Genomic DNA, 51865 nt, shown 5'->3' on the forward strand with positions numbered 1-51865 from the left:
TGCTTTTGCCGTTACGCACCACCCCGTCAGTAGCTGAACAGGAGGGACAGCTGATAGAAACAGAAGCCACTGGAGCACCTCAAAAACACCATCATACACTAAATCAGTAAGTTGGCAGCATCACCGCAAACGCAATCCCGCCGAGGATGCCCTGAACAACCGCCACCGCCGCCGTACCTTTTACCGTGGCCCGCGACACGCCGACGAATTTGGCGAACAGGTGCTGCTTGGCGAAATCAGACAGCGGCAGAGAGTCGAGGATCTGGCGCACCAGATACGGGCCGTCTTTCAGCAGGAAGAACAGCAGATAAAGCATAATGCCGAAGCTAATCGCAAAGCCAAACGTGCCTTTGCCGATCAGGAACGCGCTGCCGGCGAGATATTGCCCGCCCTGTAGGGCAACATCGGAGAGTTTTTTCTGGATCTGCGCCGCGTTGGTCAGGTTGTGATCCGCCAGGAAGCCGCTGGCCCAGTCAGGCAGGTGGTTAAAGATGCTCGCCACCACTTCCGGGAACTGGGTGTTGTTCTCCTGGAGCTTCGTGTAAACCACGTTCAGCTCAATGGCGAGCGAAGAGAGGATCACCATCAGCGGAATAAAGACGATCAGGCAGATAATGCCAATGGTCAACAGCGAGGCCAGCCCGTTGCGATCCCCAAGCGCGGCGCGCAGCCTGTTTTTTACCGGGTTAAAAATAACGGTCAGAATGGCGGCCCACAGAATGGCGGAGAAGTAGGGCGACAGCACGTCGAAGAAGGCCCAGGTGACGAGGGCGAGAATGAAAATAAAGAAACCTTTAGTCAGTCCATTAAAGCGCATAGTGATTCCTGGTAACGAATAAGCAGTGTCGACTATAGAACTGATTGTGAGAATTACCAACCCTTGCGCCGGGCAGTGTTGCGGTATGACTCCGCTCTTCACGGATACCACTTTCGACTGACCGAAGTTCGCCTTTTCCCGCACCATGCTGTAAGTATCTGCTTGCGGAGGTGCTTATGGCCTGGCGTCCGATTCTCTATGTGATCCTCACAACCCACCCCAGACTCAGCGCGCGGCGCGCCCGTTTGCGTCTGGTCATCTAGCTTTTTATTAACAATCGCGGTATAACACACCTTCTTTGGATGTTTAGATGTCCATACGTATAGAAGGTAATATGCAAACACAACAAGAAAATGGGCAGCTTAAGCGCACCATGAAAACACGCCACCTGATTATGCTCTCGCTGGGTGGCGTGATTGGGACAGGGTTATTCTTTAATACCGGCTACATCATTTCCACGACCGGGGCAGCGGGCACGCTGCTGGCGTACCTGATAGGCGCGCTGGTGGTCTGGCTGGTGATGCAGTGTCTGGGCGAACTTTCCGTGGCGATGCCGGAAACCGGCGCGTTCCACGTCTATGCCGCTCGCTATCTTGGCCCGGCGACGGGCTACACCGTGGCATGGCTCTACTGGCTCACCTGGACGGTAGCGCTCGGCTCGAGCTTCACCGCCGCGGGTTTCTGTATGCAGTACTGGTTCCCGCATGTGCCCGTCTGGGCGTGGTGCGTGGTCTTCTGCGTGGTGATTTTTGGCCTGAACGTCATCTCGACGCGCTTCTTTGCTGAAGGCGAATTCTGGTTCTCGCTGGTGAAAGTCATCACCATCATCGCCTTTATTATTCTGGGTGGCGCGGCGGTCTTTGGCTTTATCCCGATGCAGGATGGTTCACCCGCGCCGGGCTTAAGCAACATTACCGCCGAAGGCTGGTTCCCGCACGGCGGCCTGCCGATCCTGATGACCATGGTGGCGGTGAACTTTGCCTTCTCCGGGACCGAGCTCATCGGGATTGCGGCAGGGGAAACTGAAAATCCGCACAAGGTGATTCCGGTCGCGATCCGCACTACCATTGCGCGCCTCATTATCTTCTTTATCGGTACCGTGTTTGTGCTGGCGGCGCTGATCCCGATGCAGCAGGCGGGTGTGGAAAAGAGCCCGTTCGTGCTGGTGTTTGAAAAGGTCGGTATTCCTTACGCGGCGGATATTTTTAACTTCGTGATCCTTACGGCGATCCTTTCGGCGGCGAACTCCGGGCTGTATGCCTCCGGGCGCATGCTATGGTCGCTCTCTAATGAGAAAACGCTGCCGCGCTGCTTTGCCCGGGTGAACAAAAACGGCGTGCCGCTGACGGCGCTCTCGGTTTCTATGCTCGGCGGTGTGCTGGCGCTGTTCTCAAGCGTGGTGGCGCCGGACACGGTGTTCGTGGCGCTCTCGGCAATTTCGGGCTTTGCGGTGGTGGCGGTGTGGATCAGCATCTGCGCGTCGCACTTCGTTTTCCGTCGTCGCCATCTGCAGTCCGGGCAGCCGCTCTCTGCGCTGCAGTACCGCGCGCCGTGGTATCCGCTTGTGCCGGTGCTCGGGTTTATCCTCTGCGTGGTGGCCTGTGTCGGCCTGTGGTTTGACCCAAGCCAGCGCATTGCCCTTTATTGCGGGATCCCGTTTGTCGCCCTGTGTTATGGTGCCTACTACCTGACCCGAAATATGACATCGCAGGAGCCTGAACATGTCGCAGAATAATCCGCTTACCGCCATCCTTGAAAAACAGCCGTTTGTGGTGCTGGATGGCGCGATGGCGACGGAGCTGGAAGCGCGCGGCTGTAACCTGGCAGACAGCCTCTGGTCTGCCAAAGTGCTGATGGAAAACCCGGAGCTTATCCGCGAAGTGCATCTGGATTACTACCGCGCGGGCGCGCAGGTGGCGATCACCGCCAGCTATCAGGCCACGCCTGCGGGCTTTGCGGCACGCGGCCTCGACGAGGCGCAGTCCCGGGCGCTTATTGGCAGAAGCGTGGAGCTGGCACGTAAGGCGCGTGAAGCGTATCTGGCTGAAAATCCGCATGCGGGCACGCTGCTGGTGGCGGGATCCGTTGGGCCGTATGGCGCGTATCTGGCGGATGGCTCAGAGTATCGCGGCGACTACGTGCGCAGTGCGGAAGCATTTACCGACTTCCACCGGCCGCGCGTGGAAGCGCTGCTGGACGCGGGCGCTGACCTGCTGGCCTGCGAAACGCTGCCCTCGTTTGCCGAGACTAAGGCGCTGGCGGCGCTTCTGGCCGAGTATCCCCGCGCCCGGGCGTGGTTCTCCTTTACCCTGCGGGACAGCGAGCACCTGAGCGACGGCACGCCGCTGCGTGACGTGGTCAGCGTGCTGGCAAACTCGCCGCACATTGTCGCACTGGGCATTAACTGTATCGCCCTGGAAAACACCACGGCCGCGCTGAAGCATCTGCAAAGCCTGACGCCGCTGCCGCTGGTGGTCTACCCGAACTCGGGCGAGCATTATGACGCAGTGACCAAAACCTGGCACCACCACGGTGAAGCGTGCGAGACGCTGGCGGGGTATCTGCCGCAGTGGCTGGAAGCCGGCGCGAAGCTGATTGGCGGATGCTGTCGCACCACGCCGAAGGATATTGCTGAGCTGAACGCGCAGCGCTGATGCTCTCACCCTGACCCTCTCCCACGGGGAGAGGGGAAAAAACGAACCGCACAAAACCAACTATCCTTTCCCGCTTTTTATCTAAAAACGAATCGTTATGAGCGATTCATTTTTATTCCTTTATCAAAATTCCCGCGTTGGAAATACTGCCCTCATAACAACAAGGGGAGCAGGCACTATGGCAATTTCATCGCGAATCACACTACTCGGCGCACTGGCGCTGTGGGCATTTCAGGCGCAGGCGGTGGACGTCACCGTCGCGTATCAAACTTCTGCGGAACCGGCGAAAGTCGCGCAGGCGGACAACACCTTTGCCAAAGAGAGCGGCGCGAAAGTCGACTGGCGCAAGTTTGACAGCGGCGCGTCCGTGGTGCGTGCGCTAGCCTCCGGCGACGTGCAGATCGGCAATATCGGTTCCAGCCCGCTGGCGGTTGCGGCCAGCCAGCAGGTGCCGATTGAGGTGTTCCTGCTCGCCTCGCAGCTCGGTAACTCTGAAGCGCTGGTGGTGAAGAAAAACATCACCAAACCGGAAGACCTGATCGGCAAACGCATCGCCGTGCCGTTTATCTCCACCACCCACTACAGCCTGCTGGCGGCGCTAAAACACTGGGGCATCAAACCGGGGCAGGTACAAATTATCAACCTGCAGCCACCGGCGATTATCGCGGCCTGGCAGCGTGGCGACATTGACGGGGCCTATGTGTGGGCACCAGCAGTGAACGAGCTGGAAAAAGACGGCACCGTGCTGACCGACTCCGAAAAAGTGGGCCAGTGGGGGGCGCCAACGCTCGACGTGTGGGTCGTACGTAAAGACTTCGCCGAGAAACATCCTGAGGTGGTGAAAGCCTTCGCGAAAAGCGCGATTGACGCCCAGCAGCCGTATATCAGTAACCCGGATGAATGGCTGAAGCAGCCCGCAAACCTGGAAAAACTCTCCCGCCTGAGCGGTGTGCCGGAAGCGGACGTGCCGGGGCTGGTGAAGGGCAATACCTATCTGACCCCCGCGCAGCAGGTGCAGCAGCTGACCGGGCCGGTAAACAAAGCGATTGTTGATACCGCCACCTTCCTGAAAGAGCAGGGCAAAGTGCCCGCGGTGGCGACGGATTACAGCCAGTACGTAACCGATCGCTTTGTGAAATAAGGAGTCCGCCATGCTGAATATTACAAATCTGTCTGCTGATTACGGTGGTAAACCCGCGCTGGAGGATATCAACCTGACGCTGGACAGCGGTGAACTGCTGGTGGTGCTGGGTCCGTCCGGGTGCGGAAAAACCACGCTGCTCAATCTGATCGCCGGGTTTGTCCCTTATCAGCATGGCACCATTCAGCTGGAAGGCAAAAAGGTGGAAGGCCCCGGCGCCGAGCGCGGCGTGGTCTTCCAGAATGAAGGTCTGCTCCCGTGGCGCAACGTGCAGGAAAACGTGGCGTTTGGGCTACAGCTTGCGGGCATCAATCGTGAACAGCGGCTGGAAACGGCGCGGGCGATGCTGAAAAAAGTGGGGCTGGAAGGGGCGGAAAAACGCTTGATCTGGCAGCTTTCCGGCGGCCAGCGGCAGCGCGTAGGTATTGCCCGCGCGCTGGCGGCGAATCCGCAGCTGTTGCTGCTGGACGAGCCGTTCGGGGCGCTCGACGCCTTCACCCGCGAGCAGATGCAAACCCTGCTGCTGCGCCTGTGGCATGAGACGGGCAAGCAGGTGCTGTTGATTACCCACGATATCGAAGAGGCGGTGTTTATGGCGACGGAGCTGGTGCTGCTCTCGCCGGGGCCGGGCCGCGTGCTGGAGCGTTTGCCGCTGGATTTCGCCCGCCGCTACGTCGCCGGGGAACCCGTGCGCAGCATCAAATCCGATCCGCTGTTTATCGAACAGCGTGAGTACGTTTTAAGCCGCGTGTTTGAACAGCGGGAGGCCTTCTCATGAGCATCGTCTTCAGTGAAAAAACGCGCCGCACGCGTCTGGCGCTGCGCTGGCCTTTCTCACGTCAAATCACGTTGAGCGTCGGTACGCTGCTGGTGCTGCTGGCGGTGTGGTGGGCAGTTGCTGCCCTGCAGTGGGTCAGCCCGCTGTTTCTGCCGCCGCCGGGACAGGTGCTGGCCAAACTCATTACCATCGCCGGGCCGCAGGGCTTTATGGATGCCACGCTCTGGCAGCACTTAGGTGCCAGCCTGGCGCGCATTCTGGTGGCGCTGCTGGCGGCGGTGATTATCGGCATTCCCGTGGGGATTGCGATGGGGCTGAGCCCGACGGTGCGAGGCATCCTCGACCCGCTGATTGAGCTTTACCGCCCGGTCCCGCCGCTTGCCTATCTGCCGCTGATGGTGATCTGGTTCGGCATCGGTGAAACGTCAAAAATCCTGCTGATTTATCTGGCGATTTTCGCCCCGGTTGCCATGTCGGCGCTGGCGGGCGTGAAGAGCGCCCAGCAGGTGCGGATCCGCGCGGCGCAGTCGCTGGGAGCCAGCCGCACGCAGGTGCTGCTGTTCGTGATTTTACCGGGCGCACTGCCGGAGATTTTAACCGGGCTGCGCATCGGCCTTGGCGTGGGCTGGTCTACGCTGGTAGCCGCAGAGCTTATTGCGGCCACGCGCGGCCTTGGCTTTATGGTGCAGTCGGCGGGGGAGTTCCTGGCGACTGACGTGGTGCTGGCTGGGATCGCGGTGATCGCCGCGATCGCCTTCGGATTAGAACTGGGGCTGCGCGCGTTACAGCGTCGCCTGACGCCCTGGCATGGAGAAATACAATGAGTGAACGTCTGACCATTACCCCGCTGGGGCCGTACATTGGCGCACAGGTATCAGGCCTGGATGTGACCCGTCCGCTGAGCGATAACCAGTTCGAGCAGCTATACCACGCGGTGCTGCGTCATCAGGTAGTATTCCTGCGCGAGCAGGCGATCACTCCGCAGCAGCAGCGCGCGCTGGCCCTGCGCTTTGGCGATCTGCATATTCACCCCGTCTATCCGCATGCGGAAGGGGTGGAGGAGATTATCGTCCTCGACACCCACAACGATAATCCGCCGGACAACGACAACTGGCATACCGACGTAACCTTTATCGAGACGCCGCCTGCGGGGGCGATACTGGCGGCGAAGCTGCTGCCGGATACGGGGGGCGATACGCTGTGGGCCAGCGGGATTGCGGCGTATGAGGCGCTGTCAGTGCCGTTCCGGACGCTGCTGAGCGGGCTGCGGGCGGAGCATGACTTCAAGAAATCGTTCCAGGAGTACAAGTACCGCAAGAGTGAAGAGGAACATCAGCGCTGGCAGGAGGCGGTTGCGAAACATCCTCCGCTGCTGCACCCGGTGGTGCGGACCCATCCGGTCACGGGCAAGCAGGCGCTGTTTGTGAACGAAGGATTCACGACGCGCATTGTGGATGTGTCCGAGAAAGAGAGCGAGGCGCTGTTAGGTTTTCTGTTCGCGCATATCACCAAACCGGAGTTCCAGGTACGCTGGCGTTGGCAGGAGAATGACCTGGCGATCTGGGATAACCGCGTGACGCAGCACTACGCCAATGCGGACTATCTTCCGCAACGCCGGATTATGCAGCGGGCGACGATTTTGGGGGATAAGCCGTTTTACCGTGCGCCTTGATCCCCTTACCCTAACCCTCTCCCTTTTAGGGAGAGGGCTGTAAATGCGCCTCAATATACCGCTGATAGCGGTTCGCCTTCAGATAACACAAATCCACCAGCACCAGCCCGTCAACACAGTTGCTGAACGCCGGGTCGCTGCCAAAATCAATAAACTGCACGCCGCCGGGCTCGCACAGCTCGGAATATTGCTTGTATAACGGCGGAATACCGCACCCAAGATTACCGAGCAGGGATTTCAGCTTTGTTAGATCGTCCACGTAATCCACGCCGCCAAACTGCGCGAGCACGTCCGGCAGCGATGCGGGATACGGCTGGCGCGAGGCGGCGAGCGGATGCGTCGCCGGGAACCACAGGCGATAAAATGCCACCAGCAGATCCCGCGCGGCAGGCGGTAAGCCGCCGGAAATGGAGACCGGGCCAAACAGGTAGCGGTAGTGCGGATAACGCGCCAGATAGGCCCCAATGCCGGACCATAAATAGTCCAGGCCGCGGCGTCCCCAGTAGCGCGGCTGGATAAAGCTGCGCCCCAGCTCAATACCGTGTTCCAGTACGTCCTGCATTTTGTCGTCGTAGTGAAACAGGCTATAGCTGTACAACCCCTCAACGCCGCGCTTTTCGATCTGCATGGCCGTCGGCATAAAGCGATACGCCCCGACGATCTCCAGATCCTCCTCATCCCACAGGATTAGGTGCAGATAATCATCGTCGTAGCTGTCGGTGTCCCGGCGTTTGCCGCTCCCTTCCTCCACCGCGCGAAAGGCAATCTCGCGCAGGCGGCCCAGCTCGCGCAGCAGCGGGGCGTCTTCCTGGCCGTTTCGCTGCCAAAGATAGATGGTTTTACCGTCGCTGGTTTTTCCCAGGCTCTCGGCCTTCGCCAGCGCGCGTTTCAGTGTGGCCCGGTCTTCCGGACGGGCAATCGCGCACTGGGTTTTAAAGACCCCGGGCAATCCCTTGCCAAGACGCATCACGTGCTGACGGCACTGCTCGGCCATCTCACGCGACGAAAGGTTAGCGCTGTGCCAGTGATGCCACGTAATCTGCTGGCCGATTTTGATCGGCAGCTGGCTGTGGCGGCGGCGGAACATCTGCTGCATCAGCAACAGCATTGACAGCGTCGGGGAGACCAGCGTGCTGGCATAAAAGAGCAGGCTGTTATGCGCCTGAATATGTACCGGCAGCAGCGGGGCGCGCAGCTTGCCGGCGAGTTTGATAAAGCCGGAGTGCCATTTTTTATCGCGAATGCCCTTGCGCGTAGGGCGGGAAACTTCTCCGGCCGGGAAGAAGATCAGCACGCCCGCGTTTTGCAGATGCTGTTCCATCTGCACCAGAGACGTTTTCGCCGTCCTGCCGCCCATATTATCCACCGGAATAAACAGCGAGCTGAGGGGCTCAAGGTGGGTCAGCATCCGGTTGGTCACGACTTTAACATCGCGCCGCACGCGGGAGACGGCGTACATCAGCGCCAGGCCGTCCAGCGTACCCGTCGGGTGGTTGGCAATAATGACCAGCGGGCCATGTTCGGGGATTTGTTCGAGATCGCGGGCGGAAACGGTGCAGAGAATATCCAGGTGTTCCAGAACCTGCTCCACCATATCCAGGCCTTTCAGGTGGCGGTGGGCTGCGGCAAATTGCTGAAATTCGTCTTCGTAAAACAGTCTTTTTAACAGACTTTTTTGCCAGGGTGCAGGCCTCGCCTGAGGCCAAAGATCGTCGAGAACGCTATCGAGGCTAAACATGGTTACTCCTCCTGCCGTCTTGCGAAGACAGTAGAAGGCGCAGATGTCGGTTGTATTGCAGTTGGGTGAAGATTTGAGCAGAGAACAGGCCGGGCTAGGCGAAGCCGCCACCCGGCGCTAAAAAGGATTAACGCAGAATTTTTTTCTCGGCCAGATCCAGCGCGAAGTAGCTGAAGATCAGATCCGCGCCCGCGCGTTTGATCGCGCCGAGGCTTTCCAGGATCACTTTTTCTTCATCAATGGCACCCGCCAGGGCGGCGAATTTGATCATCGCGTACTCGCCGCTCACCTGATAAGCGCCCAGCGGCAGCTCGGTGCGCTCGCGGATGTCGCGCAGGATATCGAGATACGCGCCAGCCGGTTTCACCATCAGGCAGTCTGCGCCCTGGGCTTCATCGAGCAGGGATTCACGAATCGCTTCCCGACGGTTCAGCGGGTTCATCTGATAGGTTTTACGATCGCCTTTCAGCGCCGTTCCCGCCGCTTCGCGGAACGGGCCGTAGAAGGAGGAGGCGAATTTGGTGGAGTAAGACATGATGGCGGTGTCGGTGAAACCGGCCGCGTCCAGCGCCTGACGAATCGCCTGAACCTGTCCGTCCATTGCGGCAGATGGCGCGATGAAATCCGCACCTGCTGCGGCAGCGACCACAGCCTGTTTGCCAAGGTTCAGCAGGGTGGCATCGTTATCCACGCCGTGATCGCACAGCACACCGCAATGGCCGTGAGAGGTATATTCGCAGAAGCAGGTGTCGGACATCACCACCATTTCCGGCACGGTCTCTTTGCAGATGCGGGACATGCGGGCGACGAGACCATCTTCTTTCCACGCGTCGCTGCCGGTGGCGTCGGTATGGTGGGAGATGCCGAAGGTCATCACCGAGCGGATACCCGCGTTGGCGATGCGTTCAATCTCACGCGCCAGATACTTCTCCGGAATGCGCATTACGCCCGGCATGGCTTCGATGGCTTTGTAGTCATCGATCTCTTCTTCAACAAAAATCGGCAACACCAGATCGTTTAAGGTCAGGGTTGTCTCTTCAAACATAGCGCGCAGTGCAGGTGACTTGCGCAGGCGGCGGGGACGTGCAATTAAATCGGTCATGGTATGCCTGATGTTTGTGGAACAAAGAAGGCTAGTGTACCCGAAAGCGTTGTTAGGTGTTTATTAAAGTGGGCGGTTTACCGATAGATCATGCAAGACTGCAGGAACGGTGTCGTTCGGAGCAAACGGTTTAACATCAACCGCTTGCCCACGGAATATTAATATCAGTTGGACGCGGTAAGCACCTGGGCTTTATTGGCGCTCAGCTCAGCCACCAGGTTATTAATCCCGTCACTCATATTGACGAAACGCGTATGCGGAGAGCGGGTGACCACCACAAATGCGCCCACGTTTGACTGCGGGATCATGGCCATATAGGTGATGAATCCACCGCCGCCGCCGGTTTTCTGAATAATACCCGGACGGCCATTTTTCGGTGCCATATAGACCCAGCCCATGCCGAGCGCATCGGCCTTACCCGGCACGTCCATCCCGATGACGCGGTGCAGCTGGGTACGCTGATAAATCAGGGTTTGCATACGATCGGCCTGGCTGCTGCGAGCGTAGAAATCCGAGGAAAGGAACTGCTGCATCCAGCGCATCATGTCGCCAGGCGTGGAATAGACCCCGCCGCTGCCCACGGCCGCGAGCGTGTTATTACAGGGGCTTGCGCCTTTCTCCGCCACCATCAGGCGACGGCACTGGTCCGGGGACGGGGTAAAGGTGGTGTCTTTCATGCCCAGCGGACGGGTTATCTGCTCTTCAAACAGCTGCGTATAAGGTTTGCCAGCCGCCGTTGAAAGAGCGTCCGCCAGCAGGTCAAAGGCCAGGTTTGAATAAGAGGCCTGCGAACCCGGAGCCGCCTTCAGCGTGGCGGTACTCAGATAGCTCCAGCGCTGGTCGCGCGTTGGCCAGACAAATACGTCACGATGCGCCGCCCCGCCCGGCTGCTCACGCGGCAGGGCGCTGGTGTGGGTGGCAAGGTTCACAAGCCGAATCGGCGTACCCTGATAGGTTGGAACCCGGGCGCCTGGAGGCGCATATTTGCTGAGCGGGTCGTCGAGTTTCACCACGCCCTGGTCGAGCAGTTTCACCAGCATTTCGCTGGTCATCAGCTTGGTTAAGGACGCGATGCGGATAACGGAATCCAGCTGCGGGTGAACATTATTTCCCGGGCGCGTTTCACCAAAGCTGCGGAACACGCGCTGGTTGCCGTCAATGACGACCATCGCCATCCCGGTTGCGCCGCTGCCGTAATAGATAAGGTTCGCGTAGCGATCGGCAATATCAGAAGCTAAAACGGGTGCCGTCAGCGGTTGGGCTGCCTGGGCGGTAGAAAAGCTCACCGCACACAGCGCGGCAAAAGAGAGCAGACAACGTTTCAACGAAAAGCATCCATGAAGTGAAATAGGAAAGTAATGGGTATTTATACTACTAAACGGTACCGCGCAATGCCCCGAATTGCATAACGATAGCGAGAAAAACGTAACCATGGGTAAATATGAACAATTTACTTACGAGCCATCTCCCATTTTGTGACATCGGGCTTATGATAAGCACCAGTGTCACTCAATCTTACGGAGAACGGTATGTCTGAGAAGCGTGTGGTTATGGTTGTCGATATGCAGAACGGGGTATTTGAAACCCCTCGTCATCAGCGCGAAAAGTGTGTGTCTCTGATCAACCAGCTTACGCAGGCTGCCGACAAGGTGATTTTTATTCAGCACACCGAAGCCGGAGGGCTGGAAGAGGGAAGTGAAGGGTTTGCGCTACTGCCTGAACTCCATCAGCCCGCTGACGCGCTTTACGTGACCAAAACGGCCTGTGATGCCTTTTACAACACGGCGCTTGAGACGCTGCTGCGTGACCAGGGCATTCGCGAGTTTGTCATCTGCGGCTGCGCCACCGATTACTGCGTCGATGCGACGATCAAGAACGGCGTTAGCCGGGGTTATCACATCACAGTTGCGGAAGATGCCCATACCACATCCAACCGCCCGGCTGCTGAAGCACAGATCCTGATTAAACATCACAACGACGTCTGGCGTAACTTCATCGCACCGGCGAACCCTCTCGCAGTGAAACGCACCGAAACAATTCTCAAAAACTGGAAAGCGAACTAATAATCAACCCTCGGGTCTGACCTTTTTGCCTGAGCCGGGAGGCTGGCTTGGGCAGGTATTTCGTTTGGTAACGTGTTGTGCACAGCAACAGCCATAACAACAAGAAGGAAGCATTATGTTTAAGTCTTTTTTCCCAAAGCCGGGGCCTTTTTTCCTGTCGGCATTTATTTGGGCACTCATCGCTGTCATTTTCTGGCAGGCGGGCGGCGGCGCATGGCTGACGCGCATCACGGGAGCGACAGGCGAGGTACCGATTAGCGCGGCGCGCTTCTGGTCACTCAGCTACCTGCTGTTTTATGCCTACTACACGGTGTGCGTAGGGCTGTTTGCCCTTTTTTGGTTTGTCTATTCTCCGCACCGCTGGCAGTACTGGTCGATCCTCGGCACATCGCTGATTATCTTCGTCACCTGGTTCCTGGTGGAAGTGGGCGTGGCGGTTAACGCCTGGTATGCGCCGTTCTACGATCTGATCCAGACCGCGCTGAGCTCGCCGCACAAGGTGACCATCAATCAGTTCTACCATGAAGTTGGCGTCTTCCTCGGCATCGCCCTGATTGCGGTTATCATCGGCGTGATGAACAACTTCTTCGTCAGCCACTACGTTTTCCGCTGGCGTACCGCGATGAACGAACATTATATGGCGCACTGGCAGCACCTGCGCCATATCGAAGGTGCCGCACAGCGTGTGCAGGAAGACACCATGCGTTTTGCCTCCACGCTTGAAGACATGGGCGTCAGCTTTATCAACGCCATTATGACGCTGATTGCCTTCCTGCCGGTGCTGGTAACGCTCTCGGCGCATGTACCGGATTTGCCGATTGTCGGCCATATTCCGTATGGTCTGGTGATTGCCGCGATCGTCTGGTCGCTGATGGGGACGGGCCTGCTGGCGGTGGTGGGGATCAAACTGCCGGGTCTGGAGTTTAAGAATCAACGCGTCGAAGCCGCATACCGTAAAGAGCTGGTTTATGGCGAAGACGATGCCAACCGCGCCTCGCCGCCGACCGTCCGCGAGCTGTTTGGCGCCGTGCGTCGTAACTATTTCCGTCTCTACTTCCACTATATGTATTTCAACATCGCGCGTATTTTGTATCTGCAGGTGGATAACGTTTTCGGTTTGTTCCTGCTGTTTCCGTCCATTGTTGCGGGTACGATTACGCTCGGTCTGATGACGCAGATCACCAACGTTTTCGGTCAGGTTCGCGGGTCGTTCCAGTACCTGATCAGCTCCTGGACCACGCTGGTAGAACTGATGTCCATCTACAAACGTCTGCGCAGCTTTGAACGCGAGCTGGACGATCGTGACCTGCAGGAAGTCACCAACACATTTAGCTAATACAGGAAGTTGCTATGTCTTTTGCTGTACCGCGCGCGTTACCGTTGACTATTCTGGCCGCTTTTGTACTGGCAGGCTGTGCCGAAAAGGGGGCCGCTCCGCTCAAAAAGGGCGAGAAGCCCGTTGATGTGGCGAGCGTTGTGCGGCAGAAAATGCCCGCCAGCGTGAAGGATCGCAATGCGTGGGCAGACGCGTTGGCAAAAACCTTTGAAAGCCAAAAGATCGCGCCGACCGAGGAGAACATCTGTTCGGTGCTGGCGGTGGCGCAGCAGGAGTCAATGTACCAGTCAGATCCGGCTGTGCCGGGTCTGAACAAAATCGCCTGGAAAGAGATCGACCGCCGCGCGGAGTCCATGCATATCCCGGTGTTCCTCGTGCATACAGCGCTTAAAATCACCTCGCCGAACGGTAAAAGCTACAGCGAACGGCTGGATACGGTGAAAACCGAAAAACAGCTTAGCGCCATCTTTGATGATTTCATCAGCATGGTCCCAATGGGGCAGAAGCTGTTTGGCTCACTGAACCCGGTCCACACCGGCGGTCCGATGCAGGTAAGCATCGCGTTCGCGGAGAAACACACCGACGGCTATCCGTGGAAAATCGACGGTACGGTGCGTCAGGAGGTCTTCTCCCTGCGCGGAGGACTGTGGTTCGGCACGTATCACCTGTTGAACTATCCGGCGAACTACGATGAGCCGCTGTACCGCTTTGCCGACTTTAACGCCGGCTGGTATGCCAGCCGTAATGCGGCATTCCAGAGTGCGGTCAGCCGCGCAAGCGGCGTCAAGCTCGCGCTGGACGGCGATCTCATCGCTTATGGCAGCAGCGAAGCAGGGGGCACCGAGCTGGCCGTACGGAAACTTTCGACAACGCTGGGTCTGAGCAACAGCGACATTCGCCGTCAGCTTGAGAAAGGCGATAGTCTGGCCTTTGAGAAAACGGATCTGTACAAGAAGGTGTTTGCGCTCGCAGAGCAGAAAAGCGGGAAAACGTTACCGAGGGCTATCCTGCCGGGCATTCAGCTGGAAAGCCCGAAGATCACGCGTAACCTGACCACCGCGTGGTTCGCAAAACGCGTGGACGATCGCCGGGCTCGCTGTATGGGGCTTTAACGGCGGCGGCGAAAGCGCAGCACTAATGCCACAACGCCCAGAATCATACATCCCGCGAGGAAGGGGATCAGGCCGAACAGGGTGCTGACGCCAAAGCCAATCTCAACTCGCGGGCGTCCGTTATCCTGCACCTGCATCAGATGTTCATAAACGCCTGGCGCATGCACCAGCATATTTAGCAGCTGAGAGCCGGCCCAGAAGCAAAACAGGACAAACAGGGCATACGCGATATTACCCGCCGTAGAGGTTTTTGGTTTTCCGCCAAAAATCGGTTTCGACAATGTAAAGTCAGCCATGATGACCTCCGGATAAATCGCTCTGTTAATACGCTTCGTACAGGGTGAGTTTGACAGGTCATCGCATTTGTCAATATCAGAATCGTGGTAATTTACGCGCCGGAATCCTCCTGGATTGTTGATTTCTGCAGCACGTCACAATTTATTAACTTAAGTGAAATTGCGTCGCGTTTCAGAATTTCCGTATCTGCCACAGACCTGGCCGTAAAACTGTGAGAGGATGTCTTTTTTTCCTGCCGGAGTTGTTATGAAGCTCACGTCCAAACTACGCCGTGACTGGCACTACTACGCCTTCGCTATCGGGCTGATCTTTATTCTTAACGGTATTGTGGGCCTGTTGGGGTTTGAAGCAAAAGGCTGGCAAACGTATGCCGTAGGGCTGGTGACCTGGGTCATTAGTTTCTGGCTGGCGGGGTTGATTATCCGCCGTCGCCCTGAAGAGACGACAGCGGATGAGGCAGAGTCGGCGAAGCGCGCCGATTAACCGTTTACGGAACTTTTAAGCGCGCTGTCGGCGGCGTGACGCTCCAGCGCCAGCTCGATCAGGCGGGTGATCAATTCCGGGTAGCTCAGGCCGCTCGCCTGCCACAGCTTCGGATACATGCTGATGTTAGTGAACCCCGGCAGCGTGTTAATTTCATTGATCACCACCTCGTTTTCCGCCGTCAGGAACACATCCACGCGCGCCATGCCGCAGCAGCCGAGCGTCTGATAAGCGCGAATGGCGATCGCCCGGATCTTATCGTTAACCGCCGGATCGAGAGCCGCAGGCACGACAACCTGCGCGCCTTTATCATCAATGTATTTGGTGTCGTACGAGTAGAAGTCGCTGTTTAAGATCACTTCACCGCAGGTGCTCGCCTGGGGAAAATCGTTGCCCAGCACGGCGCACTCAATTTCACGACCTTTGATGCCCTGCTCAACCACCACTTTATGGTCGAACTCAAAAGCCAGGCGGACGGCTTGCGTGAACTCAGCTTCGCTGGTCACTTTGCTGACGCCCACGGAGGAGCCCTGGTTTGCAGGCTTCACAAACAACGGCAGACCCAGCTCTGCACTGATTTGCGTAAAGCTGTGTTTGTCGCGGTTGGCGCGGGTGAGCGTCACGAACGGCGCAATATTCAGCCCGGCATCGCGCAGCAGGCGTTTGGTGACGTCTTTGTCCATGCACGCGGCAGAGCCGAGGACGTCCGATCCGACGAACGGCAGGTTGGCCATGCGCAGCATTCCCTGCAGGGAACCATCTTCGCCCAGGGTGCCGTGAACAATCGGGAAGACGACGTCGATCTGGGCGAGAGCCTGCGCATTGCCGGCGTCGATGAGCTGCCCTTTTACGACGCCGGGTACGGTGGCGACGCTAATTTCTGAAGGATTCAGGGCGATATGTGCCGGATCGTGGGCATTCAGCAGATACTGGCTGGCATCGTTAACGTGCCACTGGCCCTGTTTATCAATGCCCAGCAGCACCACGTCGAAACGGCTTTTATCGATCGCATCAACGATATTTTTGGCCGATTGCAATGACACTTCGTGTTCCGCTGATTTTCCCCCAAAGACAATACCTACGCGCTGCTTAGCCATCTCACTCTCTTCCAGTATGACGAAAAGCCAATAACATACCACGATGCCCGGCGGGTTTCGCGGCCTTCTGCCATAATGTTTTGGGGAATGTTGAGGGGGGAGAGTGAAAGGAAAAACGCTGCTGACCGTATTTATCATTTTGGCCATCGCAACGGTGGGTTACCGCTGGTTGCCGCCTTACTACAACCCTTTCATGCCGCTGACGCTTGACGACCCGCCGGGTCGAATCACCCAGTATAAGCTTCGGCGTTTAACCCACGAGGCGTGCGCGAGCCTGCTCGCACAGGCTAATCAACGCGATCTCATCCGCACCCAGCCGGTGGCTGATAGCGGCGGCGCGTGTCCGCTTAATAACGTCGTGCGCGTGAGTGACTTCGGCCCGGTCGGCCTGAACAGCAGTTTTCTTGCCAGCTGCCCGCTGGCGCTCAGCTCAGCCCTCTTTATCAGCCAGCAGGCCCGGCCGCTGACAAAACGTTATACGGGCAGTGACCTGGCGCGTATCGACCACCTCGGCAGCTTTGCCTGCCGCAATATTTATCATCGCCCTGACGCGCGCCGCAGTGAACATGCCACGGCGGAGGCGCTGGATATTGCCGCTTTTCGTCTGGCGAACGGTGAACGCGTCACGGTGCTGAACGGCTGGAAGGCGGCCACCACGCAGCCCTGGCTGAAGGCCATGCTGGCGGCGAGCTGTGGGTACTACGGAAACGGACTGGGGCCGGAGTATAACGCGGCGCATGCCAACCATTTTCATCTGGGAATGCGCGGTTTTGGCCTCTGCCGTTGAAGCATAATATTCCGCCAGAAAATGGATGAATTGTGACTTATTTCACAAATATGATGACTGGGGAGATAAAACACCAAAGTCAGTCGGGCCGCATCTCTGGTGCGACGTTAATACGCGTAACTTGCTAATCTGTCGGCGAATTCGCCTAAAAATGAAGACTATTTCTTTATGGAATCCTGGAAAGTTAATCTCATCTCGGTTTGGTTCGGCTGCTTCTTTACCGGACTGGCCATCAGCCAGATTTTGCCGTTCCTGCCTCTGTACGTGTCGCAGCTGGGGGTGACCTCGCATGAAGCCCTTTCCATGTGGTCCGGTCTGACGTTCAGCGTCACGTTTCTGGTTTCCGCCATTGTGTCACCGATGTGGGGCAGCCTGGCGGATCGGAAAGGCCGTAAACTGATGCTGCTACGCGCCTCGCTCGGGATGGCGATTGCCATTCTGCTGCAGGCCTTCGCCACCAACGTCTGGCAGCTGTTCTTCCTGCGGGCGGTGATGGGGTTGACGTCCGGGTATATTCCAAACGCCATGGCGCTGGTCGCCTCTCAGGTGCCGCGCGAGCGTAGCGGCTGGGCGCTGAGTACACTCTCCACGGCACAGATCAGCGGCGTCATCGGCGGGCCGCTGCTGGGGGGCTTTCTGGCGGACCACGTCGGGCTGCGTGCGGTATTTATCATCACTGCGGTTCTGCTGGTGGTCAGTTTTCTGGTCACGCTCTTTCTGATTAAAGAAGGGGGCCGCCCGGTTATCAGTAAGTCTGAACGCCTCAGCGGCAAGGCCGTTTTCGCCTCGCTGCCTTATCCGGGCCTGATGATCAGCCTGTTTGTGACCACTATGGTGATCCAGCTCTGTAATGGTTCGGTGGGGCCGATTCTGGCGCTGTTTATCAAGTCGATGGAGCCGGAGAGCACGAATATCGCTTTTCTTAGCGGCATGATTGCCGCCGTGCCGGGCGTATCAGCCCTGATTTCCGCGCCGCGTCTGGGAAAACTGGGTGACAGGATCGGCACGGCGCGCATCCTGATGGCGACGCTGATCTTTGCGGTGGTGCTCTTCTTCGCGATGTCGTTTGTCACCTCTCCGCTTCAGCTTGGCATATTGCGATTTCTGCTCGGCTTTGCTGATGGCGCCATGTTGCCTGCGGTACAGACCCTGTTGGTCAAATATTCCAGCGACCAGGTGACGGGGCGTATTTTTGGATATAACCAGTCGTTTATGTATCTGGGGAATGTTGCCGGCCCGCTTATTGGCGCCTCCGTTTCTGCGATGGCCGGTTTTCGTTGGGTATTTGCGGCGACAGCTATTGTCGTTTTAATCAATATTATCCAGCTGGCTATTGCGCTGCGACGCCGCAGACAAATGGCGGAGGCCAAATCGGCAAGGTAACGATTTCATAGATGTATTATATATTCTTATGGTAGCCGCATTTTTATATAACAAAATGCGGCTGCTTTTTATAGAAAAACGTTTCGCTCACGGCGCTGCCTCTTTATTTCCGTTCCTGTATCACTTTTGCATACCATAATTAATTTCTTCTCTTTGCAATAGGGATTCAGAGTGATAACTTCAGACAAAACTGAAAAGGAACTGGCACGATGAAAAACCTCATTGCTGAATTGCTGGTCAAGCTGGCACAAAAGGAAGAAGAGTCAAAAGAGCTGGTGGCTCAGGTCGAAGCGCTTGAAATTGTGGTCACCGCGCTGCTGCGACAAATGGCGAAAACCGATCAGCAGGCGTTGATTGAGAGCGTGGAAGGCGCGCTGGATAGCGTCAGGCCTGAATCGCAGGTACCGGTTGAGGATGCTGAGATGCTCCACCAGTACGTAAAGAAGCTGTTAAGGCATCCGCGCAGCTAAACCGTCACAGGACGTAACGACGTGTCATAGAATTGTCATGCAGGATGCCTATAGTCGCTCTGTTTTTATTTTTATGTATTTGTACATGGAGAAAATAAATTGAAACAGAGCGCACTTTTCATCGCATTACTTCCCCTGTTAATTACCCCTGCCATTTATGCTGATACGACGCAAACCAGCGTGCTGGATAATCGTGCGGCAAAAGGGGATATCACCCAGCCTGGCGGCGCGCGTCGTTTATCTGAAGATCAAACTGCTGCTATTCGCGCTTCGCTGAATGATAAGCCAGCGAAAAATATTATTCTGCTGATTGGCGATGGAATGGGGGATTCCGAAATCACGGCGGCGCGAAATTATGCCGAGGGTGCGGGCGGCTTTTTTAAAGGTATCGACGCATTACCGTTGACCGGACAATATACCCACTACGCGCTGGATAAAAAAACCGGTAAACCGGATTACGTAACGGACTCCGCGGCCTCTGCCACTGCGTGGTCCACCGGCGTGAAAACCTATAATGGTGCGCTGGGCGTGGATATTCACGAAAAAGATCATCAAACCCTTCTGGAGATGGCAAAAGCGGCGGGCCTGGCGACCGGCAACGTCTCCACCGCTGAACTTCAGGATGCGACGCCTGCGGCGCTGGTGGCACACGTGACCTCGCGTAAATGCTACGGCCCGTCAGCGACCAGCGAAAAATGCCCAACGAATGCGCTGGAAAAAGGCGGCAAAGGCTCGATTACGGAACAGTTGCTGAACGCGCGTCCTGACGTGACGCTGGGCGGCGGCGCGAAAACATTCGCGGAAACCGCAACGGCGGGCGAATGGCAGGGCAAAACGCTGCGCGAGCAGGCGCAGGCTCGCGGCTATCAGCTGGTGAGTGACGCAAATGCTCTGGCGGCGATAACCGAGGCGAACCAGGATAAACCGCTGCTGGGGCTGTTCTCTGACGGCAACATGCCCGTGCGCTGGGAAGGTCCAAAAGCCTCGTATCACGGCAATATCGATCAGCCTGCGGTGACCTGTGCGCCAAACCCGAAACGCACGGACAGCGTACCGACGCTGGCGGCGATGACCGATAAAGCGATTTCTCTGCTGAGCAAGAGCGAAAAAGGGTTCTTCCTGCAGGTAGAAGGCGCGTCGATCGATAAGCAGGATCATGCGGCAAATCCGTGCGGTCAGATTGGCGAAACCGTCGATCTGGACGAAGCGGTGCAGAAAGCGCTCGCGTTCGCGAAAAAAGACGGTAACACCCTGGTGATCGTCACCGCGGACCACGCGCACGCCAGCCAAATCATTCCGCCAGATACCAAAGCCCCTGGCCTGACGCAGGCGCTAAACACCAAAGATGGTGCCGTCATGGTGATGAGCTACGGCAACTCTGAAGAAGAGTCCATGGAGCACACGGGCACCCAGCTGCGTATTGCCGCCTACGGCCCGCACGCGGCCAACGTGGTAGGCCTGACCGATCAAACGGATCTGTTCTACACCATGAAGGCGGCGCTGGGCCTTAAATAATAAAATCCCGGCGGAAATCACATCTGCCGGGTGGTTTTTTTCCTGTCACGAACCAGACTTACAGGGAATGTTCACAAAAGGATGGTGCAATGAAAACAACATTACTGGTTACTCTGCTCTCCGGCCTGTTCCTGGTCGCATCGGCGAACGCGGAAGAGAAAACGTTAACGCCGCAGCAGCAGCGTATGACTACCTGTAATCAACAGGCGACGTCTCAGAGTCTTAAGGGCGATGCTCGTAAGACCTACATGAGCGACTGCCTCAAAAACGGCGCCTCGAAGCCGGCTGAAAAAAGCCTGACGCCTCAGCAGCAAAAGATGCGCGAGTGTAATGCCAAGGCAACCGAGCAGTCCCTTAAAGGGGATGACCGCAGCAAGTTCATGAGTGCCTGCCTGAAGAAAAAAGTGTAGTTCGAACGGGTGAGCGGCATCGGCGGCTCACCCGAAATTTCATACTTTCCCCGCAGACCCCCTCTCTATAATTTGGGAAAATGTTTCAGAATATTCCCAAAAATGATGAATGATGAAACGTATTACAACAAAAAGCGCATTCGGGAAGAGTGGAATTTAACCCTTTCTCAGGATGACCCTCACCGTGCCGGCATTCAGTTTGCCCGGCGGGTTCGGCTGGCGCGCGCCGTGGGGCTGGCAGCGATGTTTTTCCCGGTTGCGGGAATGCTGGTCACCCATTTTTTACCCGGAGGCTGGTGGCTTTTACTGGTCGGTTGGGCGTTCGTCTGGCCCCATTTCGCCTGGCAGTTATCCTGCCGGGCCGCGTCACCTCAACAGCAGGAAGTGTTCAATCTTAAGATCGATGCCATCATTGCCGGGCTCTGGATCGGCGTGATGGGGATGAGCGCGTTACCCTCGGCAGCGCTGGTGATGATGGTAGGTATGAATATGATGGGCTCCGGGGGCTGTCGCCTGTTTATCCCGGGGATCCTGTTGACTCTGCTCTCCGCGCTGGTGACGCTGCCGCTTGTCGGGAGCGTGGCTGTTTTCAGGCCCGACCCGGTAGAGTGGGGCCTAACGCTGCCCGTACTGGTGCTTTATCCCATGCTTTTTGCCTGGCTCAGCCACCGCACCGCCGTCAGGCTTGCAGAGCACAAGCAGCGGCTGGAAATGATGAGCACCCGTGACGGCATGACCGGGGTCTTTAATCGCCGCCACTGGGAAATGCTGCTGCGAAATGAATTTGAGCATTGCCGCCGCGACCACTGCACCGCCACGATTTTGCTGATTGATATCGACCACTTTAAAAACATCAACGACACCTGGGGGCACGCTGTCGGCGACGAGGCGATCATCGCCATTACGCGTCAGCTCCAGCGGTCAGTACGGTCTGGCGATGCTATAGGCCGGTTTGGTGGGGATGAGTTTGCGGTGATTATGTCGCAGACCGCGGCGGAAAGCGCCATCGCGGTGATGTCGCGGTTGCATGAGCGGCTGGAAAAACTGACGTTACCGTGCGCACCAAAAGAAGCGCTGCGCATCAGCGTAGGCGTTGCCCCCTGGGGGCCGCAGTTTGGACATTATCGGGAGTGGCTGAAGGCGGCTGACGTGGCGCTGTACAGGGCGAAAAATGCCGGGCGCGGCCGCACCGAAGTGGCCGCCTGACGCCCGGTCAGAAATCAGGATTTACTCAGCTTCTCTGATTTTTCCATGCATTTTACCATTGCCTCAATGACGGCCGAGCGGAACCCGCGCTCCTCCAGCACCCGCACCGCTTCAATGGTGGTACCGCCAGGGGAGCAGACCATATCTTTCAGCTCACCCGGGTGTTTACCGGTCTCCAGCACCATTTTGGCGGAGCCCATGACGGCCTGCGCGGCGAATTTATACGCCTGGGCGCGCGGCATTCCACCAAGAACGGCGGCATCGGCCATCGCTTCTAAAAACATGAAGACATACGCAGGGGCTGATCCACTGACGCCGACCACCGGATGGATCATCGATTCGGCAATCACTTCTGCTTCGCCGAAGCAGCGGAAAATGTTCAGTACATCAGCCACTTCTTCTGAGGTCACCAGCGCGTTAGGCGTGACGGAGGTCATGCCGGCGTTGACCAGCGAAGGGGTATTGGGCATCGCGCGGACGATTTTACGATCGTGACCCAGCGCGCGCGCCAGCTGATCGAGGGTGACGCCCGCGGCAATCGACACCACCAGCGTCTCTTTATTCAGGCTGGAGGTGATATCGCTCAGTACTTTGATCATGATGTTCGGCTTGACGGCGCCAAAGACGATATCGGCGACCTGGGCCACTTCCTGCGCGCTTTCGGCGGCGTTGATCCCGTACTGATCGCGCAACGCGGCGACCTTGTCCGGTGACGGGGTATAGACCCAAATCTGACCCGGCAGCACCTGCCCGCTGGCGATCAGGCCGCCCAGGATGGCTTTGCCCATGTTACCGCAGCCGATAAACCCGATTTTCTTGTCCATCACGATTCTCCGTCATTATGCGTTGTTTTCTCTGATTGATAGCTTAACAACGAAATGCAGGCGACAATAGTCGGCAGAGTTATTATGGGGAGACAATATGGCGATTTGGGTTGATGCGGACGCGTGTCCGAATGTGATTAAAGAGATTTTATTTCGCGCCGCCGAGCGCGTTCAGATGCCGCTGACGCTGGTGGCGAACCAGAATATTCGCGTACCGCCTTCGCGGTTCATCCGCTCTTTGCGCGTGCCGGCCGGGTTCGACGTGGCGGATAACGAAATTGTCCGCCTGTGCAGCGCGGAGGATCTGGTGATCACGGCGGATATTCCCCTGGCTGCCGAAGTGCTGGAAAAAGGGGCCGCGGCGCTCAATCCGCGCGGAGAGCGATACTCGCAGTCGACCATTCGCGAGAAGCTCACCATGCGCGATTTTATGGATACGATGCGGGCCAGCGGCGTGCAGACCGGGGGACCGGACAGCCTGTCACAGCGCGATCGTCAGCAGTTTGCTGCCGAACTGGATAAATGGCTGCTGGAAGTAAAGCGCCGCACAGCGTAATGATAATTATTGTCAATTTGTGGTACAGTGTGGCTTCCACAGGGTTGTCATCCCGTACCGCTTTGCAGTAAAGTAATCGCAACATCTTCTGCAATTATTTCTTTACACTCTTCAGCCATCCGGCATCAAGGGGAACACCTGGCTATGACCCAACCCATCTTTTTAGTTGGCCCCCGCGGCTGTGGGAAAACCACCGTTGGCCTGGAGCTGGCACGCGTGTGTCATCGCCAGTTTGTGGATACCGACCACTGGCTGCAAACCGAGGCCGGAAAAACCATCGCTGAGATTGTTGAGCAAGAGGGATGGGAGAGCTTTCGCGCGCGCGAAACGGCCGCGCTGAAAGCGGTCACCACCCCGTCTGCCGTGATCGCGACCGGGGGTGGCATTGTTCTGGCGGAGTGTAATCGTCACTTTATGCGCGAAAAGGGGATTGTGATCTACCTTAGCGCGCCGGTGTCGGCCCTGGTTGGGCGTCTGGAAGCCTTTCCGGAAGAGGGGCAACGCCCTGCGCTGACCTCCAGGCCGCTGAACGAAGAGGTGAGTGAAGTGCTGGCGGAACGCGATGCGTTATACCGCGAAGCGGCTCACCACGTGGTGGATGCGTCAGCCTCTCCCGAAGACGTTGTGATTCAGATTATTACCGCCCTGCGTTTGGCTTGTGCCAGCTAAGCGGCGTCTATACTTATAGCTCAGACATAAAAAAAGGATGAGCTATGCCAACCAGACCTCCCTATCCGCGTGAAGCGCGCATTGTTACCGTTGAAAAAGGCCATACGGGTCATACCGTGACCTGGTATCAACTGCGTGCCGATCACCCCAAGCCGGACTCGCTGATCAGTGAACACGAGACTGAACAGGAAGCGCTGGATGCGAAACGGCGCTATGAAGATCCCGACATAACCTGAATGTTTTCCTAAACGCTCCAGGATCGTGCCTGAATCACACTTTTTACTCATCGTGAAAGTTAAGCAGGAGTTAATATTTAGTTATTACAAGTAACTCTGGTATCGGCAGGCGATCTTTACATTTCGATGTCGGGATCACCTGCTACGCTTGGTGCTGTTTTGTTGAAAAAACGAACTGTGCAGCGTAGTGAGCCTGTACCTGTGTGCACGATGTTGAAGTAATGGAAGGCGATAAAGATGAAGGCAACGTTGGCGATCCTCACCATTGGTGTGGTCCCTGTAAGCGAAGTGTTACCGCTCTTAACCGAGCATGTATCTGAACAACAGATAACGCATCTTAGCCTGTTGGGGAAGATGAGTCGGGAAGAGGTCATGGAGGACTACGCTGTCGAGGCGGGGGAGGATCCCCTGGCGACGTTATTAAGTGACGGTAAACTGGCGCACGTTTCACGCCAGAAAATCGAGCGCTCGCTGCAGGGCGTGATAGAAGTGCTCGATAATCAAGGTTATGACGTTATTTTGCTGATGAGCACGGCTCCCATTAAGGGGCTGATGGCGCGCAATGCGATTTTACTGGAACCGATGCGGATCATTCCGCCGCTGGTGGCCTCCATCGTGGATGGTCATCAGGTGGGGGTGATTGTCCCCATCGAGGAACTCATGGATAACCAGGAGGCAAAATGGCACGTGCTGGAAAAAGTGCCTTTGTACGCACTGGCCAATCCGTTCTGGGACAGTGAGGCCAAACTCATTGCTGCCGGGAAGGAACTGCTGGAGAGAGGGGCCGATGTCCTGATTCTGGACTGCCTGGGTTTCCACCAGCATCATCGTGATTTACTGCAAAAAGCGCTGGATGTCCCGGTGCTGTTATCCAACGTTCTGATGGCTCGCCTGGCCTCGGAACTGCTCGTGTAATGATTTTGCGTGACAGGTGATGAGCATGGCCCCTATAGTGAATTTTTATCTAAAAATATAAGGGCCAGTTCATGCTTCAGAGTAACGAATACTTTTCCGGTAAAGTGAAATCCATTGGTTTTACCAGCAGCAGCACTGGCCGCGCCAGCGTTGGCGTAATGGCAGAAGGGGAATACACCTTTGGCACGGCGGAAGCGGAAGAAATGACGGTCGTCAGCGGTGCGCTGAACGTCCTGCTGCCGGGCGAAACGGAATGGAAAGTTTACGCTGCCGGGCAAGTTTTCAACGTCCCTGGCCACAGCGAATTTCATTTGCAGGTGGCTGAGCCCACCTCTTATCTGTGCCGCTACCTGAAATAAAAAATTAGCCGGGTGGCGCTAACGCTTACCCGGCCTACGTTTTGCCCGTTATCGCTGCGCTTCGCCGCCGAGACCTTCCACCAGATTCTGAATCAACGCGGCCAGCTCGCCGGTCATCAGGATGAAATCCGCGTCAAAACGCTGGGCGTAATCTTCTCTGTCGATATCTTCGTTCTGATCGCGCAGCTCGTCGCAGAACTTCAGACGCTTCACGGAGCCGTCGTCGCACATCACGAACTGGATGCGCTGCTGCCAGTCGAGCGCCAGCTTGGTGACCACTTTACCCGCTTCGATGTGTACGGCGATCTCGTCGCTGACCAGATCCTGCTTCTTCGCGCGGATCACGCCGCCATCTTCCAGCAGGGCTTTCAGCTCGGCTTCATCAAGGATCTGGAAGCCCTGGGCCGCAGCGCCGCTGCGTACCCATTCGGTCAGCGTCAGCTCGATCGGCGTTTCCAGCGCCAGCGGAACGACCGGTAAAGATCCGATGCTTTTGCGCAGCAGGGCCAGCGTATCTTCTGCTTTCTTGGCGCTGGCGCAGTCCACCATGATCAGCCCGTTGACGGTGTCGATCCACATCATGGTCTGGCTGAAGCGGCTAAAGGCGCGCGGCAGCAGGGAGTGCAGTACTTCGTCCTTCAGCGAATCTTTTTCGGTTTTTTTCAGCTTGCGGCCCTGTTCGGCTTCCAGCTTAAAAATTTTCGCCTCGAGCGCCTGCTTAACCACCGGCGTCGGCAGGATTTTCTCTTCTTTACGGGCACAGACGATAATTTGACCCGTGCTGCTGGCGTGGGTCAGTGCATCGCTTTGTGAACCCATTGGCGGAACCCAACCGGTTTTTGCCATATCCTGGCTACCGCAAGGGGAAAAGGTATAAGCGGCTAACTGTTTTTCCATCTCTTCTGCACGCAGCGAAACGTCGCGGCTGAGACGGTAAACCATCAAATTTTTGAACCACAGCATGATAATTTCCACGGCCTTGTCGTTAAATCAGCGGGCATGATAACGAATTGTCGCATCGCTTGCATTGCTAATCGGGATGCGTGCTTCTACTCTGTTGATAATCAAAATAATGAGGAGAGTCTTGTGCGTATTGGGATCGATTTGGGCGGCACCAAAACAGAAGTCATCGCGCTGAGCGAGCAGGGGCAGCAGCTGTTTCGCCATCGTCTGCCAACGCCGCGCGATGATTATCGCCAGACTATCGAGACGATTGCCCAACTGGTTGAGATGGCCGAGCAGGCGACAGGGCAAACCGGGAGCGTAGGGATGGGGATCCCGGGGTCGATCTCGCCGTATACCGGCGTGGTTAAAAATGCCAACTCCACCTGGCTCAACGGTCAGCCGTTCGATAAAGATTTGAGCCAACGTCTGAACCGGGAAGTGCGTCTGGCCAACGACGCTAACTGTCTGGCGGTCTCCGAGGCCATCGACGGCGCGGCGGCAGGTGCCCAGACCGTATTTGCCGTGATCGTCGGTACCGGCTGCGGTGCGGGCGTGGCGTTTGGCGGACGCGCCCATATCGGCGGTAACGGCACCGCGGGCGAGTGGGGGCACAACCCGCTGCCGTGGATGGATGAAGACGAGCTTAAATACCGCGCTGAAGTGCCGTGCTACTGCGGAAAGCAGGGCTGTATTGAGACGTTTATCTCCGGTACCGGTTTTGCGACCGACTACCACCGCCTGAGCGGCCAGCCGCTCAAGGGTAATGAGATCATGCGTCTGGTCGAAGCGCAGGATCCGGTGGCGGAGCTGGCGCTGAGCCGCTACGAAATGCGGCTGGCGAAATCGCTGGCCCACGTGGTGAATATTCTCGATCCGGACGTGATTGTGCTCGGCGGCGGCATGAGCAACGTCGACCGGCTGTACGCCACGGTACCGAACCTGGTGAAACAGTGGGTTTTCGGCGGCGAGTGTGAAACCCCGATCCGCAAAGCTGTCCACGGTGACTCCAGCGGCGTGCGCGGCGCGGCGTGGCTGTGGCCGGAATAAAAGCAAATAGTGTTTATTCCCTCTCCCTGTGGGAGAGGGCAAGGGTGAGGGGCACCAGAACGCACCGTTCCACCCTTCACCCCACCGCAAATTCCTTATCCAGCCTGCTATACCCCAGCCCGTTAATTTTCTTCACCTTGATCTGCACCGGAATACGCTCTTTCATCGCCTCTACGTGGCTGATCACGCCGATGGTTTTCCCGGTGGCGTTTAGTGCGTCGAGCGCATCCAGCGCCGTATCCAGCGTCTCACTGTCGAGCGTGCCGAACCCTTCATCCAGGAACAGGGAATCGATCCGCGTTTTATGACTCACCAGATCGGAAAGCGCCAGCGCCAGCGCCAGGCTGACCAGGAAGCTCTCGCCGCCTGAGAGCGTGCGGGTATCGCGAACCGCATCCGCCTGCCACGTATCCACCACTTCCAGCTCCAGCGCGTCGCTGGCCTTACGCTGCAATAAATAACGCCCGTGTAAACGGTTAAGCTGCTGGTTAGCAAGCCAGACAAGATTGTCCAGCGTCAGCCCCTGGGCGAACTTGCGGAACTTGTCGCCGGTGCTCGAGCCGATCAGCGCGTTCAGGTACCCCCAGTCGTCTGCCTGGCGCGCGGCCTCTTCAATTTCCTGCATCAACGCCAGCTGATGCTGCCGGTTATCGCTGTCCTGCTTAAGCTGCTGACGGAACTCACCCTGATGCGTGGTGTTCTCGCGCAGCCGTTGCGCCAGCTGCTGCAGCTGGCTTTGCAGCGCAGGAGCATCTTCGTTGAGCCCTTCCGGCCGCAGCGCCAGATGAGACTGCAGCTGTTGGTTCGCCTGATCGCAAAGGGCCGCGGCCTGCTGTATCTGGTTTTCCAGCGACTGCTTTCGCTGTTCGAGGTGGCGAATGGCATCGTCATCCAGCAGGGCGGCAAGAAACGCGTCCCGATCGGCAAAGCAGCTCGCCGAGAGCGCCGCGCTGAACTGCGTCTGCGACTGCTGCAGTCGCTCTTGCTCCAGCTTTTCCTGCTGCTGCTGCGCGGTGAGCTGGCTTTGCAGCGACACGCATTCGTCGTGGACGTCGCGCCAGTGGTCAGGAATGGCCGGTTCGGCGTCTTCGCTGTTCGTTTCCGGTAGCGCGTCGAGCAGCGGCTTCAGGGCGTTTATGCGTTCCTGAAGCACGCCGTGCTGCGCTTGCTTCTCCTGCCACTGCGCGAATTCAGCTTCACGGGCCTGAAGCCAGGCGGCTTCCTGACCCTCTTCAGGTGCGTTAAGTGAGAGCGCGAGCAGGGCATGTTCTAGCGCCTGGCGCGTGGCCGCCAGCTGCTGCTGATACTGCCGCTCCTGCGCTTCCTGTTCGTTCAGCTGGTTCTGCAGGGTCAGCCGCTGGCTGAGCTGATAAAGCTGGCGCTCGTACTGTTCCTGTTCGTTCAGCCATGGCGCGATATCATCCTGAATATTCAATGAAATGTTCAGGGACGTGCAGGCCGCCATCCACTCTTTAGTGAGCGCTTGCTCTTCCTGAGAAAGCGTCTGCGCGTCGTCTGTTTCACGCTGGATCTGCTGAGTCAGGGCATTGACCTGTCCCAGCACCAGCAGGCCTTCCTCTTTAAGGGCGGCGACCTCTTTTTCCAGGGCATCACGGCGGCGCTGGTTATCCGTCAGCTCAAGCGACTGATATTGCTCAACGGCCGGATGTTCGCAGGAACCGCACAGCGGACAGGGTTTACCCGCCTCAAGCTGCGAACGGTAATGCTCCAGCTTCTTGATTGTTGCTTCGGTCTCGCACAGGGCTTTCAGGTCGAGATAGTGCTGGTTTTTTTCTTTGTACTGCTGGCGGCGCAGCGTCAGCGTTTCATTGAGTTTATTTTGTTCGGCCTGCGCCTTCTGCACGCTTTCACCGCTCTGGCGCAGGCGCTTTTGCAGCGGCTGATAGCGGGCATGCAGCGACGTCAGCTGCTGGCGCAGCGTGCGTGACCGGGACTGCTGCTCCATGGCCACGCTGACTTCGTCCGCCGTTAGCGTCAGCGCATTTTCCGGCATCTCAGCCAGCTTGTTGCGTAATTCACCTATCCGCGCCGCAAGCGAGGCTAACTGCGTTTTATCGCGGTTAAGCTGCGAGAACTGGGCACGCCATCCGGCGATCTCCTGCCCCAGCAGGCGATAACGCTCGTGCTCCGCCAGCCACTGCGCCAGCGACGTCAGTTCGGTATGTAGCTGCTCGTGGTTACGCAGTGCAGAGTTGCGGATCCGCGCGCGCAGTGCGGTTTTGGCTTGTAAGCGAGTATTTACTTCGATAATACGCTGCTGCGTTTGCGTCAGGCGTGCGGTTTGTTCCTGCTGATGCTCCCAAAGCGGTCGAAGCTGGGCGGCGGGCAGAGCAAGCTGGAGTTTTGCCAGCTCAGGTGCTGCGTCCGCCAGCGCCTGTTGCGCATGCTGCTGGAGCGCGTTGACGCGCTGTTGCTCTCTTACGAGCTCTTCATGGCGCGTAAGCCACTGAAAATCTTTCTGTTGGCTTTGCTGCTGTTCCAGCAGGATTTTCTCTTCGTCAGTAAGTGCCTGCAAACTTTGCTGTAACTGCTGCTGTTGCTCTTCACTCAACAGCACGACGCCCGCCGCCTGCGCCTCGCACTTTTCAAGCACGCTGCGGGCGGCTTTGTGTTTTTCAAACACCATGGCGGAAATCTGGCCGTAGATCTCGGTGCCGGTCAGCTCTTCCAGCAGCTCGGCACGATCGCTCGGTTTGGCGTTGAGGAAGGCAGCAAATTGCCCCTGTGAGAGCAGCATCGAGCGGGTAAAGCGGCCATAGTCCAGCCCGGTGAGCGCGGCGGTTTGCTCCAGTTTATCCGTCACTTTGTCGGCCAGGATTTTGCCATCTTCGCAGCGCGCCAGCTCAACGCGCGGTGCCTGCAGGTTCCCGTCAGGCTGGTTGCGCGCCCGGTTCTGGCTCCAGAAGGCGCGGTAGGCGATGCCTTTTACCTCGAACTCCACTTCCGCCAGGCACTCGGCGGTGTCGCGCGTCATCAGATCGTTTTGCGCCTGGGAGACCTTATTCAGGCGCGGCGTTTCGTGATAAAGCGCCAGACAGATGGCGTCGAGCAGGGTAGTTTTACCTGCCCCGGTCGCGCCGGTGATGGCAAACAGCCCGTTGCTGGCAAACGGCTCAGCGGTAAAGTCAATTTTCCACTCGCCCTTGAGGGAGTTGATATTTTTCAGGCGCAGGCTCAGAATTTTCACGCGTTTTCTTCCTCATCATTGAGCGCATGCAGGGTATGGCTGAACAGTTCGCTGAGTCTTGCGCGCTTCGTGTCGTCGATTTCCTCCTGCGAGAGCCTGCGTTCAAACACCTCTTCAACCCGAAGCTCACTGAGCGTTTCGCGTTGAGCGCTTAACAGAATTTTCTCGCGCTGCTCGCGGCTGCGGCGCACCAGTAACACCTCTACCGGCAAGTCTTCGGTCAGTGCCTGGATTTTTCGCTGCATATCGTGCAGGTAGTCGTCGGTGGTGATTTCGATATCCAGCCAGACGGGGGGATCTTGCTCGACGCCGCGCCACTGCTCCAACTGGGTGGAAATGGCGTCGAGATCGCCCTTCAGCACCGCCAGCGGCTGGGTGACGGGCACCTCCAGCGTCTCGACGGCGCTGAGTTTGCCCTCGCTAAAACTCACCAGATGCACGGATTTGGCTTTGCCCGTTTCGTCGAAGCTGAGCGAAACAGGTGAGCCACAGTAGCGGATATGCTCGCAGCCGCCGATGACCTGAGCGCGGTGGATGTGGCCTAGCGCGATGTAGTCGGCTGGCGGGAAGTTTTGCGCCGGAAAGGCATCCAGCGTGCCGATATAGATGTCACGCACGGCGTCACTTTTACTGGCCCCGACCGTGGTGAGATGCCCGGTTGCAATCACCGGAATCGGCTGGTCACCCCGCAGTGCACAGGCTTCGGCGTGCTGCTGGTGGTAATAGTCGGTGATGGCCTGTAATAAATGCTGCTGCTTTTCCGCACCCGACAGCCCCGCCTGGCTTTGCACGATGTCGCGCGGACGTAAAAACGGTATCGGACACAGCACCGCCCCCGGCGACCCGTCGCGTTTTTTCAGGATCTGCGGGGCGTGCCCGGCGCTGGCGACGACGGTGGTATTGAGAAACGCCAGGATGTCGCGGGATTCATTCAGCGTTGCGACGGAATCGTGGTTGCCGGCGACAATCACCAGATGACACCCTGTTTGCTGTAAATTCACCACGAAGCGGTTGTACAGCTCGCGCGCGTAGCTCGGCGGCGAGCCGGTATCAAAAATATCTCCCGCCACGATAATCGCGTCCACCTCATGCGTCCGGGCCGTTTCCAGCAGCCAGTTCAGGAACGCTTCATGTTCAGCCGCACGGCTTTTGCTGTAAAAATTTTGACCCAGATGCCAGTCCGAGGTGTGTAGTATGCGCATAGCTGATCCGTGGCAAAAAAGAGAAAGCAGGATTATAAACGTTCAGAGAAGGGAAAATAACCGCTGTAATAAAACAACAGTTTGCCATTTATAGTGGTACTGTTTTTCATAAATCTGTCATAAATCTGACGCATAATGGCGCCGAATTACAAACTTGTAACGTAAATAAGATAAGACAGGGCAAAGTATGGCGAGACGTATTCTGGTCGTAGAAGATGAAGCTCCAATTCGTGAAATGGTGTGCTTCGTGCTCGAGCAAAACGGCTTCCAGCCGGTTGAAGCGGAAGATTATGACAGCGCAGTGAACCAGCTGAATGAACCCTGGCCCGATCTGATTCTGCTGGACTGGATGTTGCCCGGCGGCTCCGGACTGCAGTTTATCAAACACCTGAAGCGTGAAGCGCTGACCCGCGATATCCCGGTTGTGATGCTCACGGCGCGCGGAGAAGAAGAGGATCGCGTGCGCGGTCTGGAGACCGGTGCGGACGATTACATTACTAAACCGTTCTCCCCAAAAGAGCTGGTGGCTCGCATTAAAGCCGTGATGCGCCGTATTTCACCGATGGCGGTGGAAGAGGTGATCGAAATGCAGGGGCTGAGCCTTGATCCTACTTCTCACCGCGTGATGACCGGTGAGAATCCCCTCGACATGGGGCCTACCGAATTTAAACTCCTGCACTTCTTTATGACCCACCCGGAACGCGTTTACAGCCGCGAGCAGTTGCTGAATAACGTCTGGGGAACTAACGTGTATGTCGAAGACCGGACAGTTGACGTACATATCCGCCGCCTGCGAAAAGCGCTGGAACTGAGCGGCCACGATCGCATGGTGCAGACGGTCCGCGGCACGGGTTATCGTTTTTCTACCCGTTTCTGAACAATGACAGGAGTGTGACGCGTGCTGGAACGTCTGTCATGGAAAAGGCTCGTCTTTGAACTGATCTTATGCTGTATTCCGGCCTTCATTCTGGGGGCCTTTCTTGGACACCTGCCGTGGTTTCTGTTGGCGTCGGTCACCGGGCTGCTCATCTGGCATTTCTGGAACCTGCTGCGCCTCTCCTGGTGGCTGTGGGTTGACCGAAGCATGACGCCGCCGCCGGGAAGCGGCAGCTGGGAGCCGCTGCTTTACGGTCTGCATCAAATGCAGATGCGTAATAAAAAGCGTCGCCGCGAGCTGGGAAGCCTGATTAAGCGTTTTCGCAGCGGTGCAGAGTCGCTGCCGGATGCCGTGATCCTGACCACCGAAGAAGGGACGATCTTCTGGTGTAACGGCCTGGCGCAGCAGCTGCTGGGCCTGCGCTGGCCGGATGACAATGGCCAGAATATCCTCAACCTTCTGCGTTATCCCGAGTTCACGCTGTATCTGAAAAAGCGTGATTTCACCCGTCCGCACAATCTTAAGCTCAATAATGGCCGCCATCTGGAAATACGCGTGATGCCCTACAGCGATAAGCAGTGGCTGATGGTGGCGCGCGATGTTACCCAGATGCACCAGCTGGAAGGGGCGCGTCGCAACTTCTTCGCCAACGTCAGCCACGAACTGCGAACCCCGTTGACCGTGCTGCAGGGCTACCTGGAGATGATGCAGGAGCAAACGCTGGAAGGTGCGCCGCGTGAAAAAGCGCTCCACACCATGCGTGAGCAAACGCACCGGATGGAAGGGCTGGTGAAGCAGCTGCTGACGCTCTCGAAGATTGAAGCGGCGCCAACGCTCGCGCTGAATGACACCATTGATGTCCCGATGATGCTGCGGGTCGTGGAGCGTGAAGCGCAGACGTTAAGCCACAAAAAGCATCACCTGACCTTTGACGTCGACAACACGCTGAAGGTGCTGGGCAGCGAAGATGAGCTGCGCAGCGCCATTTCCAACCTGGTGTATAACGCGGTGAATCATACGCCGGAGGGGACGGATATCGTGGTGCGCTGGCACCATACCCCAACGGGGGCCGAGTTTAGCGTGGAGGACAACGGGCCGGGGATTGCGCCGGAGCATATTCCGCGTCTGACCGAGCGCTTTTACCGTGTGGATAAAGCGCGATCCCGCCAGACAGGCGGAAGCGGCCTGGGGCTGGCAATTGTGAAACACGCGGTCAATCACCATGAAAGCCGTCTCGATATTCAGAGTACCCTGGGTAAAGGAACCCGCTTCAGTTTCGTTATTCCGGAACGATTAATTGCCAAAAAGACCGCCTGACGGCGGGCGTGTCATTTTACCTTTCCACGGGTCAGCCATCGCTGGCCCGTTTGCTTTGCAGTCAAGCGAAACGCGGATGAATTTTATACGGCTGGCTGTTTTTTGTTCGCATGATTAGCCATGGGTTTTTCTTATAAACAGCGTATTATGCTGGTGCGTATTTTCATGCTGGCATATTGTTCTGGTTTTACGATCCCACCTTGCCTTTAAACGTTATAAGCGTTTAAATTGCGCCCCAGATACTGTTAGACCGACTGTATTTGCGTGGTAAATCGAAAAACTATTCTTCTCCACGCCAGGACGGGAGCATTTCCCGCTGAAATTGAGCAAATTTTCGGCTGTATCGTCCCGTGAGGGATATCGAAAATCTCAATGTTTTCAACACCACATCCACAGGCAGTAAGGTTTTATGACCCATCACTTAAAATCGCGTGACATCATCGCGCTGGGCTTTATGACATTTGCGCTGTTCGTTGGCGCAGGCAACATCATTTTCCCTCCAATGGTTGGCTTACAGGCGGGTGAACACGTCTGGACCGCCGCGTTTGGTTTCCTGATTACTGCCGTGGGTCTGCCGGTGCTGACCGTCATCGCGCTGGCGAAAGTCGGCGGCGGTGTGGATAGCCTCAGCACCCCGATTGGCAAAGTGGCGGGCGTTCTGCTGGCAACCGTCTGCTATCTCGCCGTTGGCCCGCTGTTTGCGACCCCGCGTACGGCAACCGTGTCCTTCGAAGTGGGTATTGCTCCCCTGACCGGTGACGGCGCGATGCCGCTGTTTATCTACAGCCTGATCTACTTCGCGATCGTGATTCTGGTTTCCCTCTATCCGGGCAAGCTGCTGGATACCGTGGGTAACTTCCTGGCTCCGCTGAAAATTGTGGCGCTGATTGTTCTGGCGGTAGCGGCCATCGTCTGGCCCGCCGGCCCGATTAGCGACGCGATGGACGCCTATAAAAATGCCGCGTTCTCTAACGGCTTCGTGAACGGCTACCTGACGATGGATACGCTAGGCGCGATGGTGTTTGGTATCGTTATCGTTAACGCCGCGCGTTCCCGCGGTGTGACCGAAGCGCGTCTGCTGACCCGCTACACCATCTGGGCTGGCCTGATGGCCGGTGTGGGGCTGACCCTGCTGTATCTGGCGCTGTTCCGTCTGGGTTCCGATAGCGCCATGCTGGTTGAACAGAACGCCAACGGTGCGGCTATCCTGCACGCCTACGTGCAGCACACCTTCGGCGGTGCGGGCAGTATGCTGCTGGCAGCGCTGATCTTCCTGGCCTGTCTGGTTACCGCGGTTGGCCTGACCTGCGCCTGCGCAGAGTTCTTTGCACAGTATCTGCCGCTTTCTTACCGCACCCTGGTGTTTATCCTCGGTATCTTCTCCATGGCGGTGTCTAACCTCGGTCTGAGCCACCTGATTCAGGTCTCTATTCCGGTGTTGACGGCGATTTATCCGCCGTGCATCGTACTGGTAGTGCTGAGCTTTACTCGTCCGTGGTGGAACAACTCTTCACGAATTATTGCGCCAGCCATGTTTATCAGCCTGATTTTTGGTATCCTTGACGGGATTAAAGCATCAGCTTTCGCGCACATACTGCCGGCATGGACACAGCGTCTGCCGCTGTCCGAGCAGGGTCTGGCCTGGTTGATGCCTACCGTTGTTGCACTGGTTCTGGCGATTATCTGGGACCGTGCTGCAGGGCGTCAGGTCGCATCGAACGCTCATTAATCAACGGCAACAAACTGTTTAACCACGGGGCTTAAGGCCCCGTGGTTTTTTGTTTTTTTCGTGTTGAATGGCAAGATTTAAATGGAAAGCACTAACAAACTTAAACGTGGATTGAGCACGCGCCACATCCGCTTTATGGCGCTGGGCTCTGCTATCGGCACCGGTCTTTTTTATGGCTCGGCAGATGCCATCAAAATGGCCGGTCCCAGCGTTCTGCTGGCGTACATTATCGGCGGCGTGGCGGCGTATATCATCATGCGCGCCCTCGGCGAAATGTCGGTTCACAACCCCTCCGCCAGCTCATTCTCCCGCTACGCGCAGGAAAACCTCGGCCCGCTGGCCGGGTTTATCACCGGCTGGACCTACTGCTTCGAAATCCTGATTGTGGCGATTGCCGACGTGACGGCGTTTGGCATCTACATGGGCGTCTGGTTCCCGGCGGTGCCGCACTGGATTTGGGTACTGAGCGTGGTGCTGATCATTTGCGCCGTCAACCTGATGAGCGTGAAGGTGTTCGGCGAGCTGGAGTTCTGGTTCTCCTTCTTCAAGGTCGCGACCATCATCATCATGATTGTGGCCGGTTTCGGGATTATCATCTGGGGGATTGGCAACGGCGGGCAGCCGACCGGTATTCACAATCTCTGGAGCAACGGCGGCTTCTTCAGCAACGGCTGGCTCGGGATGGTGATGTCGCTGCAGATGGTGATGTTCGCCTACGGCGGTATCGAGATTATCGGTATCACCGCCGGGGAAGCGAAAGATCCGGAGAAATCCATTCCGCGCGCCATCAACTCTGTGCCGATGCGTATTCTGGTGTTCTACGTGGGTACGCTGTTCGTGATTATGTCCATCTACCCGTGGAACCAGGTAGGCACCAACGGTAGCCCGTTTGTCCTGACCTTCCAGCATATGGGCATTGCGTTTGCGGCCAGCATTCTGAACTTTGTGGTGCTGACCGCGTCGCTTTCGGCGATTAACAGTGACGTCTTTGGCGTAGGCCGTATGCTGCACGGCATGGCGGAGCAGGGCAGTGCGCCGAAGGTATTCGCCAAAACCTCACGCCGCGGCACGCCGTGGGTAACCGTTGTGGTGATGACCGTAGCGCTGCTGTTCTCGGTTTACCTGAACTACATCATGCCGGAGAACGTCTTCCTGGTGATTGCGTCCCTGGCGACCTTCGCAACCGTCTGGGTGTGGATCATGATCCTGCTGTCGCAGATTGCGTTCCGCCGCCGCCTGTCGCCTGAAGAGGCGAAAGCGCTGAAGTTCAAAGTCCCGGGCGGCGTCGCAACGACCGTCGTGGGGCTGATCTTCCTGGTGTTTATCATTGGCCTGATTGGCTACCATCCGGACACCCGCATTTCACTGTACGTGGGCTGCGCGTGGATTGTGCTGCTGCTGGTGGGCTGGGTGTTTAAATGCCGCCGCGACCGTCAGCTGGCGGAAGCGCAGTAATCTTTTTTTCGCCCTCTCCTTGTGGGAGAGGGTTGGGGTGAGGGCATCAGGCTGCACTGGTGCCTCCTCCCCCGTCCTCCTCCCCCAATAAATCCCATCATGGTGAGCTATCCTTAACCACCCTGTGGCAAGGTGACGTCAATTTCATCAAAGGGGATTCGTGATGTTAAACGCCTGGCACCTTCCGGTTGCCCCATTTGTTAAGCAAAACAAAGACAACCTGGTGATTACGCTCTGGCTGGCGGGTGAAAACCAGCCTGAACGCGTGACGCTCCGCGCCGAAATCGATAACGAAGAGACCGGGTTGAAAATGCACAAGCTGCGCAGCCAGCCGCAGCCGGGTATTACCGCCTGGCGGGTGAATATCGACCTGCGCAGCGGGCAGCCTCGCCGCCGCTACAGCTTTAAGCTTTTGTGGAACAACCGCCAGCTGTGGTTTACCCCGCAGGGGTTTAGCCGTTTCCCGCCTGCACGGCTGGAGCAGTTTGCGGTCGATTATCCAGATAACGGCCCGCAGTGGGTTAACGATCAGGTCTTTTACCAGATTTTCCCGGACCGTTTTGCGCGCAGCGAAAAGCGCACTGCCGACCAGGATAAGATCTATCACCACCATGCGGCGGGTCATGACATTATTCTGAAAGCGTGGGACGAGCCGTTAACCGCGCAGGCGGGCGGATCGACCTTCTACGGCGGCGATCTCGACGGCATCAGCGAAAAGCTGCCGTACCTGAAAAAACTCGGCGTGACGGCGTTGTATCTCAACCCGGTATTTAAAGCCCCGAGCGTACACAAGTACGATACCGAAGATTATCGCCACGTTGACGCGCAGTTTGGCGGTGACGAGGCGCTGCTGCGCCTGCGTAAGAACACCCAAAACGAAGGCATGCGCCTGATTCTGGACGGCGTGTTCAACCACAGCGGAGATTCGCATACGTGGTTTGACCGGCATAACCAGTCGATGGGCGGGGCGTGTCATAACCCGGACTCGCCGCAGCGCGACTGGTACAGCTTTAACGAGGAGGGGCGTGCGCTGGACTGGCTGGGCTACCCGAGCCTGCCGAAGCTGGATTTCCAGTCGCCGTCTCTGGTTAACGAGATTTACGGCGGGGAAGACAGCATCGTGCGCCACTGGCTGAAGGCACCATGGAATATGGACGGCTGGCGCCTGGACGTGGTGCATATGCTCGGTGAAGCGGGCGGAGCGCGGAATAACCTTCAGCACGTCGCCGGGATCACGTGCTCGGCGAAAGCGGCTCAGCCGGAGGCGTTCGTCTTTGGCGAGCACTTTGGCGACGCGCGCCAGTGGCTGCAGAACGATGCGGAAGATGCGGCGATGAACTATCGCGGCTTTACCTTCCCGCTGTGGGGATTCCTCGCCAACACCGATATCTCCTACGATCCGAATCATATCGATGCTGAAACCTGCATGGCGTGGATGGAGAACTATCGCGCTGGTCTGTCGCATCAGCAGCAGCTGCGGATGTTTAACCAGCTCGATAGTCACGACACCGCGCGCTTTAAATCCCTGCTCGGCAAGGATGTCGCGCGTCTGCCGCTGGCGGTGACCTGGCTCTTCACCTGGCCGGGCGTGCCGTGTATCTACTACGGAGACGAGGTGGGGCTGGACGGCAACAACGATCCGTTCTGCCGCAAAACTTTCCCGTGGGAGCCAGCGAAACAGGACAAGGTGCTGTTCAGCCTGTATCAGCGCCTGGCGAAGCTGCGTAAGCAGAGTCTCGCCCTGCGCTATGGCGGCTGTCAGGTGGTGTACGCCCACGATAACGTGGTGGTGTTTGCTCGCATCTATAACCAGCAGCGCGTGCTGGTGGCGATCAACCGGGGCGAGGCCTGCGAAGTGGTGCTGGATGATTCGCCGCTGCTGAAGGTGGCGGCGTGGAAGAGTAAAGAGGGCAAGGCCACGATTCAGGACGGCGTGCTGGCGCTGCCTGCGATATCCGCGACGATCTGGTTCGGTAGCTAATGCGCTAATGTTTCCACCTTTTAAGATGGCGCAAATGCAACGATTTGTGTCAATCTTAACAGATCGTTTACGGTGAAGGTGGAAACATGGACGAGCTTTACATCCTTGGCTGTTTATTCCTGGTTTTTGCGCTGCTGGTTGCGCCCGTGCTTGCGGTTATCGGGTTTAATCGAAGTACGGCAGCGCGGCAGGAGATAGCCCTGCTGCGCCAGCGCATTGAGGCGCTTGAGCAGCGCGGCGTGTCTGAGAACGCGCCGGAACCGGTGCAGACCGCCGCGCCGGAGGCTGTTACCGCGCCGATAGTGGAGGAAGCTCCCGCGGCTGTTGACCCCTGGCGCCCCGATATTTCCGCTGCCGTGGCAGAACCCGCTCTGGCGCCTGCGCCAGCGGCAAAACAGCCTTCAGCCTTTGGCGGCATCCTGACGTCGCTTGCGCGCTGGTTCATGCAGGGCAATCCGCTGGCGAAGCTTGGCATTCTGCTGCTCTTCCTCGGCCTCTCTTTTCTGCTGCGCTATACCGTCGAACATTCCCTGTTCCCGCTTGAGCTGCGCCTCGTGGCAACGGCGCTGTTTGCCGTTGTTCTGCTGGCGATTGGGTGGCGGGTGCGGCACAGGCAGCGCGTCTATGCGCTGATCCTCCAGGGCGGGGCGACCGGCGTGCTCTACCTGACGGTGTTTGGTGCATTCCGGCTCTGGCAAATGTTGCCGATGACGCTGGCCTTTACGCTGCTGGTGGTGATTTGCGCGGCGAGCGTCGGGCTGGCGGTGCTGCAGAAGGCGCTGAGTCTTGCCATGCTGGCGAGCCTTGGCGGATATCTCGCGCCGCTGCTCTTATCTACCGGGGGCGGCAGCTTTGTCGCGCTGTTCTCTTTCTATCTTCTGCTGTCCATCGGCATTCTCGCGATCAGCATCTGGCAGCACTGGCGCGAGCTGAACCTGCTCGGGCTGCTGTTTACGTTCGGCGTGGGCGGCCTGTGGGGGCTGAATGACTACCAGCCTGAAGACTATTGGATCTGCCAGCTGTTCCTGATTGCCAATACGCTGATATTCGGCGTGCTGAGCGTGGCGCTGTCGCTGCGGGCGCAGGAGAAAGGGAAGCAGATTATCGACGGCGTGCTGCTGTTTGCCCCGCCGCTGGTTGGTTTTGGAATGCAGTACGGCATGACGCAGCACTGGGACTATGGCCCGGCGCTGAGTGCCCTCGGATATGGTGCTTTTTATCTTACCCTCGCGTTCCTCGCGCTGCGTCGCTACCCCTCCCTCGGACGACCGCTGGTCATGGCGGCGCTGGCGATCGGCGGCGGGTTCGCCACGCTCGCCATTCCGCTGGCGCTGTCGGCTCGCTGGACGGCGATGGCCTGGGCGCTTGAGGGGCTGGGGATTCTCTGGCTGGGCGTGCAGCAGCATCAGCGTCGCATGAGCTATAGCGGGACGGCGCTGCTGCTGCTGGCGCTCGGCAGCGCGCTGTGGGCACAAACGGACGGTGTTACGGCGCTGAGCCTGTTCCTCATCTTCGCCATCCTCAGCCTTTGCTGGCTGGCTGCGGCCTGGCTGTGGCGGACTCTCTTCCTGCCGGTCAGCTGGGCGCTGCTGGCAGGCGGGCTGCTGTTCTGGATAGTGGCGCAGCTGGGCGCGTCGCAGCTGGTACTGACGAAGGAATTACCGATTCTGGCGGGCGTGCTGACGCTGACGGCGGCGTCGGTCTGGGGCTGGCGGCAGGTGGCTGCTAGCCTGACGTGGCGGGAGCTGGACGCCAGCAAATGGCTGCTGTGGCCGGTTATGCTGCTGATGGTGGGTTATCAGCTCTGGCATCAGCAGATCGTTACCGCCGGCTGGTCAAATCTGGCCTGGTGCGTTGCGCTTCCTGCCGCGCTAATGCTGTTGCGGCGCGATGGTGAAAGACTCCTGCCGCGTATCGCGATGGGGCTGCATTTGTCGCTGTTCTTGATGATTTTGCTGGCGCTGGCCGCGGAGCTTTACTGGTTTGCCCGGTCTCTGCCGTGGGGAATGGCGGCCTGGGGAAGCGGATTAGCGATGGCCGCAGGTGGCGGGATTATTATGGCACTTTCTGCAGCCGTACGGCGTCGCGTGTGGCCGTTCCGGGAGTGGCCTGCGCTCTATGCGTGTCTGGCACCGATCCCTGTCGTCGTGGCGCTGCTGGTATTGCTGGTGGTGACCAATTTCCAGGACGGCGTGGTCTATCGTCAGACCTGGCTGCCGCTGGTGAACCCGCTCGAGGAAGGTGCTGCGTTCGCGTTGCTGGGGCTGGTGGTCTTTTATCGGGGGGTGGATCGCTACTACCCGTCATGGCTTGCGCAAGCGCGCCCGTGGCCTGCCGTCGCGATTATGGCGTTTGGCTTCTGGTGGCTAAACGGTGTGCTGATGCGCGCCCTGGCCTGGTTTGGCGACGTGGCCTGGAATATGGCATCGCTGTGGGATTCGCGGCTTATCCAGACAAGCTTTGCCCTGTTCTGGATGTTGAGCGCGCTGGTGGTCATGATCCATGCCACCCGCAAGGCTTCCCGGCAGGAGTGGCTTTGCGGTGCCGCGCTGCTGGGTGTGGTGATGGTGAAACTGATGCTGGTGGACAGCGCGGGCGGAGGCGGTCTGTCGCGCGCGGTGGCGTTTATCGGCGTGGCGATACTGGTACTGATAGTGGGCTATTTCTCGCCGCTACCGCCAAAAACAGGAGATGAAAAATGAAATGGATGAAAGCGGTTGCGTGTACCGCGCTGCTGGCGCTTTCCGGCCCGGCGTTCTGCGACGAAGTACCAACGGAATCGCCCCGTGACTATGCCTTTGGTCGTTCACTCGACACGTCCGTTCCTTCCCGGTGGTATCGGGTAATGCTGCCGCTTGCCGTCTATGAGCAAAGCACGTCGCCGGATCTGCACGATGTCCGCGTCTTTAACCAGTCGGGTGAGCCGGTTCCCTTTAGCCTGATCGCCGCGACGCGCCCGCAGGCGACAGCGCAATCCACGGCGCTGCGCCTCTTTCCGCTTGACGCCTCGCCGCTCGCGGCTGGCTCAGACGCCGGTGACAGCGATAAGATCCGGCTCCGTTCCCGAAACGGCATTGAGATTGTGCTGGAGGGGCAAAAAGCCGCCGCCGTCGGGCAACATTACCTGCTGACCCTGCCGGAGCAGACGACGGGTGAACTGGCTATATCCCAGCTGCAGCTCCTCTGGAATACCCATGAGACGCCGTGGCAGGGAACGGCGTCGGTCTATTACAGCGAGGATCTCAAGCGGTGGTATACCCTGCGCGAGGATATGCCGCTGCTGGACGTCGTCAGCGGTCAGGATCGTCTTAAGCTCGATCGGCTCGATACCGATACGGTTTTATCTCCCGATGCGAATCGCTATCTCATGGTGGTGCTGAATACGCAGAGCCAGGGGGTAACGTTGACCGGCGTAAACGCAATCAGCGCACCTGCCCAGGCGGCCCCGGAAGAGATTAGTCTTGAAGGGGAAGGTGAGCAGCTATCGACAAGTGAAGCTCAGTGGCGCTGGGCGCGCCCGCAGCCGCTGAGTGCTGTCAGCATCTCGCTGAACGGCGATGGCGTTCTTCCCGTGGAGATCGCGTGGCGCAGTACGGAAAAAGAGGCATGGCATCCCCTGAAGAAAGAGGTGATTTACCGTCTGGAGGGGAAAACGTCCGGACCGGTTTCGCTTAGCGGGGGCCTGGTGCAGGCAGTGAAAATCACGACGCTGAATGCGCGTCTGCCAGAATACCTGCCAAGCGTTACGGGGCATCGCGACCGCTATGATCTTGTGTTCAACGCGCAGGGGAAAGCGCCGTACGTTCTCGCATGGGGCAACGGTGCCGCAAAGCCTGCTAGCGTGGAGCCTGACATGCTGATCCCAGCCGACCTGCGCAAGACCTATGATATGGCGAACCTGCCGCAGGCCGATATTGTGGATGATGTCGCGTTGGGCGGCGAGGGGCGGCTGAACGCTACCTCTGCAGCTGAGCGGGCGAGCTGGATGAACGCCCTGCTGGTATGGGGCGTACTGATTGCGGGCGTGATCCTGCTGGCGGGCATGGCCTGGCGCATCTGGCGAGAGACGCAGCGTAAGGCATAAAAAAAGGCCCGCTTAAGCGGGCCTTTTTCGTAAACCGTGCCGATTACAGGCTGGATACGTTCTCAGACAGGTATTTAGCTACGCCGTCTGGGGAAGCCGCCATACCTTCTTTACCTTTTTCCCACTGAGCCGGGCACACTTCGCCGTGCTCTTCGTGGAACTGCAGCGCGTCAACCATGCGCAGCATTTCGTCGATGTTACGACCCAGCGGCAGATCGTTCACAACCTGGTGGCGAACGATGCCGTTCGCGTCGATCAGGAAGGAACCGCGCAGCGCAACGCCAGCGTCCGGATGTTCGATACCGTAAGCCTGCTGGATTTCGCGTTTGATGTCCGCAACCATTGCGTATTTCACCGCACCGATGCCGCCTTTGTCGACAGGGGTGTTACGCCATGCGTTGTGTACAAACTCAGAGTCGAAGGAGACGCCAACAACTTCCACGCCACGCTTCTGGAATTCTTCATAACGTTTGTCGAACGCGATCAGCTCAGACGGGCAAACGAAAGTGAAGTCCATTGGCCAGAAGAACAGAACGGTCGCTTTACCGTTGGTGTGCTGTTTGAAGTTGAAGTTTTCAACGATTTCACCGTTGCCCAGAACTGCTGCAGCTGTAAAATCCGGAGCCGGACGAGTTACCAGAACCATATGATTCTCCTGTAGATACTAAGGTTATTTGGAACGCAACGCGAGCAAGTATAGAGAGTGTTCATGGATAAGACAAAGAGGTGGTGACAATCGTTCCGCCAGCTTTTACCTATCAATGTCATTTTTATACACAAAATCATTCAAGTTGCATCAAGGCGGCAAGTCTGGGAATCCCCAGGAGCTTACTGAAGTAAGTGACTGGGGTGAGCAGACGTAGCCAACGCAGAGGCAGCTTGAAGGATGACGTGTATTTAAAGCTGTTTGTTTTTCGCCTGGACCATCATGCGCGGGTAAAACTGCCAGAAGCGGGTCTCCAGCGCATCGTAATGTTCATCCAGGTCATACCAGGAATCCCGCAGCGCATCCAGGCGCGGGCGACGGCTCGCCATCCCATTCAATACATTCTGAATGAAGTCCATCTCGCGATAACGCTCCAGCCAGCGTTCTGACCACAGATAGTTATTCAGATTCACAAAGCGCGGCGGCGAGTCGGGCAGAATGATCGACACCTGCTGGTGGGCATAGCGCACAAACGCCGGCAAGGGCATCTCCGGCGACAGTTGTTCCCAGTGGCGCGACAGAAAGTGATCCCACATCACGTCAAGCGTGATCGGCGCAACGCGGCGCGTTTCAGGGCGGAACCACGCTTTGGCTTCCGTCACTTCCGGCAGCTTATCCGTCAGCACGTCGATGCGGCGGTGCATAAAAATCCCGTCGACAACCTCAGGGGAGTAGTCCTCCGCGGGGTTGCCGCGAACGAAATCGGCCAGCAAATTGCCGGAAAGGGAGCTGTCAGCGAGGTGTGCGAGATGCAGGTGAGCGAGAAAATTCATGCGTTTTTTTGTCCGGGGGCGGCTAGTTGTTGCAGCAAAAGGGTGTGAGCACTAGACTATGCCGCCTGTTTTTAAGTCACGAGTATACGTCATGCGCGTCGCCGATTTCTCATTTGAACTACCTGAATCCCTGATTGCTCATTATCCCATGCCTGAGCGCAGCAGCTGTCGCTTACTGTCACTGGATGGGCCAACGGGCGAGCTGACGCACGGTACTTTCACCGATTTGCTCGACAAGCTCAACCCTGGCGATCTGCTGGTCTTTAACAATACCCGCGTGATCCCGGCGCGCCTGTTCGGCCGCAAAGCCAGCGGCGGCAAGATTGAAGTGCTGGTCGAACGTATGCTCGATGATAAACGTATTCTGGCACATATTCGCGCATCTAAGGCGCCAAAGCCGGGCGCGGAGCTGCTGCTGGGCGATGATGAGAGCATCAAAGCGACCATGACCGCGCGCCACGACGCGCTGTTCGAGGTGGAGTTCAACGACGAACGCACGGTGCTCGATATCCTGAACGCCATCGGCCACATGCCGCTGCCGCCGTATATTGAGCGTCCGGACGAAGAGGCTGACCGCGAGCTGTACCAGACCGTCTACAGCCAGAAGCCTGGCGCCGTCGCTGCGCCGACCGCGGGCCTGCATTTTGATGAGCCGCTGCTGGAGAAACTGCGCGCGAAGGGCGTGGAGATGGCGTTCGTGACGCTCCACGTGGGTGCGGGAACCTTCCAGCCGGTGCGCGTGGACAGCATTGAAGACCACATCATGCACTCTGAGTATGCCGAAGTGCCGCAGGACGTAGTGGACGCGGTGCTGGCGGCGAAAGCGCGCGGCAGCCGCGTCGTGGCGGTCGGTACGACGTCCGTGCGCTCACTTGAGAGCGCCGCGCAGGCAGCGAAGAACGATCTTATTGAGCCATTCTTTGGCGATACGCAGATCTTTATCTACCCGGGCTATCAGTACAAAGTAATTGACGCGCTGGTGACCAACTTCCATCTGCCTGAATCGACGCTGATTATGCTGGTTTCCGCGTTTGCCGGTTATCAGCACACTATGGCGGCCTACAAGTCTGCGGTAGAACAAAAATATCGCTTTTTTAGCTACGGGGACGCGATGTTTATCACGTACAATCCGCTGGCTTTGAATGAGCGTGTCGGGGAATAAGTCCGCGGCACCGTTTTACAACGTTGGACTGTTTTTCTGACGTCGGAGAAAAAATGAAATTTGAACTCGATACCACCGACGGTCGCGCGCGTCGCGGTCGCCTGGTGTTTGATCGCGGCGTGGTGGAAACCCCCGCGTTTATGCCTGTGGGCACGTACGGCACCGTAAAAGGGATGACGCCGGAAGAAGTAGAAGCCACGGGCGCACAGATTATCCTCGGCAACACCTTCCACCTGTGGCTGCGTCCGGGTCAGGAGATCATGAAGCTCCACGGCGACCTGCACGATTTCATGCAGTGGAAAGGCCCAATCCTGACCGATTCCGGCGGCTTCCAGGTCTTCAGCCTGGGCGATATCCGTAAGATCACCGAGCAGGGCGTTCACTTCCGTAATCCGATCAACGGCGATCCGATTTTCCTCGATCCGGAAAAATCGATGGAGATTCAGTACGATCTCGGATCTGATATCGTGATGATCTTCGACGAATGTACGCCATACCCGGCCGACTGGGATTACGCCAAGCGTTCAATGGAGATGTCTCTGCGCTGGGCGAAGCGCAGCCGTGACCGCTTTGACTCCCTGCAGAACAAAAATGCGCTGTTCGGCATTATCCAGGGTAGCGTTTACGAAGATTTACGCGATATCTCGGTTAAAGGTCTGGTAGAGATAGGTTTTGATGGCTACGCTGTCGGCGGTTTGGCTGTGGGTGAGCCGAAGGAAGACATGCACCGCATTCTGGAGCATGTCTGCCCGCAAATCCCGGCGGATAAACCACGATACCTGATGGGCGTGGGGAAACCGGAAGATCTGGTTGAAGGCGTACGCCGCGGCATTGATATGTTCGACTGCGTCATGCCAACCCGCAACGCGCGTAACGGCCATTTGTTCGTTACCGATGGCGTGGTGAAAATCCGTAACGCGAAGCATAAGAGTGACACCAGCCCGCTCGATTCTGAGTGCGATTGCTATACCTGTCGCAATTATTCTCGCGCGTATCTGCATCATCTCGATCGTTGCAACGAGATTTTGGGCGCGCGTCTCAATACCATTCATAATCTTCGTTATTATCAGCGCTTAATGGCTGGTTTACGTAAGGCTATCGAAGAGGGTAAATTAGAGAGCTTCGTGACCGATTTCTACCAACGTCAGGGGCGGGATGTTCCACCGTTGAACGTTGATTAATTTTAATAATGAGGGAATTTGAATGAGCTTTTTTATTTCTGATGCGGTAGCGGCAACAGGTGCTCCAGCGCAGGGCAGCCCGATGTCTCTGATTCTGATGCTGGTTGTGTTCGGTCTGATCTTCTACTTCATGATCCTGCGTCCACAGCAGAAGCGCACCAAAGAGCACAAAAACCTGATGAACTCCATTGCGAAAGGCGATGAAGTGCTGACTAACGGTGGTCTGGTCGGTCGCGTAACCAAAGTTGCTGAAAATGGCTACATTGCTATCGCCCTGAACGACACCACTGAAGTGGTCATCAAACGTGACTTCGTAGCTGCCGTTCTGCCGAAAGGCACCATGAAGGCGCTGTAATCCCAACTTTTCCCAAAGGGAACTGCCGTGTTAAACCGTTATCCTTTGTGGAAGTACATCATGCTGGTCGTCGTGATTCTCGTCGGCCTGCTGTACGCGCTTCCCAACCTGTATGGTGAGGATCCGGCTGTTCAAATCACTGGCGCGCGCGGTGTCGCCGCCAGTGAGCAAACGCTGATCCAGGTCCAGAAAACGTTACAAGAAGAAAAAATTACCGCTAAGTCTGTGGCTCTGGAAGAGGGCGCAATTCTTGCTCGCTTCGACACCACCGACACGCAGCTCCGCGCTCGCGAAGCGCTGATGGGCGTGCTGGGTGACAAATACGTCGTGGCGCTTAACCTTGCCCCTGCAACCCCGCGTTGGCTGGCTGCGATGAAAGCAGAGCCAATGAAACTCGGTCTTGACCTGCGTGGCGGCGTTCACTTCCTGATGGAAGTGGATATGGATACCGCGCTCGGCAAGCTGCAGGAACAGAATATCGACAGCCTGCGCAGCGATCTGCGTGATAAAGGCATCGCTTACACCACCGTGCGTAAAGAAGATAACTACGGCATGAGCATCACGTTCCGCGACAGTGCGGCGCGCGATCAGGCTGTAGATTACCTGACCCAACGTCACCGTGACCTGGTAATCACCTCTCAGGGCAGCAACCAGCTGCGCGCGGTGATGACCGATGCGCGTCTGAAAGAAGCGCGTGAATATGCCGTTCAGCAGAACATCAACATTCTGCGTAACCGTGTAAACCAACTGGGTGTGGCCGAGCCGCTGGTACAGCGTCAGGGTGCTGACCGTATCGTGGTTGAACTGCCGGGTATTCAGGACACCGCGCGTGCGAAAGAGATTCTGGGTGCGACCGCAACCCTGGAATTCCGTCTGGTGAATACCAACGTTGACCAGTCTGCTGCCGCTTCTGGCCGTATTCCGGGTGACTCCGAAGTGAAACAGACCCGCGAAGGTCAGCCGGTTGTGCTGTACAAACGCGTGATTCTGACCGGTGATCACATCACCGACTCCACGTCGAGCCAGGACGAATACAACCAGCCGCAGGTTAACATCTCGCTCGATAGCGCGGGTGGTAACATCATGTCTAACTTCACCAAGGACAACATCGGTAAACCGATGGCAACCCTGTTCGTGGAGTACAAAGACAGCGGTAAGAAAGATGCAAACGGTCGTGCTGTGCTGGTGAAAGAGGAAGAGGTGATTAACATCGCCAATATCCAGTCTCGTCTGGGTAACAGCTTCCGTATTACCGGCATCAACAACCCGAACGAAGCGCGTCAGCTCTCCCTGCTGTTGCGTGCCGGTGCGCTGATTGCGCCAATTCAGATTGTTGAAGAACGTACCATTGGTCCAACTCTGGGTATGCAAAACATCCAGCAGGGCCTGGAAGCGTGTCTGGCCGGTCTGGTGGTCTCTATTCTGTTCATGATCTTCTTCTATAAGAAGTTTGGTCTGATTGCGACGTCCGCGCTGATTGCGAACCTGGTGCTGATTATCGGCATCATGTCCCTGCTGCCGGGGGCGACGCTGACCATGCCGGGTATTGCGGGTATCGTTCTGACCCTTGCGGTGGCGGTCGACGCCAACGTACTGATTAACGAACGTATCAAAGAAGAGTTGAGCAACGGTCGTTCTGTTCAGCAGGCGATTGACGAAGGTTATAAAGGCGCGTTCAGCTCTATCTTCGATGCGAACGTAACAACACTGATCAAGGTTCTTATCCTGTATGCAGTGGGTACCGGCGCTATCAAAGGCTTTGCGATTACAACCGGTATCGGTGTCGCAACGTCAATGTTTACCGCTATTGTCGGCACCCGTGCCATCGTGAACCTGCTGTACGGCGGCAAGCGCGTCAAAAAGCTGTCTATCTGAGGAGTGCGTTGTGGCACAGGAATATACTGTTGAACAATTGAACCACGGCCGTAAAGTCTGGGACTTTATGCGCTGGGACTACTGGGCCTTCGGCATTTCAGGTTTCCTGCTGATTCTGTCCATCGTCATTATGGGCGTGAAGGGCTTTAACTGGGGGCTCGATTTTACCGGTGGTACGGTAATTGAAATCTCCCTGGAAAAACCGGTCGATATGGACCAGATGCGCGAATCGCTGCAGAAAGCGGGCTTTGAAGAGCCGCTGCTGCAGAACTTCGGCAGCAGCCGCGACATCATGGTACGTATGCCGCCGGTGCACGATGCCAACGGCAGCCAGGAGCTGGGCAGCAAGGTTGTTAGCGTGATTAACGAAACAACCAGCCAGAACGCGGCGGTTAAGCGTATTGAGTTCGTCGGCCCAAGCGTGGGTGCTGACCTGGCGCAGACCGGCGCGATGGCGCTGCTGGTGGCGCTGATCTCCATCCTGGTGTACGTCGGTTTCCGCTTTGAGTGGCGACTGGCGGCCGGTGTGGTTATCGCCCTGGCGCACGACGTGGTGATTACCATGGGCATACTGTCGCTGTTCCACATTGAGATTGACCTGACGATCGTGGCATCACTGATGTCCGTTATCGGTTACTCGCTGAACGACAGTATCGTGGTATCTGACCGTATTCGTGAAAACTTCCGTAAGATCCGTCGCGGTACGCCGTACGAAATCTTTAACGTGTCGTTGACCCAGACGCTGCACCGTACCTTGATCACCTCCGGTACTACCCTGATGGTGATCCTGATGCTGTTCCTCTTCGGTGGTCCGGTACTGGAAGGCTTCTCGCTGACCATGCTGATTGGTGTCACCATCGGTACGGCGTCGTCTATCTACGTTGCGTCCGCCCTGGCACTGAAACTCGGCATGAAGCGCGAGCACCTGCTCCAGCAGAAAGTCGAGAAAGAAGGGGCGGATCAGCCGTCCATTCTGCCGTAAGGCGACGTTTAGCGCGTTATCGAAATCCCGGTCGGTTGACCGGGATTTTTTTTTATCTGCTCCTGACAAACACTCCTGACAGTATGCTGTCAGGAGCCCTGTCGTAGACTCCGTCTGAACCCAAACAACAGGCAGGAGGATGTATGAAAAGCGTCATTAACTGGTTTGAAATTCCGGTCTCGGATATGGATCGCGCCATCAAATTTTATGAGCCCGTGATGCAGCTTGCGCTGCGTTGCGAGAAAATGGACTGTGCGGAGCTGGCCGTTTTCCCGCATGAGGATCCGGGTACCGGAGGCGCACTGGCAAAATTTGACGGCGTTACACCGTCTTTGCAGGGCGCTATTATTTACCTGCATACTGACAATCTGGCGGCCACGCTCGATCGCATCGCCTCTGCGGGCGGCGAGTGCGTGTTTGGCCCGCTGGAACTGCCGCATGGCATTGGCACTATCGCCTTGTTTACCGACAGCGAGGGCAACCGCGTCGGGCTCCATCAACCTGCCTGAGAGCGGACAAAGTTATGACCCGACGCGCTGACCGTTTGTTTCAGATTGTGCAGATCCTGCGGGGCAGGCGTCTGACAACGGCAGCGCATCTCGCGGACCGGCTTGGCGTCTCCGAGCGTACGGTATATCGCGATATCCGCGACCTGTCGCTTTCCGGCGTGCCGGTGGAAGGTGAGGCGGGGAGTGGATATCGGCTGATGTCGGGCTTTGACCTGCCGCCGCTGATGCTGACAAATAAGGAGTCCGAGGCGTTGATCGTCGCGATTCGCCTGCTCAAAACCTGGGGTGGGGAATCGCTGTCGCGCGAGCTGGAGTCGGCTCAGGAGAAGGTGCTGGCTATCCTGCCCGAGGAGAGCCGCCGAAAGGCGGAGCAGACGCGGATCTACGCCCCGGATTTTTGCATGCAAAGCCACTCCCGCAGCGATTTTGACATGATTCATCAGGCGATTTCCGCCCAGCTCGTGCTGGCGCTGCATTACCGTGATGAAGCCGGACAGCTGTCTAAACGTGAGGTTCAGCCGCTGGGGCTATTCTTCTGGGGAGAGCGCTGGCTGCTGGCTGCGTGGTGTGAACGGCGCGATGACTATCGCTGTTTCCGGCTCGACCGATGCCTCAATATTGTGGCTACGGAAAGGCGGTTTAGCGAGAGCGCGGACAGGTCTCTGGCGGATTTTTTGCGGAAGGTGAAGCAGTAAAAAGCCGGGTGGCGGCTACGCCTTACCCGGCCTACCAGGGAAAATTCATGAACATGCCCGTATTTACAGGCTTCGTAGTGTAGCAGGTTCTCAAATTTTGAACTTTATGAGTTAGCGCTATCACACAACAATCAATTATCCGATGATCGATTTGTAGATCAT

General features: G+C 57.3%; 48 protein-coding genes and 1 pseudogene. 36 read left to right on the top strand and 13 right to left on the bottom strand.

Features of this window, described 5'->3' with window-relative positions; translation table 11 throughout:
* Both ACWYRJ_RS09930 and ACWYRJ_RS09935 read right to left on the bottom strand, forming a co-directional pair.
* A partial coding sequence (locus tag ACWYRJ_RS09930) for an IS1 family transposase (RefSeq protein ID WP_001680836.1) occupies nucleotides 1–70 on the bottom strand: 70 nt, incomplete at its 3' end.
* 57 nt (nucleotides 71–127) lie between these two features.
* Nucleotides 128–817, bottom strand: a pseudogene (locus tag ACWYRJ_RS09935) (AI-2E family transporter); the annotation flags it as partial.
* Nucleotides 818–1151: 334 nt separating this feature from the next.
* Between ACWYRJ_RS09935 and mmuP the strand changes: the two are divergent.
* The 6 genes from mmuP to tauD all read left to right on the top strand — a co-directional run bounded on the left by mmuP (nucleotide 1152) and on the right by tauD (nucleotide 7062).
* Entirely contained in the window at nucleotides 1152–2552 is a 1401-nt protein-coding gene (gene mmuP, locus ACWYRJ_RS09940) for an S-methylmethionine permease (protein WP_133293858.1), read from the top strand.
* Nucleotides 2539–3471, top strand: coding sequence for a homocysteine S-methyltransferase (mmuM, locus tag ACWYRJ_RS09945; protein WP_111963462.1), 933 nt, complete (start codon nucleotides 2539–2541; stop codon nucleotides 3469–3471). Before mmuP ends, mmuM begins: the two co-directional genes overlap by 14 nt.
* A 178-nt stretch (nucleotides 3472–3649) precedes the next feature.
* Nucleotides 3650–4612, top strand: coding sequence for a taurine ABC transporter substrate-binding protein (gene tauA, locus ACWYRJ_RS09950; protein ID WP_001018397.1), 963 nt, complete (start codon nucleotides 3650–3652; stop codon nucleotides 4610–4612).
* Nucleotides 4613–4622: 10 nt separating this feature from the next.
* Nucleotides 4623–5390 carry a taurine ABC transporter ATP-binding subunit gene (gene tauB, locus ACWYRJ_RS09955; RefSeq protein WP_455507808.1) on the top strand — a complete coding sequence of 256 codons (768 nt, stop codon included), beginning with the start codon at nucleotides 4623–4625 and terminating at the stop codon, nucleotides 5388–5390.
* The gene (gene tauC, locus ACWYRJ_RS09960; RefSeq protein ID WP_048225831.1) at nucleotides 5387–6214 is read left to right on the top strand and encodes a taurine ABC transporter permease TauC; all 828 of its coding nucleotides are present in this window, start codon (nucleotides 5387–5389) and stop codon (nucleotides 6212–6214) included. The genes tauB and tauC overlap by 4 nt, the downstream gene beginning before the upstream one ends.
* The gene (gene tauD, locus ACWYRJ_RS09965; RefSeq protein ID WP_111963457.1) at nucleotides 6211–7062 is read left to right on the top strand and encodes a taurine dioxygenase; all 852 of its coding nucleotides are present in this window, start codon (nucleotides 6211–6213) and stop codon (nucleotides 7060–7062) included. Before tauC ends, tauD begins: the two co-directional genes overlap by 4 nt.
* Nucleotides 7063–7087: 25 nt before the next feature.
* On the opposite strand, the gene ACWYRJ_RS09970 is transcribed toward tauD, so the two are convergent.
* From ACWYRJ_RS09970 to ampH, 3 genes are all read right to left on the bottom strand, one after another.
* A complete protein-coding gene (locus tag ACWYRJ_RS09970) occupies nucleotides 7088–8800 on the bottom strand; it encodes a lysophospholipid acyltransferase family protein (RefSeq protein ID WP_455507809.1) in 1713 nt (570 codons plus the stop codon).
* A 127-nt stretch (nucleotides 8801–8927) separates the two neighbouring features.
* Nucleotides 8928–9902 carry a porphobilinogen synthase gene (hemB, locus tag ACWYRJ_RS09975; protein WP_021241687.1) on the bottom strand — a complete coding sequence of 325 codons (975 nt, stop codon included), beginning with the start codon at nucleotides 9900–9902 and terminating at the stop codon, nucleotides 8928–8930.
* Nucleotides 9903–10066: 164 nt separating this feature from the next.
* Nucleotides 10067–11227 carry a D-alanyl-D-alanine-carboxypeptidase/endopeptidase AmpH gene (gene ampH, locus ACWYRJ_RS09980; protein WP_029739742.1) on the bottom strand — a complete coding sequence of 387 codons (1161 nt, stop codon included), beginning with the start codon at nucleotides 11225–11227 and terminating at the stop codon, nucleotides 10067–10069.
* A 204-nt stretch (nucleotides 11228–11431) separates the two neighbouring features.
* Between ampH and ACWYRJ_RS09985 the strand changes: the two genes are divergently transcribed.
* The 3 genes from ACWYRJ_RS09985 (at nucleotide 11432) to ACWYRJ_RS09995 (ending at nucleotide 14413) form a co-directional block, all read left to right on the top strand.
* Nucleotides 11432–11965, top strand: a complete 534-nt coding sequence (locus tag ACWYRJ_RS09985; protein WP_249575805.1) for an isochorismatase family protein — start codon at nucleotides 11432–11434, stop codon at nucleotides 11963–11965.
* Nucleotides 11966–12080: 115 nt separating this feature from the next.
* Complete coding sequence (gene sbmA, locus ACWYRJ_RS09990) at nucleotides 12081–13301, top strand: peptide antibiotic transporter SbmA (protein WP_104949290.1); 1221 nt, start codon at nucleotides 12081–12083, stop codon at nucleotides 13299–13301.
* Between the two features lie 14 nt (nucleotides 13302–13315).
* Nucleotides 13316–14413: a DUF1615 domain-containing protein gene (locus tag ACWYRJ_RS09995; RefSeq protein ID WP_249575804.1), complete on the top strand. Its 1098-nt coding sequence runs from the start codon at nucleotides 13316–13318 to the stop codon at nucleotides 14411–14413.
* Here the strand turns inward: ACWYRJ_RS09995 and ACWYRJ_RS10000 are convergent.
* Nucleotides 14410–14709: a DUF2755 family protein gene (locus tag ACWYRJ_RS10000; RefSeq protein ID WP_008503287.1), complete on the bottom strand. Its 300-nt coding sequence runs from the start codon at nucleotides 14707–14709 to the stop codon at nucleotides 14410–14412. The two genes, ACWYRJ_RS09995 and ACWYRJ_RS10000, sit on opposite strands and share 4 nt — an antisense overlap.
* A gap of 247 nt (nucleotides 14710–14956) precedes the next feature.
* Here ACWYRJ_RS10000 and ACWYRJ_RS10005 point away from each other — a divergent pair, with 247 nt between their 5' ends.
* On the top strand, nucleotides 14957–15193 hold the full coding sequence (locus tag ACWYRJ_RS10005) for a DUF2754 domain-containing protein (protein WP_111963445.1): 237 nt from the start codon (nucleotides 14957–14959) through the stop codon (nucleotides 15191–15193).
* Here the strand turns inward: ACWYRJ_RS10005 and ddlA are convergent.
* On the bottom strand, nucleotides 15190–16290 hold the full coding sequence (gene ddlA / locus ACWYRJ_RS10010) for a D-alanine--D-alanine ligase (protein ID WP_149366134.1): 1101 nt from the start codon (nucleotides 16288–16290) through the stop codon (nucleotides 15190–15192). The two genes, ACWYRJ_RS10005 and ddlA, sit on opposite strands and share 4 nt — an antisense overlap.
* 103 nt (nucleotides 16291–16393) lie before the next feature.
* On the opposite strand from ddlA, the gene ACWYRJ_RS10015 reads away from it, so the two are divergent.
* The 6 genes from ACWYRJ_RS10015 (at nucleotide 16394) to adrA (ending at nucleotide 22061) form a co-directional block, all read left to right on the top strand.
* Nucleotides 16394–17077, top strand: a complete 684-nt coding sequence (locus ACWYRJ_RS10015) for an extensin-like domain-containing protein (RefSeq protein ID WP_455507810.1) — start codon at nucleotides 16394–16396, stop codon at nucleotides 17075–17077.
* A gap of 168 nt (nucleotides 17078–17245) precedes the next feature.
* Entirely contained in the window at nucleotides 17246–18460 is a 1215-nt protein-coding gene (locus tag ACWYRJ_RS10020) for a multidrug efflux MFS transporter (protein WP_048990434.1), read from the top strand.
* Between the two features lie 209 nt (nucleotides 18461–18669).
* Entirely contained in the window at nucleotides 18670–18930 is a 261-nt protein-coding gene (gene iraP, locus ACWYRJ_RS10025; RefSeq protein ID WP_024906786.1) for an anti-adapter protein IraP, read from the top strand.
* A 99-nt stretch (nucleotides 18931–19029) separates the two neighbouring features.
* Nucleotides 19030–20445, top strand: a complete 1416-nt coding sequence (gene phoA / locus ACWYRJ_RS10030; protein WP_455507811.1) for an alkaline phosphatase — start codon at nucleotides 19030–19032, stop codon at nucleotides 20443–20445.
* A gap of 89 nt (nucleotides 20446–20534) precedes the next feature.
* Complete coding sequence (psiF, locus tag ACWYRJ_RS10035) at nucleotides 20535–20855, top strand: phosphate starvation-inducible protein PsiF (protein ID WP_008503278.1); 321 nt, start codon at nucleotides 20535–20537, stop codon at nucleotides 20853–20855.
* 102 nt (nucleotides 20856–20957) lie between these two features.
* On the top strand, nucleotides 20958–22061 hold the full coding sequence (gene adrA, locus ACWYRJ_RS10040) for a diguanylate cyclase AdrA (RefSeq protein WP_111963441.1): 1104 nt from the start codon (nucleotides 20958–20960) through the stop codon (nucleotides 22059–22061).
* Between the two features lie 14 nt (nucleotides 22062–22075).
* Here the strand turns inward: adrA and proC are convergent, their stop codons facing one another.
* The gene (gene proC / locus ACWYRJ_RS10045; RefSeq protein ID WP_455507812.1) at nucleotides 22076–22885 is read right to left on the bottom strand and encodes a pyrroline-5-carboxylate reductase; all 810 of its coding nucleotides are present in this window, start codon (nucleotides 22883–22885) and stop codon (nucleotides 22076–22078) included.
* 97 nt (nucleotides 22886–22982) lie between these two features.
* Between proC and ACWYRJ_RS10050 the strand changes: the two genes are divergently transcribed.
* The 5 genes from ACWYRJ_RS10050 (at nucleotide 22983) to ppnP (ending at nucleotide 25620) form a co-directional block, all read left to right on the top strand.
* Nucleotides 22983–23441, top strand: coding sequence for a YaiI/YqxD family protein (locus tag ACWYRJ_RS10050; RefSeq protein ID WP_455507813.1), 459 nt, complete (start codon nucleotides 22983–22985; stop codon nucleotides 23439–23441).
* Nucleotides 23442–23585: 144 nt separating this feature from the next.
* Nucleotides 23586–24110, top strand: a complete 525-nt coding sequence (gene aroL, locus ACWYRJ_RS10055; RefSeq protein ID WP_032639634.1) for a shikimate kinase AroL — start codon at nucleotides 23586–23588, stop codon at nucleotides 24108–24110.
* 44 nt (nucleotides 24111–24154) lie between these two features.
* On the top strand, nucleotides 24155–24346 hold the full coding sequence (gene yaiA / locus ACWYRJ_RS10060) for a protein YaiA (protein ID WP_023334675.1): 192 nt from the start codon (nucleotides 24155–24157) through the stop codon (nucleotides 24344–24346).
* A gap of 237 nt (nucleotides 24347–24583) precedes the next feature.
* On the top strand, nucleotides 24584–25261 hold the full coding sequence (locus ACWYRJ_RS10065; protein ID WP_111963439.1) for an AroM family protein: 678 nt from the start codon (nucleotides 24584–24586) through the stop codon (nucleotides 25259–25261).
* A 71-nt stretch (nucleotides 25262–25332) separates the two neighbouring features.
* Nucleotides 25333–25620, top strand: a complete 288-nt coding sequence (gene ppnP, locus ACWYRJ_RS10070) for a pyrimidine/purine nucleoside phosphorylase (protein ID WP_008503270.1) — start codon at nucleotides 25333–25335, stop codon at nucleotides 25618–25620.
* Between the two features lie 48 nt (nucleotides 25621–25668).
* On the opposite strand, the gene rdgC is transcribed toward ppnP, so the two are convergent.
* Nucleotides 25669–26583 carry a recombination-associated protein RdgC gene (gene rdgC, locus ACWYRJ_RS10075; protein WP_023310540.1) on the bottom strand — a complete coding sequence of 305 codons (915 nt, stop codon included), beginning with the start codon at nucleotides 26581–26583 and terminating at the stop codon, nucleotides 25669–25671.
* A 123-nt stretch (nucleotides 26584–26706) separates the two neighbouring features.
* Between rdgC and mak the strand changes: the two genes are divergently transcribed.
* Entirely contained in the window at nucleotides 26707–27612 is a 906-nt protein-coding gene (mak, locus tag ACWYRJ_RS10080) for a fructokinase (RefSeq protein WP_111963438.1), read from the top strand.
* Nucleotides 27613–27688: 76 nt separating this feature from the next.
* Here the strand turns inward: mak and sbcC are convergent, their stop codons facing one another.
* Nucleotides 27689–30820, bottom strand: a complete 3132-nt coding sequence (gene sbcC, locus ACWYRJ_RS10085; protein WP_455507814.1) for an exonuclease subunit SbcC — start codon at nucleotides 30818–30820, stop codon at nucleotides 27689–27691.
* Nucleotides 30817–32022, bottom strand: a complete 1206-nt coding sequence (sbcD, locus tag ACWYRJ_RS10090; RefSeq protein ID WP_149366129.1) for an exonuclease subunit SbcD — start codon at nucleotides 32020–32022, stop codon at nucleotides 30817–30819. Before sbcD ends, sbcC begins: the two co-directional genes overlap by 4 nt.
* Nucleotides 32023–32209: 187 nt before the next feature.
* Here sbcD and phoB point away from each other — a divergent pair, with 187 nt between their 5' ends.
* The 7 genes from phoB to ACWYRJ_RS10125 all read left to right on the top strand — a co-directional run bounded on the left by phoB (nucleotide 32210) and on the right by ACWYRJ_RS10125 (nucleotide 43465).
* Nucleotides 32210–32899 (top strand): phosphate response regulator transcription factor PhoB, encoded by a 690-nt coding sequence (phoB, locus tag ACWYRJ_RS10095; RefSeq protein WP_008503265.1) that lies wholly within the window; start codon nucleotides 32210–32212, stop codon nucleotides 32897–32899.
* Nucleotides 32900–32920: 21 nt separating this feature from the next.
* The gene (phoR, locus tag ACWYRJ_RS10100; protein ID WP_249575800.1) at nucleotides 32921–34216 is read left to right on the top strand and encodes a phosphate regulon sensor histidine kinase PhoR; all 1296 of its coding nucleotides are present in this window, start codon (nucleotides 32921–32923) and stop codon (nucleotides 34214–34216) included.
* Between the two features lie 409 nt (nucleotides 34217–34625).
* Complete coding sequence (gene brnQ, locus ACWYRJ_RS10105) at nucleotides 34626–35945, top strand: branched-chain amino acid transporter carrier protein BrnQ (protein WP_111963434.1); 1320 nt, start codon at nucleotides 34626–34628, stop codon at nucleotides 35943–35945.
* Between the two features lie 81 nt (nucleotides 35946–36026).
* The gene (proY, locus tag ACWYRJ_RS10110; protein ID WP_111963433.1) at nucleotides 36027–37400 is read left to right on the top strand and encodes a proline-specific permease ProY; all 1374 of its coding nucleotides are present in this window, start codon (nucleotides 36027–36029) and stop codon (nucleotides 37398–37400) included.
* Between the two features lie 163 nt (nucleotides 37401–37563).
* A complete protein-coding gene (malZ, locus tag ACWYRJ_RS10115) occupies nucleotides 37564–39381 on the top strand; it encodes a maltodextrin glucosidase (protein ID WP_455507815.1) in 1818 nt (605 codons plus the stop codon).
* An 86-nt stretch (nucleotides 39382–39467) separates the two neighbouring features.
* On the top strand, nucleotides 39468–42083 hold the full coding sequence (locus ACWYRJ_RS10120) for a DUF2339 domain-containing protein (RefSeq protein ID WP_455507816.1): 2616 nt from the start codon (nucleotides 39468–39470) through the stop codon (nucleotides 42081–42083).
* Nucleotides 42080–43465 carry a DUF3999 domain-containing protein gene (locus ACWYRJ_RS10125; protein ID WP_455507817.1) on the top strand — a complete coding sequence of 462 codons (1386 nt, stop codon included), beginning with the start codon at nucleotides 42080–42082 and terminating at the stop codon, nucleotides 43463–43465. The genes ACWYRJ_RS10120 and ACWYRJ_RS10125 overlap by 4 nt, the downstream gene beginning before the upstream one ends.
* Nucleotides 43466–43508: 43 nt before the next feature.
* On the opposite strand, the gene ACWYRJ_RS10130 is transcribed toward ACWYRJ_RS10125, so the two are convergent.
* Together ACWYRJ_RS10130 and acpH are read right to left on the bottom strand one after the other, a co-directional pair.
* Nucleotides 43509–44111, bottom strand: coding sequence for a peroxiredoxin (locus tag ACWYRJ_RS10130; protein ID WP_008503347.1), 603 nt, complete (start codon nucleotides 44109–44111; stop codon nucleotides 43509–43511).
* 251 nt (nucleotides 44112–44362) lie between these two features.
* Nucleotides 44363–44944 carry an ACP phosphodiesterase gene (gene acpH / locus ACWYRJ_RS10135; protein WP_048030077.1) on the bottom strand — a complete coding sequence of 194 codons (582 nt, stop codon included), beginning with the start codon at nucleotides 44942–44944 and terminating at the stop codon, nucleotides 44363–44365.
* A gap of 91 nt (nucleotides 44945–45035) precedes the next feature.
* On the opposite strand from acpH, the gene queA reads away from it, so the two are divergent.
* From queA to ACWYRJ_RS10170, 7 genes are all read left to right on the top strand, one after another.
* On the top strand, nucleotides 45036–46106 hold the full coding sequence (gene queA, locus ACWYRJ_RS10140; protein WP_115874337.1) for a tRNA preQ1(34) S-adenosylmethionine ribosyltransferase-isomerase QueA: 1071 nt from the start codon (nucleotides 45036–45038) through the stop codon (nucleotides 46104–46106).
* Between the two features lie 53 nt (nucleotides 46107–46159).
* Nucleotides 46160–47287 (top strand): tRNA guanosine(34) transglycosylase Tgt, encoded by a 1128-nt coding sequence (gene tgt, locus ACWYRJ_RS10145; RefSeq protein ID WP_003859110.1) that lies wholly within the window; start codon nucleotides 46160–46162, stop codon nucleotides 47285–47287.
* 22 nt (nucleotides 47288–47309) lie between these two features.
* Nucleotides 47310–47642 carry a preprotein translocase subunit YajC gene (gene yajC, locus ACWYRJ_RS10150; RefSeq protein ID WP_003859109.1) on the top strand — a complete coding sequence of 111 codons (333 nt, stop codon included), beginning with the start codon at nucleotides 47310–47312 and terminating at the stop codon, nucleotides 47640–47642.
* Between the two features lie 27 nt (nucleotides 47643–47669).
* Nucleotides 47670–49517, top strand: a complete 1848-nt coding sequence (gene secD / locus ACWYRJ_RS10155; RefSeq protein WP_111963428.1) for a protein translocase subunit SecD — start codon at nucleotides 47670–47672, stop codon at nucleotides 49515–49517.
* Between the two features lie 10 nt (nucleotides 49518–49527).
* Nucleotides 49528–50499 carry a protein translocase subunit SecF gene (secF, locus tag ACWYRJ_RS10160; RefSeq protein ID WP_008503342.1) on the top strand — a complete coding sequence of 324 codons (972 nt, stop codon included), beginning with the start codon at nucleotides 49528–49530 and terminating at the stop codon, nucleotides 50497–50499.
* Nucleotides 50500–50642: 143 nt separating this feature from the next.
* Nucleotides 50643–51008 carry a VOC family protein gene (locus tag ACWYRJ_RS10165; RefSeq protein WP_223581428.1) on the top strand — a complete coding sequence of 122 codons (366 nt, stop codon included), beginning with the start codon at nucleotides 50643–50645 and terminating at the stop codon, nucleotides 51006–51008.
* A gap of 14 nt (nucleotides 51009–51022) precedes the next feature.
* The gene (locus ACWYRJ_RS10170) at nucleotides 51023–51703 is read left to right on the top strand and encodes a helix-turn-helix transcriptional regulator (protein WP_223581430.1); all 681 of its coding nucleotides are present in this window, start codon (nucleotides 51023–51025) and stop codon (nucleotides 51701–51703) included.
* Nucleotides 51704–51865: the final 162 nt, after the last annotated feature.

The organism is Enterobacter sp., from assembly GCF_977039595.1.

Bases quoted from the DNA above. Each gene is read 5' to 3' on its own strand.
- phoB (WP_008503265.1), top strand. From the start codon at position 32,210: ATGGCGAGACGTATTCTGGTCGTAGAAGATGAAGCTCCAATTCGTGAA.
- ACWYRJ_RS10170 (WP_223581430.1), top strand. From the start codon at position 51,023: ATGACCCGACGCGCTGACCGTTTGTTTCAGATTGTGCAGATCCTGCGG.
- ACWYRJ_RS10000 (WP_008503287.1), bottom strand. From the start codon at position 14,709: ATGGCTGACTTTACATTGTCGAAACCGATTTTTGGCGGAAAACCAAAA.
- ddlA (WP_149366134.1), bottom strand. From the start codon at position 16,290: ATGGCTAAGCAGCGCGTAGGTATTGTCTTTGGGGGAAAATCAGCGGAA.
- ppnP (WP_008503270.1), top strand. From the start codon at position 25,333: ATGCTTCAGAGTAACGAATACTTTTCCGGTAAAGTGAAATCCATTGGT.
- ACWYRJ_RS10065 (WP_111963439.1), top strand. From the start codon at position 24,584: ATGAAGGCAACGTTGGCGATCCTCACCATTGGTGTGGTCCCTGTAAGC.
- mmuP (WP_133293858.1), top strand. From the start codon at position 1,152: ATGCAAACACAACAAGAAAATGGGCAGCTTAAGCGCACCATGAAAACA.
- tauD (WP_111963457.1), top strand. From the start codon at position 6,211: ATGAGTGAACGTCTGACCATTACCCCGCTGGGGCCGTACATTGGCGCA.
- brnQ (WP_111963434.1), top strand. From the start codon at position 34,626: ATGACCCATCACTTAAAATCGCGTGACATCATCGCGCTGGGCTTTATG.
- tgt (WP_003859110.1), top strand. From the start codon at position 46,160: ATGAAATTTGAACTCGATACCACCGACGGTCGCGCGCGTCGCGGTCGC.
- adrA (WP_111963441.1), top strand. From the start codon at position 20,958: ATGATGAATGATGAAACGTATTACAACAAAAAGCGCATTCGGGAAGAG.
- sbcD (WP_149366129.1), bottom strand. From the start codon at position 32,022: ATGCGCATACTACACACCTCGGACTGGCATCTGGGTCAAAATTTTTAC.
- ACWYRJ_RS10120 (WP_455507816.1), top strand. From the start codon at position 39,468: ATGGACGAGCTTTACATCCTTGGCTGTTTATTCCTGGTTTTTGCGCTG.
- acpH (WP_048030077.1), bottom strand. From the start codon at position 44,944: ATGAATTTTCTCGCTCACCTGCATCTCGCACACCTCGCTGACAGCTCC.
- iraP (WP_024906786.1), top strand. From the start codon at position 18,670: ATGAAAAACCTCATTGCTGAATTGCTGGTCAAGCTGGCACAAAAGGAA.
- ACWYRJ_RS10050 (WP_455507813.1), top strand. From the start codon at position 22,983: ATGGCGATTTGGGTTGATGCGGACGCGTGTCCGAATGTGATTAAAGAG.
- proY (WP_111963433.1), top strand. From the start codon at position 36,027: ATGGAAAGCACTAACAAACTTAAACGTGGATTGAGCACGCGCCACATC.
- ACWYRJ_RS09970 (WP_455507809.1), bottom strand. From the start codon at position 8,800: ATGTTTAGCCTCGATAGCGTTCTCGACGATCTTTGGCCTCAGGCGAGG.
- yaiA (WP_023334675.1), top strand. From the start codon at position 24,155: ATGCCAACCAGACCTCCCTATCCGCGTGAAGCGCGCATTGTTACCGTT.
- malZ (WP_455507815.1), top strand. From the start codon at position 37,564: ATGTTAAACGCCTGGCACCTTCCGGTTGCCCCATTTGTTAAGCAAAAC.
- queA (WP_115874337.1), top strand. From the start codon at position 45,036: ATGCGCGTCGCCGATTTCTCATTTGAACTACCTGAATCCCTGATTGCT.
- yajC (WP_003859109.1), top strand. From the start codon at position 47,310: ATGAGCTTTTTTATTTCTGATGCGGTAGCGGCAACAGGTGCTCCAGCG.
- tauC (WP_048225831.1), top strand. From the start codon at position 5,387: ATGAGCATCGTCTTCAGTGAAAAAACGCGCCGCACGCGTCTGGCGCTG.
- ACWYRJ_RS10165 (WP_223581428.1), top strand. From the start codon at position 50,643: ATGAAAAGCGTCATTAACTGGTTTGAAATTCCGGTCTCGGATATGGAT.
- aroL (WP_032639634.1), top strand. From the start codon at position 23,586: ATGACCCAACCCATCTTTTTAGTTGGCCCCCGCGGCTGTGGGAAAACC.
- proC (WP_455507812.1), bottom strand. From the start codon at position 22,885: ATGGACAAGAAAATCGGGTTTATCGGCTGCGGTAACATGGGCAAAGCC.
- tauB (WP_455507808.1), top strand. From the start codon at position 4,623: ATGCTGAATATTACAAATCTGTCTGCTGATTACGGTGGTAAACCCGCG.
- ACWYRJ_RS09985 (WP_249575805.1), top strand. From the start codon at position 11,432: ATGTCTGAGAAGCGTGTGGTTATGGTTGTCGATATGCAGAACGGGGTA.
- hemB (WP_021241687.1), bottom strand. From the start codon at position 9,902: ATGACCGATTTAATTGCACGTCCCCGCCGCCTGCGCAAGTCACCTGCA.
- sbmA (WP_104949290.1), top strand. From the start codon at position 12,081: ATGTTTAAGTCTTTTTTCCCAAAGCCGGGGCCTTTTTTCCTGTCGGCA.
- ACWYRJ_RS10005 (WP_111963445.1), top strand. From the start codon at position 14,957: ATGAAGCTCACGTCCAAACTACGCCGTGACTGGCACTACTACGCCTTC.
- mmuM (WP_111963462.1), top strand. From the start codon at position 2,539: ATGTCGCAGAATAATCCGCTTACCGCCATCCTTGAAAAACAGCCGTTT.
- ACWYRJ_RS10020 (WP_048990434.1), top strand. From the start codon at position 17,246: ATGGAATCCTGGAAAGTTAATCTCATCTCGGTTTGGTTCGGCTGCTTC.
- ACWYRJ_RS10130 (WP_008503347.1), bottom strand. From the start codon at position 44,111: ATGGTTCTGGTAACTCGTCCGGCTCCGGATTTTACAGCTGCAGCAGTT.
- tauA (WP_001018397.1), top strand. From the start codon at position 3,650: ATGGCAATTTCATCGCGAATCACACTACTCGGCGCACTGGCGCTGTGG.
- rdgC (WP_023310540.1), bottom strand. From the start codon at position 26,583: ATGCTGTGGTTCAAAAATTTGATGGTTTACCGTCTCAGCCGCGACGTT.
- psiF (WP_008503278.1), top strand. From the start codon at position 20,535: ATGAAAACAACATTACTGGTTACTCTGCTCTCCGGCCTGTTCCTGGTC.
- ACWYRJ_RS09995 (WP_249575804.1), top strand. From the start codon at position 13,316: ATGTCTTTTGCTGTACCGCGCGCGTTACCGTTGACTATTCTGGCCGCT.
- ACWYRJ_RS10125 (WP_455507817.1), top strand. From the start codon at position 42,080: ATGAAATGGATGAAAGCGGTTGCGTGTACCGCGCTGCTGGCGCTTTCC.